Source organism: Citrobacter sp. Cu231 (assembly GCF_030332265.1).
GTDB lineage: Bacteria > Pseudomonadota > Gammaproteobacteria > Enterobacterales > Enterobacteriaceae > Citrobacter > Citrobacter meridianamericanus.
Genome location: NZ_JAOWIE010000042.1, coordinates 1 through 57671, shown reverse-complemented (window position 1 = coordinate 57671; position 57671 = coordinate 1). Strand labels below are relative to the sequence as shown.

54 protein-coding genes, 1 other RNA gene, 1 pseudogene and 1 other annotated feature (1 of these 57 running past the window's edge) are annotated in these 57671 nt (G+C 52.8%); of the genes and pseudogenes, 26 read left to right on the top strand and 30 right to left on the bottom strand.

All coding sequences use genetic code 11. The features are described 5' to 3' along the window. A protein-coding gene (gene fetB / locus OGY15_RS16415) for an iron efflux ABC transporter permease subunit FetB (RefSeq protein ID WP_151218662.1) crosses the window boundary here: on the bottom strand, window positions 1-520 show its 5' portion. It extends 260 nt beyond the left edge of the window; 520 of the gene's 780 nt are visible here — the first part of the coding sequence; its start codon is at window positions 518-520; the stop codon falls past the left edge of the window. Next, window positions 507-1184 (bottom strand): iron efflux ABC transporter ATP-binding subunit FetA, encoded by a 678-nt coding sequence (gene fetA, locus OGY15_RS16410; protein ID WP_187252893.1) that lies wholly within the window; start codon window positions 1182-1184, stop codon window positions 507-509. Before fetA ends, fetB begins: the two co-directional genes overlap by 14 nt. Before the next feature lie 134 nt (window positions 1185-1318). On the opposite strand from fetA, the gene OGY15_RS16405 reads away from it, so the two are divergent. Genes OGY15_RS16405 through OGY15_RS16390 form a run of 4 tightly spaced genes read left to right on the top strand, consistent with a single transcriptional unit; the run spans window position 1319 to window position 5541 of the window. Then, complete coding sequence (locus OGY15_RS16405; protein WP_016152106.1) at window positions 1319-2236, top strand: SPFH domain-containing protein; 918 nt, start codon at window positions 1319-1321, stop codon at window positions 2234-2236. Next, the gene (locus tag OGY15_RS16400; protein WP_151218661.1) at window positions 2233-2691 is read left to right on the top strand and encodes an NfeD family protein; all 459 of its coding nucleotides are present in this window, start codon (window positions 2233-2235) and stop codon (window positions 2689-2691) included. Before OGY15_RS16405 ends, OGY15_RS16400 begins: the two co-directional genes overlap by 4 nt. A gap of 19 nt (window positions 2692-2710) precedes the next feature. Beyond that, entirely contained in the window at window positions 2711-4855 is a 2145-nt protein-coding gene (locus tag OGY15_RS16395; RefSeq protein ID WP_286540128.1) for a PA5441 family protein, read from the top strand. Further along, a complete protein-coding gene (locus OGY15_RS16390) occupies window positions 4825-5541 on the top strand; it encodes a DUF3142 domain-containing protein (RefSeq protein WP_286540127.1) in 717 nt (238 codons plus the stop codon). The genes OGY15_RS16395 and OGY15_RS16390 overlap by 31 nt, the downstream gene beginning before the upstream one ends. Here the strand turns inward: OGY15_RS16390 and cueR are convergent. Continuing rightward, a complete protein-coding gene (gene cueR, locus OGY15_RS16385; protein WP_029139441.1) occupies window positions 5538-5948 on the bottom strand; it encodes a Cu(I)-responsive transcriptional regulator in 411 nt (136 codons plus the stop codon). The two genes, OGY15_RS16390 and cueR, sit on opposite strands and share 4 nt — an antisense overlap. Before the next feature lie 109 nt (window positions 5949-6057). Between cueR and copA the strand changes: the two genes are divergently transcribed. The 3 genes from copA (at window position 6058) to ybaK (ending at window position 10134) form a co-directional block, all read left to right on the top strand. Then, complete coding sequence (copA, locus tag OGY15_RS16380) at window positions 6058-8559, top strand: copper-exporting P-type ATPase CopA (protein WP_151218659.1); 2502 nt, start codon at window positions 6058-6060, stop codon at window positions 8557-8559. 100 nt (window positions 8560-8659) lie between these two features. Beyond that, window positions 8660-9454, top strand: coding sequence for a TraB/GumN family protein (locus tag OGY15_RS16375; protein WP_210904731.1), 795 nt, complete (start codon window positions 8660-8662; stop codon window positions 9452-9454). A gap of 200 nt (window positions 9455-9654) precedes the next feature. Next, complete coding sequence (ybaK, locus tag OGY15_RS16370) at window positions 9655-10134, top strand: Cys-tRNA(Pro)/Cys-tRNA(Cys) deacylase YbaK (protein WP_003021794.1); 480 nt, start codon at window positions 9655-9657, stop codon at window positions 10132-10134. A 107-nt stretch (window positions 10135-10241) separates the two neighbouring features. Here the strand turns inward: ybaK and ushA are convergent, their stop codons facing one another. Then, on the bottom strand, window positions 10242-11894 hold the full coding sequence (gene ushA, locus OGY15_RS16365) for a bifunctional UDP-sugar hydrolase/5'-nucleotidase UshA (RefSeq protein ID WP_187252899.1): 1653 nt from the start codon (window positions 11892-11894) through the stop codon (window positions 10242-10244). A 172-nt stretch (window positions 11895-12066) separates the two neighbouring features. Between ushA and OGY15_RS16360 the strand changes: the two genes are divergently transcribed. Then, complete coding sequence (locus OGY15_RS16360; RefSeq protein ID WP_149691418.1) at window positions 12067-13287, top strand: MFS transporter; 1221 nt, start codon at window positions 12067-12069, stop codon at window positions 13285-13287. Window positions 13288-13512: 225 nt separating this feature from the next. Continuing rightward, window positions 13513-15192 (top strand): YbaL family putative K(+) efflux transporter, encoded by a 1680-nt coding sequence (gene ybaL, locus OGY15_RS16355; RefSeq protein WP_151218657.1) that lies wholly within the window; start codon window positions 13513-13515, stop codon window positions 15190-15192. Between the two features lie 46 nt (window positions 15193-15238). Here ybaL and gsk read toward each other — a convergent pair whose 3' ends face one another. After that, window positions 15239-16543, bottom strand: coding sequence for an inosine/guanosine kinase (gene gsk / locus OGY15_RS16350; protein ID WP_151218776.1), 1305 nt, complete (start codon window positions 16541-16543; stop codon window positions 15239-15241). A gap of 151 nt (window positions 16544-16694) precedes the next feature. Here gsk and aes point away from each other — a divergent pair, with 151 nt between their 5' ends. Beyond that, window positions 16695-17654 (top strand): acetyl esterase, encoded by a 960-nt coding sequence (gene aes, locus OGY15_RS16345; protein WP_286540120.1) that lies wholly within the window; start codon window positions 16695-16697, stop codon window positions 17652-17654. On the opposite strand, the gene hemH is transcribed toward aes, so the two are convergent. The 8 genes from hemH to OGY15_RS16305 form a co-directional block, all read right to left on the bottom strand. After that, window positions 17651-18613, bottom strand: coding sequence for a ferrochelatase (hemH, locus tag OGY15_RS16340; RefSeq protein ID WP_151218655.1), 963 nt, complete (start codon window positions 18611-18613; stop codon window positions 17651-17653). The genes aes and hemH overlap by 4 nt on opposite strands. A 169-nt stretch (window positions 18614-18782) precedes the next feature. Next, window positions 18783-19427: an adenylate kinase gene (gene adk / locus OGY15_RS16335; RefSeq protein ID WP_003021773.1), complete on the bottom strand. Its 645-nt coding sequence runs from the start codon at window positions 19425-19427 to the stop codon at window positions 18783-18785. A gap of 177 nt (window positions 19428-19604) precedes the next feature. Beyond that, window positions 19605-21479 (bottom strand): molecular chaperone HtpG, encoded by a 1875-nt coding sequence (gene htpG, locus OGY15_RS16330; protein ID WP_286540116.1) that lies wholly within the window; start codon window positions 21477-21479, stop codon window positions 19605-19607. Between the two features lie 110 nt (window positions 21480-21589). Continuing rightward, the gene (gene recR, locus OGY15_RS16325; protein WP_003021767.1) at window positions 21590-22195 is read right to left on the bottom strand and encodes a recombination mediator RecR; all 606 of its coding nucleotides are present in this window, start codon (window positions 22193-22195) and stop codon (window positions 21590-21592) included. Beyond that, window positions 22195-22524: a YbaB/EbfC family nucleoid-associated protein gene (locus OGY15_RS16320; protein WP_003021764.1), complete on the bottom strand. Its 330-nt coding sequence runs from the start codon at window positions 22522-22524 to the stop codon at window positions 22195-22197. Before OGY15_RS16320 ends, recR begins: the two co-directional genes overlap by 1 nt. A gap of 57 nt (window positions 22525-22581) precedes the next feature. Then, window positions 22582-24510, bottom strand: coding sequence for a DNA polymerase III subunit gamma/tau (gene dnaX, locus OGY15_RS16315; protein ID WP_286540115.1), 1929 nt, complete (start codon window positions 24508-24510; stop codon window positions 22582-22584). After that, window positions 23185-23249 (bottom strand) — a sequence feature (DnaX frameshifting element). (Overlaps the previous gene by 65 nt.) A gap of 118 nt (window positions 24511-24628) precedes the next feature. Beyond that, on the bottom strand, window positions 24629-25180 hold the full coding sequence (apt, locus tag OGY15_RS16310; RefSeq protein ID WP_005125198.1) for an adenine phosphoribosyltransferase: 552 nt from the start codon (window positions 25178-25180) through the stop codon (window positions 24629-24631). Between the two features lie 194 nt (window positions 25181-25374). Further along, window positions 25375-25752, bottom strand: coding sequence for a DUF454 family protein (locus tag OGY15_RS16305; RefSeq protein WP_003847534.1), 378 nt, complete (start codon window positions 25750-25752; stop codon window positions 25375-25377). Between the two features lie 69 nt (window positions 25753-25821). Between OGY15_RS16305 and priC the strand changes: the two genes are divergently transcribed. Together priC and rsmS are read left to right on the top strand one after the other, a co-directional pair. After that, window positions 25822-26349 carry a primosomal replication protein N'' gene (gene priC, locus OGY15_RS16300; RefSeq protein WP_187252903.1) on the top strand — a complete coding sequence of 176 codons (528 nt, stop codon included), beginning with the start codon at window positions 25822-25824 and terminating at the stop codon, window positions 26347-26349. 13 nt (window positions 26350-26362) lie between these two features. Then, entirely contained in the window at window positions 26363-26524 is a 162-nt protein-coding gene (rsmS, locus tag OGY15_RS16295) for a pleiotropic regulatory protein RsmS (RefSeq protein WP_151218650.1), read from the top strand. A gap of 73 nt (window positions 26525-26597) precedes the next feature. Here the strand turns inward: rsmS and mscK are convergent, their stop codons facing one another. Both mscK and acrR read right to left on the bottom strand, forming a co-directional pair. Next, window positions 26598-29963 (bottom strand): mechanosensitive channel MscK, encoded by a 3366-nt coding sequence (gene mscK / locus OGY15_RS16290; protein ID WP_286540107.1) that lies wholly within the window; start codon window positions 29961-29963, stop codon window positions 26598-26600. A gap of 126 nt (window positions 29964-30089) precedes the next feature. Continuing rightward, window positions 30090-30740 carry a multidrug efflux transporter transcriptional repressor AcrR gene (gene acrR, locus OGY15_RS16285; RefSeq protein WP_003021744.1) on the bottom strand — a complete coding sequence of 217 codons (651 nt, stop codon included), beginning with the start codon at window positions 30738-30740 and terminating at the stop codon, window positions 30090-30092. Between the two features lie 141 nt (window positions 30741-30881). Between acrR and acrA the strand changes: the two genes are divergently transcribed. The 6 genes from acrA to OGY15_RS16255 all read left to right on the top strand — a co-directional run bounded on the left by acrA (window position 30882) and on the right by OGY15_RS16255 (window position 37670). Next, window positions 30882-32075 carry a multidrug efflux RND transporter periplasmic adaptor subunit AcrA gene (gene acrA / locus OGY15_RS16280; RefSeq protein ID WP_151218648.1) on the top strand — a complete coding sequence of 398 codons (1194 nt, stop codon included), beginning with the start codon at window positions 30882-30884 and terminating at the stop codon, window positions 32073-32075. A 22-nt stretch (window positions 32076-32097) separates the two neighbouring features. Continuing rightward, window positions 32098-35247 carry an efflux RND transporter permease AcrB gene (acrB, locus tag OGY15_RS16275; RefSeq protein WP_286540105.1) on the top strand — a complete coding sequence of 1050 codons (3150 nt, stop codon included), beginning with the start codon at window positions 32098-32100 and terminating at the stop codon, window positions 35245-35247. Window positions 35248-35735: 488 nt separating this feature from the next. Then, on the top strand, window positions 35736-36110 hold the full coding sequence (gene tomB / locus OGY15_RS16270) for an Hha toxicity modulator TomB (protein WP_151218646.1): 375 nt from the start codon (window positions 35736-35738) through the stop codon (window positions 36108-36110). Between the two features lie 27 nt (window positions 36111-36137). Further along, on the top strand, window positions 36138-36356 hold the full coding sequence (gene hha / locus OGY15_RS16265) for a hemolysin expression-modulating protein Hha (RefSeq protein ID WP_002892050.1): 219 nt from the start codon (window positions 36138-36140) through the stop codon (window positions 36354-36356). A 178-nt stretch (window positions 36357-36534) separates the two neighbouring features. Further along, entirely contained in the window at window positions 36535-37086 is a 552-nt protein-coding gene (gene maa / locus OGY15_RS16260; RefSeq protein ID WP_286540103.1) for a maltose O-acetyltransferase, read from the top strand. A gap of 116 nt (window positions 37087-37202) precedes the next feature. After that, window positions 37203-37670 (top strand): YlaC family protein, encoded by a 468-nt coding sequence (locus OGY15_RS16255; RefSeq protein ID WP_286540101.1) that lies wholly within the window; start codon window positions 37203-37205, stop codon window positions 37668-37670. A gap of 81 nt (window positions 37671-37751) precedes the next feature. On the opposite strand, the gene ykgO is transcribed toward OGY15_RS16255, so the two are convergent. Next, complete coding sequence (ykgO, locus tag OGY15_RS16250) at window positions 37752-37892, bottom strand: type B 50S ribosomal protein L36 (RefSeq protein ID WP_005125190.1); 141 nt, start codon at window positions 37890-37892, stop codon at window positions 37752-37754. Between the two features lies 1 nt (window position 37893). Beyond that, entirely contained in the window at window positions 37894-38154 is a 261-nt protein-coding gene (locus tag OGY15_RS16245) for a type B 50S ribosomal protein L31 (protein WP_016152070.1), read from the bottom strand. Window positions 38155-38341: 187 nt separating this feature from the next. Here OGY15_RS16245 and pdeB point away from each other — a divergent pair, with 187 nt between their 5' ends. Then, window positions 38342-39895 carry a cyclic di-3',5'-guanosine monophosphate phosphodiesterase PdeB gene (gene pdeB / locus OGY15_RS16240; protein WP_286540099.1) on the top strand — a complete coding sequence of 518 codons (1554 nt, stop codon included), beginning with the start codon at window positions 38342-38344 and terminating at the stop codon, window positions 39893-39895. A gap of 51 nt (window positions 39896-39946) precedes the next feature. Here the strand turns inward: pdeB and OGY15_RS16235 are convergent, their stop codons facing one another. Continuing rightward, entirely contained in the window at window positions 39947-40300 is a 354-nt protein-coding gene (locus OGY15_RS16235) for a DUF1428 domain-containing protein (protein WP_151218644.1), read from the bottom strand. A gap of 64 nt (window positions 40301-40364) precedes the next feature. Beyond that, window positions 40365-40994 carry a membrane protein YczE gene (yczE, locus tag OGY15_RS16230; RefSeq protein WP_151218643.1) on the bottom strand — a complete coding sequence of 210 codons (630 nt, stop codon included), beginning with the start codon at window positions 40992-40994 and terminating at the stop codon, window positions 40365-40367. A gap of 87 nt (window positions 40995-41081) precedes the next feature. Here yczE and yczR point away from each other — a divergent pair, with 87 nt between their 5' ends. Beyond that, window positions 41082-42509, top strand: coding sequence for a MocR-like transcription factor YczR (gene yczR, locus OGY15_RS16225; protein ID WP_286540095.1), 1428 nt, complete (start codon window positions 41082-41084; stop codon window positions 42507-42509). 59 nt (window positions 42510-42568) lie between these two features. On the opposite strand, the gene OGY15_RS16220 is transcribed toward yczR, so the two are convergent. The 3 genes from OGY15_RS16220 to ffs all read right to left on the bottom strand — a co-directional run bounded on the left by OGY15_RS16220 (window position 42569) and on the right by ffs (window position 43330). Further along, window positions 42569-42787 (bottom strand): hypothetical protein, encoded by a 219-nt coding sequence (locus OGY15_RS16220; protein WP_286540093.1) that lies wholly within the window; start codon window positions 42785-42787, stop codon window positions 42569-42571. Further along, a complete protein-coding gene (locus OGY15_RS16215; RefSeq protein WP_286540091.1) occupies window positions 42784-43035 on the bottom strand; it encodes a hypothetical protein in 252 nt (83 codons plus the stop codon). Before OGY15_RS16215 ends, OGY15_RS16220 begins: the two co-directional genes overlap by 4 nt. 198 nt (window positions 43036-43233) lie before the next feature. Beyond that, an RNA gene (gene ffs, locus OGY15_RS16210) (signal recognition particle sRNA small type) lies at window positions 43234-43330 on the bottom strand. A 162-nt stretch (window positions 43331-43492) separates the two neighbouring features. On the opposite strand from ffs, the gene OGY15_RS16205 reads away from it, so the two are divergent. Then, on the top strand, window positions 43493-43804 hold the full coding sequence (locus OGY15_RS16205; RefSeq protein ID WP_151218774.1) for a methylated-DNA--[protein]-cysteine S-methyltransferase: 312 nt from the start codon (window positions 43493-43495) through the stop codon (window positions 43802-43804). Window positions 43805-43835: 31 nt separating this feature from the next. Here the strand turns inward: OGY15_RS16205 and OGY15_RS16200 are convergent, their stop codons facing one another. Further along, window positions 43836-44405 carry a YbaY family lipoprotein gene (locus OGY15_RS16200; RefSeq protein ID WP_151218639.1) on the bottom strand — a complete coding sequence of 190 codons (570 nt, stop codon included), beginning with the start codon at window positions 44403-44405 and terminating at the stop codon, window positions 43836-43838. A 212-nt stretch (window positions 44406-44617) separates the two neighbouring features. Here OGY15_RS16200 and tesB point away from each other — a divergent pair, with 212 nt between their 5' ends. Further along, window positions 44618-45478 (top strand): acyl-CoA thioesterase II, encoded by an 861-nt coding sequence (gene tesB / locus OGY15_RS16195; RefSeq protein ID WP_151218638.1) that lies wholly within the window; start codon window positions 44618-44620, stop codon window positions 45476-45478. Window positions 45479-45550: 72 nt separating this feature from the next. On the opposite strand, the gene amtB is transcribed toward tesB, so the two are convergent. The 5 genes from amtB to OGY15_RS16170 form a co-directional block, all read right to left on the bottom strand. Next, a complete protein-coding gene (gene amtB, locus OGY15_RS16190) occupies window positions 45551-46837 on the bottom strand; it encodes an ammonium transporter AmtB (RefSeq protein ID WP_151218637.1) in 1287 nt (428 codons plus the stop codon). A gap of 31 nt (window positions 46838-46868) precedes the next feature. Then, a complete protein-coding gene (glnK, locus tag OGY15_RS16185) occupies window positions 46869-47207 on the bottom strand; it encodes a P-II family nitrogen regulator (RefSeq protein WP_003021657.1) in 339 nt (112 codons plus the stop codon). A 202-nt stretch (window positions 47208-47409) separates the two neighbouring features. Next, the gene (locus tag OGY15_RS16180) at window positions 47410-49188 is read right to left on the bottom strand and encodes a SmdB family multidrug efflux ABC transporter permease/ATP-binding protein (RefSeq protein WP_286540085.1); all 1779 of its coding nucleotides are present in this window, start codon (window positions 49186-49188) and stop codon (window positions 47410-47412) included. Then, on the bottom strand, window positions 49181-50953 hold the full coding sequence (locus OGY15_RS16175; protein WP_151218634.1) for a SmdA family multidrug ABC transporter permease/ATP-binding protein: 1773 nt from the start codon (window positions 50951-50953) through the stop codon (window positions 49181-49183). The genes OGY15_RS16180 and OGY15_RS16175 overlap by 8 nt, the downstream gene beginning before the upstream one ends. Before the next feature lie 44 nt (window positions 50954-50997). Then, window positions 50998-51456, bottom strand: coding sequence for an Lrp/AsnC family transcriptional regulator (locus tag OGY15_RS16170; RefSeq protein WP_003021649.1), 459 nt, complete (start codon window positions 51454-51456; stop codon window positions 50998-51000). 116 nt (window positions 51457-51572) lie between these two features. On the opposite strand from OGY15_RS16170, the gene OGY15_RS16165 reads away from it, so the two are divergent. Continuing rightward, the gene (locus OGY15_RS16165; protein WP_219608505.1) at window positions 51573-52628 is read left to right on the top strand and encodes a PLP-dependent cysteine synthase family protein; all 1056 of its coding nucleotides are present in this window, start codon (window positions 51573-51575) and stop codon (window positions 52626-52628) included. 50 nt (window positions 52629-52678) lie between these two features. Here OGY15_RS16165 and cof read toward each other — a convergent pair whose 3' ends face one another. After that, on the bottom strand, window positions 52679-53497 hold the full coding sequence (cof, locus tag OGY15_RS16160; protein ID WP_187252912.1) for an HMP-PP phosphatase: 819 nt from the start codon (window positions 53495-53497) through the stop codon (window positions 52679-52681). 145 nt (window positions 53498-53642) lie between these two features. Between cof and OGY15_RS16155 the strand changes: the two genes are divergently transcribed. Both OGY15_RS16155 and queC read left to right on the top strand, forming a co-directional pair. Continuing rightward, complete coding sequence (locus OGY15_RS16155; RefSeq protein WP_187252913.1) at window positions 53643-55343, top strand: SgrR family transcriptional regulator; 1701 nt, start codon at window positions 53643-53645, stop codon at window positions 55341-55343. A 64-nt stretch (window positions 55344-55407) separates the two neighbouring features. Continuing rightward, window positions 55408-56103 (top strand): 7-cyano-7-deazaguanine synthase QueC, encoded by a 696-nt coding sequence (gene queC, locus OGY15_RS16150; RefSeq protein WP_151224863.1) that lies wholly within the window; start codon window positions 55408-55410, stop codon window positions 56101-56103. 57 nt (window positions 56104-56160) lie between these two features. Here the strand turns inward: queC and OGY15_RS16145 are convergent. Next, window positions 56161-56427, bottom strand: a pseudogene (locus OGY15_RS16145) (YbgC/FadM family acyl-CoA thioesterase); the annotation flags it as partial. Between the two features lie 103 nt (window positions 56428-56530). On the opposite strand from OGY15_RS16145, the gene OGY15_RS16140 reads away from it, so the two are divergent. After that, a partial coding sequence (locus OGY15_RS16140) for an IS4-like element ISVsa5 family transposase (protein WP_286539751.1) occupies window positions 56531-57671 on the top strand: 1141 nt, incomplete at its 3' end.

Sequence of the window (57671 nt, the reverse complement as noted above, 5' to 3'; positions counted from 1 at the left end):
TCAGCGGCGCGGAGGCCACTTTCGGCGTCGCGCCGAGGCTGAGTTTTTCCTGAATCTGCTGCTGTTGGCTGCTAAACCGCTGACCCAGATTGTTGTAACACAACCCCACCGCCACCATCGCATTGCCTGCAATCATGCCTGAGATCGGGATGACCTGCATCGGCGCGAACTCGATAGAGCCAGACAAAACCAGCACCGCCAGCGTTAATCCCGCCCCCACCGTGATGGCGATGAACGACGAGAGGAAAGCTTTATCAATATATTTACTGCGCTTTTGCGCGTTATAAGCCGCGTTAAAGCAGATAAACAGCACCATCAGTAAAGTCAGAATACTGTGGTTAACGCCAAAAATATATTTCAGCACATAGCCGACGATAATAAGCTGAACCACCGCCCGGCAAACGCTCCAGAGAATATCTTTTTCCAGCGCCAGTTTTTCTTTGTGGCTAATCAGGATCGCCACCACCACCAGCATCATCGCTAATGCCAGGGATTCATTGGTAATATTATGCTCGTTCATTGCGTGCTTCCTGCATTTCTCCGGCGTGCGGTTGAAGGGTTATGACATTATCCGCATGCGTAATTTCATCTTTGTCGTGCGTCACCCACAGCACCGCAATATTCTTATCGCGAACATAATGGTGAACTAATTCGTTCACATTACGTTTATTGGCTTCATCCAGCGCGCTGGTGATTTCATCAAGCAGCAGGATTTTGGGCAGAAACTGCAAATTACGAATTAGCGAGATGCGCTGCTTTTCGCCACCGGACAGTTCATTTATGTTTTTTTTGAGGATCGTCTCGGGGAGATCAAAACGGGCCAGGACGGTCAGAAACGCATCCGGCTCCGGACGTTTGTTACGGATTTGCCAGGGGAAAATGAGGTTGTCGTAGACGGTCTCACCAAACAAGGCAGGCGTTTGCGCACAATAGGAGACCTGCTGGCGATACGCTTCCGGCTTGAGGGTACTTATCTCCTTGCCTTCAAAGAGGATTTCACCGGCAGTCGGACTCATTAATGACGCCACAATCTTGAGTAACGTACTTTTCCCGCAGCCGGACTGGCCGGTAATCAGCTTAAATTCTCCGGCACGGAGATCAAAACTGATGTTATTGAGAACCTGCGTCTCCCCTGCCTGCCATGCGACATTTTTTAACTGAAGCAGAATGCTGCTTTCTTCCATTACCCATCCCTTTTTTACATCTTTCGTGCAGACAGTCTATGCCTGTAATTTATTATAAGGGAGCCCCCCTTGATTAATCGGGTATAATTTGATTAATGAGGCAGTAAAGGACAGCACAACAGGAGGTTTCATCAATGCTCATTTTTATTCCTATTCTCATCTTTGTCGCACTGGTCATCGTCGGCGCTGGCGTCAAAATCGTCCCGCAGGGATATCAGTGGACGGTAGAGCGTTTTGGCCGTTACACCAAAACCCTGCAACCAGGTTTAAACCTTGTCGTGCCGTTCATGGATCGCATTGGTCGTAAGATCAACATGATGGAACAGGTGCTTGATATCCCTTCTCAGGAAGTCATCTCCAAAGATAACGCCAACGTCGCGATTGATGCCGTGTGCTTTATTCAGGTGATCGACGCGCCGAAAGCCGCCTATGAAGTCAGTAATCTGGAACTGGCGATCATCAACCTGACCATGACCAACATTCGTACCGTTCTCGGCTCGATGGAGCTCGATGAAATGCTCTCCCAGCGCGACAACATCAACACGCGCCTGCTGCATATTGTTGATGAAGCCACGAATCCCTGGGGCATTAAAATCACCCGTATCGAGATCCGCGACGTGCGTCCTCCGGCAGAACTTATCGACGCGATGAACGCGCAGATGAAAGCCGAACGTACCAAACGCGCCTACATTCTTGAAGCCGAAGGGATCCGTCAGGCAGAAATCGTCAAGGCCGAAGGTGAGAAGCAGTCGAAGATCCTTAAAGCGGAAGGTGAACGCCAGTCTGCGTTTTTACAGGCTGAAGCGCGTGAACGTTCGGCAGAAGCTGAGGCTCGCGCAACGCAGATGGTTTCTGAAGCCATTGCCGCCGGGGATATTCAGGCCGTGAACTACTTCGTGGCGCAGAAATACACCGAAGCGCTGCAGCATATCGGTTCATCGAATAACAGCAAAGTGGTAATGATGCCGCTGGATGCCAGCAGCCTGATGGGCTCCATTGCCGGGATCGCAGAACTGGTTAAGGACAGCGCCAGCGAGCGGAAAAAATCATGATAGCGATGATTCTGGTACACCCGCACATATTTTGGCTCAGCCTCGGCGGTTTGCTACTCGCTGCCGAGATGCTGGGCGGTAACGGCTATCTGCTGTGGAGCGGCGTGGCGGCGGTGATTACCGGCCTGGTGGTGTGGCTCGTTCCGCTTGACTGGGCCTGGCAAGGAGCGATGTTCGCCGTCCTCACCCTGCTGGCGGCCTGGCTCTGGTGGAAGTGGCTGGCAAGGCGTGTTCAGGAGCAGAAACCCGCCGACAGCCATCTGAACCAGCGCGGGCAGCAGTTGGTTGGTCGTCGATTTATTCTGGAAACTGGCCTGGTCAATGGCCGTGGACATATGCGCGTCGGCGATAGCTCATGGCCCGTCAGCGCCCGCGACGATTTGAGCGCCGGAACGCAGGTTGAAGTCATTGCCGTTGAAGGGATAACCCTGATTATTAAAGCGGTATCACACTAAAAAGACAGGAAATAAGACTATGGTCAGGAAGACACCCCTTGCCTTTGCCCTTTGCACATTACTGACCGCCGCCCCGCAGGCATTCGCCTCTTTCGATATGGAAGACTGCAAATGGAGCGACGACAGCTGCCTGCTGAAAGGCACGCCAACCTTTAACCCTGAAAACGACAGCCGCGACAACCTGCTGCGGCTGCTGAGCCAGGAAAAATCATTTGCTCTGCCGGTGCAATCAATGCCAGCGGATATCACCCGCTCCCGGGATTTCTATTTTGCCTATCACCCGCAATGGGATGAGGCAGCCCCGCAGCCAGCCGCTGCGCCGGCATCCGCCGCAGACAGCCCACTCTCCCGACAGATGGCCGAACTGAACATTAGCGCAGACGAAATAAACGTCAACGACGCTGAGCTTGAGAACCGTCATGTTTCAAATAACACCGAGAGCGTCAGCGCATTTTTTGCCGCACTGCTGGCCGACCCGACGTTAGCGGCGGAACAGCGTCAGGCCTTAGCCCAGGCGCGTACGGGGCTGCTATCCGGGGCAACCCGCGAACAAATTGAGTCTTCACTTGCCACCCTCCCGGCTGATTCACCGGCTCAGTCCTATAAAAATTATCTGGCCGCAGCTGCCAGTTTCTATGCCGGTGATTATGCCAGCGCCGAACGCGATTTCACTCAGCTTGCCAAAAGTGAGCGCCCGTGGCTGGTAGAGACCGCGCAATACATGTTGATGCGTGCGGCCTTGAACAAGAGCAGCCAGAACAGCGTGGGCGAGTACGGCGATTTTGATATTGCAAAAATTAACCGCGAGGATGCGACTCAGGCTCAGACGCAGGCACAAGTCTATTTGCAACGCTTCCCGCAAGGCCTGTATGCCGAATCCGCGCGCGGTATGCTGCGTCGCATCAACTGGTATTTACAGGCGTGGCCACAGCTGGCCGGGTTGTATGAGCAAACGCTCCAGCAGTCGGCTGACGCACGGCAACTGCGTGACATTGTCATCGAATACGATAATGTCTACGGTATGGCGTTCTACGAACAGTCCGTGGTAGAAGCCTTCCCCGATGCGCCGCATGTCAGCTATATCGAACTGCTGCGCGCGCTGCGTCTGGATAACAACAGTAAACCCACACTGACCCAGGCGCAGCTCGATGCCAGCAAACCGGTGTTTGAACAGAGCCAAAAATTGCCGCTATGGCGCGATCTGCAACTGAATCTGTGGCTGGCGACGGAGAACTACGCGGCGATTATTCAGGCAGTTACGCCAGCGCAGAAACTTGCCGCTCACGATACCCTCGCCTTCAGCGAACAAGTGCTGTATGGCGAAGCGCTGATGGGCCAGAAGAACTGGCCCGCGGCGCGTGATTTCTGGCTGCAGTTGCTAAAACTCAGCCAGGACAACGAACAGCAGCAGTATGTACAGGCTAAGCTCGCCGCCACGCTGGTTTATAGCGGCGATGTGGCGGCGGTTTTTGCCCCAGAAAGCGCAGTGACCAACCTGCGTTTTCGCTCGCAGATACTGAAAACACAGGCCTCGCCGGAACTGCTGCGCCAGCAGGCCGTCCATGGACCCAACAATGAAGAGCGTACCATCGCCCTGCATACGCTGCTGGTACGCGATCTTACTGAAAACCGCTTTGGCGACTGGTTGAATGACAGAAAACTGACCAGCGCCATTACTCCACCGGTTATTGGCGACGCGTTTGATGACGTTAATCTGAGTATTTTCGACTGGAATGGCGATGCCGCTCAAGCCGGTTATACCTGTCGCAGCCTCAATGAAACGGTAACGGTATTGAGCAAAAAAGCGGATGATGCCCACGCGCTGAACTGCTTAGGCGAATTCTTCCGCACCACGCAAACCCACGTTGATTTGTGGAAAAACAGTGCCGGCAACGACGTACTTGAATCAGCAATATCGCGCAAAGAACCGTTCGGCCAGTTCGACAGGCAAAGCTACTATCAGCAGGTAATCACTTCACCGAAAGCAGAGGTTGAAGACAAGAGCTTCGCGCTGTATCGCGCCATCATGTGCTATGCGCCGTCAGGCTCTAACGAATGCGGCGGTGAGGAAGTGGATAAACTGCAGCGTAAAGGCTGGTTCACCCAACTGAAAACGCAGTATCCGGGAAGTCCGTGGGCGCAAAAACTCAAATACTACTGGTAACCGCGCTGCTGACAGGCCAGCCGCAGGCGGCGGATATCGTCGCCGCCCGAGAGCATCCGGCCTTCTGGCTGTGGTCCGGCGTGAAGGCCAGTGATGAGCTGAAAGACGCGCAAACGGTCTATCTGCATCAGGGTGAGGTGCTGATTCGTTCGAGTAACGTGGTTTTCCAGCGTCTCGGGCTGCCGGTCAGCCGCCTGTCTTTTCCCTCGATCTGGCTGACCGTGCGCTTTACCACGCTCGACGTACCGGAGGCGATCCCGGCGCGTATCATACGGTTGATGCAACGCTGGCAGACGGCCGGGAATCACGTGGTCGGCCTACAGGTTGATTTTGACGCGGCGACTCATCAGCTTGCCGATTACGCCCGCTTTTTGCAGCAATTACGTCAACAGTTACCAGCCGAGTTTGCACTTGGCGTGACTGGACTTCTGGATTGGGCAAAAACGGGCGACGTCGCCACGCTGAACGCGCTGGCGGTCGATGAACTGGTGGTCCAGAGCTATCAGGGCCGTCATACGGTAACGAATTATCAGGCGTATCTGCCCGCACTCAGCCGTCTGCGCATTCCGTTTAAGCTGGGGCTGGTGCAAAACGGTAGCCGGGATCCGCTGGCTGAAGCACAGCTTGAGAAATCCCCATGGTACCGCGGCACGGTGGTGTTTATGCTTAATCCCCCTCGCCGTTAAGCCTTCGCTTTATGGTGGCAGCAGCCGGAGAGGTTATCAATAATCGGGCATTCGGCACTGTCATCGCCTGGGCAACTCTCCGCCAGCGCCAGCAAATGCAAGCGCATGGCCTGCAACTCGCTGATATGCCGCTCAATGTCCGCTACCTTTTCTAAGGTACGCTTTTTCACATCTGCACTATGACGCGCCGGATCGTTAAACAGGTTCACCAGTTCGCCACACTCTTCGAGATTAAAACCCACCTGGCGTGCCTGGCGCAGCAGCGTAAGTTCATTCAGATGCTGTTGGTTGTATGTACGATAGCCATTTTCGCTACGTAGCGGCGGCGTCACTAAGCCTTTTTCTTCATAAAAGCGTATGGCTTTGCTGGTTAAACCGGTTTTTTTAGCAACATCGGATATATTCATCTTTTCTCCCTTGACCTTCCCCCAGATGGAAGGTTTAACCTTTATAACAGTTAGTCAAAACGATTGCCAAGGTCAATAAGTAACCGACCACTCATAGAGGAAATTTGTTATGTCTCAAACAATCGATCTAACCCTGGACGGTTTGTCCTGTGGTCACTGCGTAAAACGCGTTAAAGAAAGTCTGGAACAACGTCCAGACGTTGAGCAAGCGGATGTCACCGTGACAGAGGCGCATGTTACCGGGAGCGCCAGCGCAGAAGCGCTGATTGAAACCATCAAACAAGCCGGTTACGGCGCGGAGTTAAGCCACCCAAAGGCTAAACCGCTGACGGAGTCATCAATCCCGTCGGAAGCACTGGCAGCGGTCCCTTCCGAGCTTCCGGCAGCTACGGCTGATGATGACAGCCAACAGTTGCTGTTAAACGGCATGAGCTGCGCCAGTTGTGTGACCCGTGTACAAAATGCATTGCAAAGTGTACCGGGCGTCACTCAGGCACGGGTAAACCTGGCGGAACGCACTGCGCTGGTAATGGGCAGTGCCTCTGCCGCAGATTTAGTCCAGGCAGTTGAAAAAGCGGGTTACGGCGCAGAAGCGATTGAAGATGACGTCAAGCGCCGCGAACGTCAGCAAGAAACCGCCGTGGCAACCATGAAGCGTTTTCGCTGGCAGGCAGCTGTTGCGCTGCTGCTGGGTATCCCTGTCATGGTATGGGGTATGATCGGCGACAACATGATGGTGAGCGATGACAACCGCAGCCTGTGGCTGACGATTGGCCTGGCAACGCTTGCCGTGATGGTTTTCGCGGGCGGTCACTTTTATCGCAATGCGTGGAAAAGCCTGATGAACGGCACCGCGACTATGGATACCCTGGTCGCGCTGGGTACAGGGGTGGCATGGCTCTATTCCATGAGCGTCAACCTCTGGCCGCAATGGTTCCCAATGGAAGCGCGACACCTCTATTATGAAGCCAGCGCCATGATTATTGGTCTGATTAACCTCGGACACATGCTGGAAGCGCGGGCTCGCCAACGCTCGTCCAAAGCGCTGGAAAAACTGCTCGATTTGACGCCGCCGACCGCGCGCGTCGTTACTGACGAAGGTGAAAAGAACGTACCGCTGGCAGACGTTCAGGCCGGAATGTTACTGCGTCTGACTACCGGCGACCGCGTGCCGGTCGATGGAGAAATTACACAGGGCGAAGCCTGGCTGGATGAAGCTATGCTGACCGGTGAGCCGATTCCGCAGCAAAAAGGTGAAGGCGATAGCGTCCACGCCGGTACGGTCGTCCAGGACGGCAGCGTACTGTTCCGCGCCAGCGCTGTTGGTAGCCACACCACACTGTCGCGCATTATTCGTATGGTGCGTCAGGCGCAAAGCAGTAAACCGGAAATTGGCAAATTGGCCGACCGTATCTCCTCGGTGTTCGTTCCGGTCGTGGTCGCCATTGCGCTGGTCAGTGCGGCTATCTGGTATTTCTTTGGACCAGCGCCGCAGATTGTCTATACGCTGGTGATTGCCACCACCGTTCTGATTATCGCCTGCCCTTGTGCGCTGGGTCTGGCAACGCCGATGTCGATTATTTCCGGCGTGGGGCGTGCCGCTGAGTTTGGGGTACTGGTACGCGATGCCGATGCGCTGCAGCGCGCCAGCACGCTCGATACTCTCGTCTTTGATAAGACCGGGACGCTGACCGAAGGCAAACCGCAGGTTGTCGCCATCAAAACGTTTGGTAATACCGAGGAAGCGCTGGCAATTCGTCTGGCAGCGGCCCTTGAACAGGGTTCCAGCCACCCGCTGGCCAGAGCGATTCTAGACAAAGCGGGTGATATCACGCTGCCGCAGGTCAACGGTTTCCGTACGCTGCGTGGTTTAGGCGTCAGTGGCGAAACGGAAGGTCATACGCTACTGCTGGGCAACCAGGCGCTGCTCAATGAGCAGCAGGTCGATACCACAGAAATGGAAGATGAAATCACCGCTCAGGCTTCCCGGGGTTCAACCCCCGTGCTGTTGGCAATTGATGGTAAAGCCGCGGCGCTGTTAGCGGTACGTGATCCACTGCGTAGCGACAGTGTGGCAGCGCTCCAGCGCCTGCACCGCGCTGGGTATCGTCTGGTGATGCTCACCGGCGACAACCCAACGACTGCCAACGCCATTGCCAAAGAAGCGGGTATTGATGAGGTGATTGCGGGCGTTCTGCCGGACGGTAAGGCCGAGGCGATTAAGCGTCTGCAGAGCCAGGGGCGTCAGGTTGCCATGGTCGGTGACGGTATCAACGATGCGCCAGCGCTGGCTCAGGCCGATGTAGGGATCGCCATGGGTGGCGGCAGCGATGTGGCGATTGAAACAGCCGCAATTACGCTGATGCGTCATAGCCTGATGGGCGTTGCAGATGCGCTGTCTATCTCCCGGGCAACGCTGCGCAATATGAAGCAGAACCTGCTTGGCGCGTTTATCTATAACAGCATCGGTATCCCCGTTGCCGCCGGGATCTTGTGGCCGTTCACCGGCACGCTGCTCAACCCGGTCGTCGCCGGGGCGGCGATGGCGCTTTCTTCCATCACAGTGGTGAGCAACGCGAACCGACTGCTGCGCTTCAAACCTAAAGAGTAAGCCTTTGCCGGATGGCGCTATCAACTGTGCCATCCGGCAATTCACGCATTGCACCTTCCAGGACCACGCGCTAGCATGGAAGTCCACTTAGGGAGGTCGTATGGATTTGTTATACCGGGTAAAAGCATTTTGGTCTGCACTGCGCGGCAACCACTATACCTGGCCTGCCATCGACATCTCTTTGCCCGGCAACCGCCATTTTCATCTGATTGGCAGTATTCATATGGGCAGCCGCGATATGGCGCCTCTGCCTGCCAAATTACTCAAAAAGCTCAAGCATGCCGATGCGTTGATTGTCGAAGCTGATGTTTCCGGCGACGATGCGCCGTTTGCCAACCTTCCGACCTTTGCCGCACTGGAAGAACGCATCAGCCCGGAGCAGTTAGATAATCTGCATAAGGTCACCGACGAACTGGGCATTTCCCCTTCCCTGCTGTCCACGCAGCCGTTATGGCAAATCGCTATGGTATTACAGGCAACGCAGGCGCAGAAGCTGGGGCTGCGGGCTGAATACGGGATTGATTACCAACTGCTGAATGCGGCTAAAAAGGTGCATAAACCGATAATCGAACTGGAAGGTGCATCCAGCCAAATCGCACTGTTATGTCAGTTGCCCGATAACGGCCTGGCTCTGTTGGACGATACCCTGACACACTGGCATACCAATGCCAGACTGCTACAACAGATGATGAGCTGGTGGCTTGAAACGCCGCCGCACAATAGCGAACTCACACTACCCAATACATTTAGTCAGTCGTTGTATGACGTTTTGATGCATCAACGTAATGCGGCCTGGTGCGATCGACTCAGAGCGATGCCTGCCGGTCACTATGTGGTGGCCGTTGGCGCGCTGCATTTATACGGAGAAGGAAATTTGCCGGAGATGTTACGGTAAAAAAATGGCCAATATCTCTATTGGCCCGTCAAAGAGGAATTTCATCATTATTATGATCCCGGCGCTTAAAGCGTCGGTGTAGTTCGATTGTCGCTCAAAGTCATCATCCTGCCAATACTATTGCGCAAGATGGTACTATTTTTTAGACAGACATCAGGCGTATGCTTGTGTCGTATTTTGTCTGGGCCAGGAAAATTGCTATGACACCCGCCGTTAAATTACTCGAAAAAAACAAAATTTCTTTCCAGATCCACACCTACGATCACGATCCGTCCGAGACGAACTTTGGTGACGAAGTGGTGCGCAAGTTAGGTCTGAATGCGGACCAGGTTTACAAAACGCTGCTGGTTGCCGTGAATGGCGACATGAAGCATCTGGCGGTCGCCGTCACACCGGTAGCCGGTCAACTGGATCTCAAAAAGGTCGCCAAAGCGTTGGGCGCCAAAAAGGTCGATATGGCCGATCCCATGGTCGCGCAACGCACTACCGGCTATCTGGTAGGTGGTATCAGCCCGCTGGGACAGAAAAAAAGATTGCCGACGCTTATCGACGCGCCAGCCCAAACGTTTGACACCATTTATGTGTCCGGCGGCAAACGCGGGCTGGATATCGAACTGGCAGCGAGCGATCTGGCGAAAATTCTGGATGCAAAATTCGCTGACATCGCCCGCCGGGACTAAGCGGTTATAGAATGAATGCCTGATGGCGCGCAGCTTTAAGGCCTACACATCGCACTGACCTGTAGGCCGGATAAGGTGCCAGCACCGCCATCCGGCACTCCGACCTGTTACTGCCAGCTCACCTCACCCTTCGGCTCATACGCACTGGCATCCAGCGGTGAGTTCTTCTGCACGTATTCTTTCAGCACTTCCGCATCAATAAATCCGGTATTCACATAGCCTGGTTTGTTATCAATACGCGGATAGCCATCACCGCCGGTGGCGTTGAAGCTCAGCGTTGCCATACGATAGGTTTTGGCTGGATCAACAGGTTCGTCTTTGATTTTCACATCGTTAAGTTTGCCGTCTTTCGCTACAAAGCTGACGTTGGCAAACTGCGGATAGGCCCCGGAGTCCGGCTTCATTTGCGCCACCGCGGTCAGATAGTCAATCACCTCTTTCCCGCTCATGTCGGCATACACCACGATGTTGCCAAACGGCTGTACCTTCAGCACGCTCTTATAGGTGATATCGCCGCCTTCAATGGAGTCACGGATACCGCCGCCGCTCATCACGCCAAAATCAGCGCTGGTCCGCGCCATTTGCGCAGCCAGCAACAAATGCCCCATATTGGTTTGCACGAAACGGACTTTGCTACGATCGCCTTCGAGACGCGTATTGACGCTGCCAATTTTCACGTCGAGCTGCGCTTTACCTTTATTCTGGAACGGTGTCAGCAGCGAAAGCATTTGCTGATTTTCAGCAATCTCCGGGGTGTAGAGTACCCGCTCACTTTTACCGTTGTCCCAGGTCACTTTTTTCTTCAGGTTAACGGGGATAAGCTGGTAATTAACCATTTTCATTTCGCCGTTGCGGAACTCAAAGTCCGCCCGTCCCACGTATTTCCCCCACTCATGCGCCTGAACAATCCAGATCCCGTTCTGCTTGTCTGGCGCACACGGCGTCCCCGGGACGTAATCCACCTGTTTTTTATTTTCCGCAGCCATACACACAGGGTCCTGTGAGTGACCACCCACAATCATTGCCAGCGACCCTGCTGGCAGGCTGCGCGCCATCTCCACATCACCAGGGGCGTTAGATCCATGATTGCCATTGTCATAATGTCCCATATGGGTGGTGGCAATAATGATGTCTGGCTTTTCCCCCATATTCAGTTCCTGGATAACCAGTTTGGCTTCATCGGCAGGTTTACGGAATTCGATATCGGTAAAGAACTCGGGGTTGCCAATTTTCGCCGTATCATCAGTGGTTAAACCAAGTACGGCAATTTTTAAGTCCTGGCGCTTAAAGATGGCCCACGGCTTAAATAAACGCTCGCCGGTGCTTTTCTGATAAATATTGGCCGAGAGAAACGGAAATTTCGACCATTTTTCCTGCTGGCGCAATACGCTAAGCGGATTATCAAACTCGTGGTTTCCGACCGCCATCGCGTCGTAGCCAATCAGGTTCATGCCGCGAAAATCAGGTTCCGCATCCTGCAGATCGGATTCTGGTACGCCGGTGTTAATATCGCCGCCGGAAAGCAGCAGTACGCTGCCCCCTTCTTCGGCCACCTCTTTACGAATACCGTCCACCAGCGTTTTTTGCGCCGCCAGTCCATATTCCCCATATTCGCTACGCCAGAAATGACCGTGATGATCGTTAGTATGCAGAATGGTGATTTTATAAGTTTTATCTTTTTCGTACGCCTGTGCAGGCTGACCTGCCAGCGCAAATGCGGCTAATAACGCCAGCGCCACGCCCCGTTTTAAAAATTTCATGTACTCTCCCTGAGCCAAAATCAACGACTGAAATTACAATGATATGAAATAATAGTCGAAAATGTTTTCAGAAATGAGACTTCCTTCAAACACCTTCCGCAGGTATGTTAGTCAGGTAATAATAACAAATTAGATTACCCTCATAATCGCAACCAAACAGAAGTGACTTTCTATGGCAATAAGTGAACCAACCCAGCCAGCGGCTGGCGCGTCAGCGTCGGTTGCTAAAGCGCGCACCTCATTTGGCATTTTAGGGGCAATCAGCCTCTCCCATCTGCTCAACGATATGATCCAGTCGCTGATCCTCGCAATTTATCCGCTTTTACAGTCAGAGTTCTCGCTGACGTTTATGCAGATAGGGATGATTACCCTGACCTTCCAGCTTGCTTCCTCGCTGCTACAACCGGTCGTGGGTTACTGGACGGACAAATACCCGATGCCGTGGTCGCTGCCCATTGGGATGTGCTTCACGCTGAGCGGGCTTGTTTTGCTGGCCATGGCCGGCAGCTTCCATATGGTGTTGCTCGCCGCGGCGCTGGTTGGTACCGGTTCATCGGTATTCCACCCGGAATCGTCCCGTGTGGCGCGTATGGCCTCCGGTGGTCGCCACGGCCTTGCCCAGTCGATTTTCCAGGTTGGCGGTAACTTCGGTAGCTCTCTGGGACCGTTGCTGGCGGCTGTCATCATTGCGCCATACGGTAAAGGTAATGTAGCCTGGTTTGTGCTGGCCGCGTTATTAGCGATTGTCGTCCTGGCGCAAATCAGCCGTTGGTATGCAGCACAGCATCGGATGAGTAAAGGAAAGCCGAAGGTCGCCATCGTTAATCCGTTGCCGCGTAATAAAGTGGTTTTGGCGGTAAGCATTCTGCTGGTGCTGATTTTCTCCAAATACTTCTATATGGCGAGCATTAGCAGCTATTACACCTTTTATCTGATGCAAAAATTCGGATTATCGGTACAAAATGCCCAGTTTCACCTGTTTGCCTTCTTATTTGCCGTCGCCGCCGGAACGGTAATTGGTGGACCATTGGGCGATAAAATTGGCAGAAAATATGTTATTTGGGGCTCTATCCTCGGCGTAGCGCCATTTACCCTCGTTTTACCCTATGCAACGCTGGAATGGACCGGGATTTTAACCGTAATCATTGGTTTTATCCTCGCATCAGCGTTTTCTGCCATTCTGGTCTATGCACAGGAGCTGCTTCCTGGGCGTATCGGCATGGTTTCTGGGCTATTTTTCGGTTTTGCCTTCGGCATGGGTGGCTTGGGAGCCGCGGTGTTAGGGCTGATTGCCGACCATACCAGTATCGATTTGGTCTACAAAATATGTGCTTTCCTGCCACTTTTGGGGATACTGACCATATTCTTACCTGATAACCGACATAAAGCCTGATTTTTTGACGACCAAAGCTAGACTTTGGTCGTCATCACTTACAGTGACCATCAGCGTTTGCCTCAGACATCCCCCCCTGGTTTTCCGATCCGTGCTTTTTTTCCTTTAAAATCCTGTTTTCATCAAAATTCAATAATTATTCATCAACATAAACATCAAATTTGTCATAAACTATTACTCGGAATTTGGGTTTTCAGGATCAACACAGCAACCAAAGGAGACGGAATGCATCACGCCACCCCGCTTATCACCACCATTGTCGGCGGCCTTGTGCTCGCTTTTATATTAGGCATGATTGCCAATAAACTACGTATTTCTCCTCTGGTGGGATATCTGTTAGCGGGCGTTCTGGCCGGTCCATTTACACCTGGTTTTGTTGCTGATACCAAACTCGCGCCTGAACTGGCTGAGCTTGGCGTGATCCTGTTGATGTTCGGCGTCGGGCTGCACTTTTCCCTGAAGGATTTGATGGCGGTAAAGTCAATCGCCATTCCCGGCGCGATTGCCCAGATAGCGGTGGCAACGCTACTGGGTATGGCGCTTTCAGCGGTAATGGGCTGGTCGCTGATGGTGGGTATCGTCTTTGGACTGTGTCTTTCGACCGCCAGTACCGTAGTACTACTGCGTGCTCTTGAGGAACGACAACTTATTGACAGCCAGCGCGGGCAAATCGCTATAGGCTGGCTGATTGTTGAAGACCTGATGATGGTGCTGACGCTGGTGCTCCTACCCGCCGTCGCCGGAATGCTGGAAAAAGAAGATGTTGGGTTTGCATCGCTGGCCGTCGATATGGGCATTACCATCGGTAAAGTGGTGGCGTTTATCGCCATTATGATGCTGGTTGGCCGTCGCCTGGTGCCCTGGATCATGGCGCGTAGCGCCGCAACCGGCTCACGAGAACTGTTTACTCTGTCAGTCCTTGCCCTGGCATTAGGTATCGCCTTTGGCGCAGTGGAATTGTTCGATGTCTCTTTTGCACTGGGCGCGTTCTTCGCCGGTATGGTGCTGAATGAATCGGAACTGAGTCACCGTGCAGCGCATGATACTCTGCCGCTGCGCGATGCGTTCGCCGTATTGTTCTTTGTATCCGTCGGGATGCTGTTTGATCCGTTAATCTTGATCCAGCAGCCGCTGGCGGTACTTGGCACGCTGGCGATTATTGTCTTTGGTAAATCCGTTGCCGCCTATTTCCTGGTGCGCCTGTTTGGTCACTCCCAACGCACAGCACTCACCATTGCCACCAGTCTGGCGCAGATTGGTGAGTTTGCCTTTATCCTGGCGGGTCTGGGAATGGCGTTAAACCTGCTGCCACAGGCCGGACAGAATCTGGTACTGGCAGGGGCTATCCTGTCCATTATGCTCAACCCGGTGCTGTTCGCAGTGTTAGAAAAATATCTCGCCAAAACCGAAACGCTGGAAGAGCAGACGCTGGAAGAAGCCATCGAAGAAGAGAAGCAAATTCCGGTGGATATCTGTAATCACGCCTTGCTGGTGGGCTTTGGCCGCGTCGGCAGCCTGCTGGGTGAGAAACTGATGGCAGCAGGGATCCCGTTGGTGGTTATCGAAACCTCGCGTACCCGGGTGGATGAACTGCGCGAGCGTGGGATCCGGGCGGTGCTGGGCAACGCTGCTAATGAGGAAATTATGGGTCTGGCGCACCTGGATTGCGCACGCTGGCTGCTGCTGACCATTCCGAATGGCTATGAAGCGGGTGAAATTGTCGCTTCAGCTCGTGAAAAGTGCCCGTCGATTGAGATTATCGCCCGCGCGCATTATGACGATGAAGTGGAATACATTACCGAGCGGGGCGCCAATCAGGTGGTCATGGGTGAGCGTGAAATCGCCCGCACCATGCTGGAGCTGATTGAAACGCCGCCTGCTGGTGAAGTTGCTACTGCCAGTTAATGTTACGTGCCGGATAGCGTTATCGCTTATCCGGCCTACGCAAGATTTAACGATCCCAGTACGACTCTTCCAGGCTGTCCTCACGTTCCGGCAAGCCGCGCGTCAGACGCGGGGAATGCTGGTTCAGCACCTGGTAACTCACGCGGTTAGCATATTTACACACCTGCGCTAATGACGAATAGGTCAGCCAGGTAAACTTGTGCTTGCTGGAGTTAGGCACGTTGCTACGGTGATAGCTGTTGGCAGTAATATCATGCAGCAATGCCGCCAGCGCGCCGTCACCAGCACCGTTGGTGTTCATGATCTTTTCTGGCCCGCCCATATACGGCGCGATGTGTGAATACACACGTAACGGATTCGTACAGTCTTTATGACGCATGGCGCGGCTAAATTCGTATTGGTTAAATTCGGCAATCGCCCCAGGCAGCAGCGGATGCTGGGTTTTACGTTTGACTTCTTCTTCCGTAAAGCCCGCCATATACAGACCCGCCGGGCCCGCAGTGCACAGCACCAGATCCACCCAGTCCAGCGCCTTGTCGGACGCCAGTAGCGGATCGTTCTCGCCGGTCAGCGCTTCGGCCTCTTCTTCATTCATCGCCAGAATAGAGACATGCTCTTTCAGAAATGCCTGCCACCACTGCGGATTATCGGCAATAACGAATTTGGTGCCCAGCGTCAGTACCACCGGCACATTGTGTTTTTTGGCATATTCAATCGCCTTCATGGTTGCTTCCGGCATCGGCTCGCCCGGTTCGCAGCGCACCAGATAGGACGTCAGCACCAGCGCGGACGCACCAGCAATGACGGATTCAGGGATGCTATCCGCTCGCAGTTTGTTCATATGTCCGGGGCTGATGGCGAAGGTACGCTCTCCGGATTCGCCAATCAGCGTAAAGCAGCGGCCAATCGGTCCATTAACGCCTTGCAGGTAGTTCAGATCGGTACGGCTGGAGGTATTACATAAATAACGGTACGCGTAACTACCAATCTCGATATTGCTGCACATCACACCCAGTAGCACCGAGCGGTCATCCGCCAACACGGAGTAGTTGTGCATGGTGTTACCGATAGTACCGCCCGCAAACTGATGGGTGATCAAATTTTCGCGCACCAGCTCCTGGTAGAGCGCTTCAGCGACATCATCGGCAATCACCAGAGAGTGCCCGGCGCTTAATCCATAACGTTTGACAAAGCCATCATCCACTTTGGCTTCAATATCCACCAGCGTCTGGTCGATGCCCACCACCCAGGCAGCGCTGGTTTCATTTTCTGGTTGAATTTGTTGCAGCAACGGATCGCGCGCGCTGACGGGAAAATAGTGTTTGGATTTACGTTTACCGGGAAATTTCATGGTCGATTTTAGGGTGGTTAACTGAGCGATGCATGGTAGCACATTCCCTGCTGCGCATGCGATGCGGCGCTGAGTTTCAATATCGGACGGTGAGATCGCAGTTTGTCCAGGATTAATTTCTACAATAACTCACCTTTACAAGGAGTGTTTTATGAAACCGGAAAACAAAATCCCCGTACTCGACAAAATTTCGGATGAAATGAAAAGCGTGGTGAATTTTCATCGCGACGATTTGCCGCCATGGCCCGCTGCCGATGACTTCGTGGCTCAGCGCCAACACTACATTCATGAGCGGCAACTGTGGAATGCCGATGCCCCGCAGATGGATACCCGAGAATGCGTGATTTCTACCGCGTGCGGTCCCGTTGCCACACGAATTTACGCTCCGCAGCCCCAAAGCCAGGCGACGCTGTATTACCTGCACGGCGGCGGTTTTATTCTCGGTAATCTGGATACCCACGACCGTATTATGCGCTTACTCGCGCACTACACCCAGTGCACGGTGATCGGCATTGACTATTCGCTGGCGCCGGAAGCCCGCTACCCGCAAGCCATTGAAGAGATAGTCACCGTTTGCCAGTACTATCATCAACACGCTGGCGACTATTCCCTCAATGTAAATACGATTGGTTTTGCGGGCGATTCCGCCGGAGCGATGCTGGCGCTAGCCAGCACTCTGTGGCTGCGAGATAAAAACATTGCCTGCGGCAAAGTCGCTGGCGTGCTGTTGTGGTATGGCCTTTACGGCCTGCAAGATTCACTAAGTCGACGGCTGATGGGCGGCGCGTGGGATGGTTTAACCCGCGAAGATCTGCAGATGTACGAAAACGCGTACCTACGCAGCGCTGACGATCGCGAGTCACCGTACTATTGCCTGTTTAATAACGATCTGACGCGCGACGTACCGCCATGTTTTATCGCCGGTGCGGAGTTCGATCCGCTGATCGACGATAGCTGCTTATTATTCCAGACGTTACAAGCGCATCAGCAGCCTTGCCAGTACAAAATGTATCCCGGCACGCTGCACGCCTTCCTGCACTATTCGCGGATGATGAAAACCGCCGACGATGCCCTGCAGGACGGCGCGCGTTATTTCAGGGCGCAGCTTTAAAGGTAGGCGGCGGTCAGTTTAACCATCATTTCGATATGTTCCGGTGTGGCATTCAACGCCGGAATATATTCATATTGCTTACCGCCAGCCTCAAGGAAAATCTCCCGGTTTTGCACCGCTATCTCTTCCAGCGTTTCGAGACAATCAGCCGCGAAGCCCGGACACATAACCTGGATATGTCGGGTCCCTTTCTCCGCCAGCATTTTTAACGTTTCATCGGTATACGGCGTCAGCCACGGTTCGCGGCCAAAGCGAGACTGGAAGGTCATCATGACTTTTTCCGGCGGCAGACCAAGCGCCGAAACCAGCTCACGCGTCGTGTCGCGACAGCGCTGCGGGTAGTCATCGCCCTCATCGGCGTAGCGCTGCGGAATGCCGTGGTAGGAGAGCAGCAGCAAATCAGGTTCGCCATGTTGAGCAAATGAATCCCGGGCACTCTTGGCCAGCGCATCAATGTAGCTGCTGTCATCGGCGTAATCACGAATAAATGAGACACCAGGAATAGCGCGTTTGCGCGCTAAGATGCGCGCCAGCTCATCCCAGACTGCTGCAACCGTCGAACAGGAATATTGCGGGTACAGCGGTAACACCACCATGTGTTCCACTCCGCTTGCCAACAGTTCATCAACCGCGCTTTCGAGCGACGGCGAACCGTAGCTCATCCCCAGCGCGACAGGCGTATCAGGCAGACGTTGTGCCAACGCCTGCTGTTGCGCCTTGCTGTAGACCATTAGCGGGGAACCGTCTTCCATCCAGATTGACTGGTACAGCTTTGCCACACGCGGCGCTCGCAACGGCAAGATCACACCACGCAGCAACGGCCACCACAGCGCAGGGGACGTATCGACTACGCGTTGATCGCTTAAAAACTGGCGAAGGTAGCGCTTAACGGCTTCGGGGGTTGGGGCATCGGGAGTGCCGAGGTTTGCCAGCAGGATACCGGTTTTCGTCTGACGCATTACCGCCTCTTATCGATTCAAATTGTTGATAATTGTAGCGGAAAAGCGGTAAAGAAGAACTAATTGCTGTGAAAGGTAAGACGAGAATTTGCCTGATGGCGCTACGCTTATCAGGCCTACAAAGAATCGTAGGCCGGATAAGGTGTATCCGCATTAACTGCGTTAAAAATTAACCGAGGATTTTTTCCAGCGCTGCGCGAACGTCAGCCACGGCCTGAGTGCCGTCAACTTTCGCGTATTTAGTGTTACCCGCCTGTGCTTCTTTCGAGTAGTAGCCGATCAGCGGTGCGGTCATCTGATGGTATTCCACCAGGCGCTTACGTACGGTCTCTTCCTGATCGTCTTTACGGGTGGTCAGCTCTTCGCCGGTCACGTCGTCTTTACCTTCAACCTTAGGCGGGTTGAATTTGATGTGGTAAACGCGGCCAGAAGCAGCGTGTACGCGACGACCTACAATACGGTCAACGATCAGCTCGTCCGGAACGTCGAATTCCAGAACGTAGTCCACGTTGATACCCGCTTCCTTCATGGCATCTGCCTGCGGAATAGTGCGCGGGAAGCCATCAAGCAGGAAACCATTACGGCAGTCTTCCTGAGCAATACGCTCTTTTACCAGCGCGATCACCAGCTCATCAGTCACCAACTTACCGGCGTCCATGATGTCTTTCGCTTGTTTGCCCAGCTCGGAGCCAGATTTCACGGCGGCACGCAGCATATCACCGGTGGAGATTTGCGGAATACCATACTTCTCCATGATGAACTGAGCCTGAGTTCCTTTACCCGCGCCCGGAGCGCCAAGCAGAATGATACGCATTACGAAAATCCCCTTAAAGGTTGTCGATATTTTTTAAAAAGCGCTAAACGATACCACCATCACGCAATTGGCTCAAGGAAGGTGCCTGCGCTGAAACGGTTAATGATGGAAAATTGAGTTCAGAAGGCGAAAAAAAGCCGGATGGCGCTAGCGCCATCCGGCATCACATTATCGCTATCAGGATACCAGCAACTGGTTCATACGGCGGATGAACTGGTTCGGATCTTCCAGCGTGCCACGCTCGGCAAACAGCGCCTGACCCAGCAGCAGTTCAACCCACTCTTTGAACTGCGCTTCGTCCTGAGTATCCGCCGTGCGTTTTACCAGCACGTGGTCCGGGTTCAGTTCAAAGATATATTTCACTTCCGGTACCGCCTGGCCCGCAGCGGCGAACAGTTTCGCCATCTGGGTGCTCATTTCATCCGCATCGGTGGTGACGATAGCCGGTGTGTCGGTCAGACGGTGAGTCAGACGCACTTCTTTTACGCGATCGCCCAGCAAGGTTTTCACGCGCTCAACAAACGGCGTCAGCGCTTTTTCCGCTTCTTTTGCCGATTCGTCAACTTCATCCGCCAGTTTGTCGATGGACTCGTCGGCTTTGGCCACGGACTGGAATGGTTTGCCATCGAACTCGGTCAGGTAGTTCATCATCCACTCATCGATGCGGTCAGAAAGTAGCAGCACTTCGATGCCTTTCTTACGCAGCAGTTCCAGGTGCGGGCTGCTCTTCGCCGCCGCATAGCTGTCTGCGGTGATGTAGTAGATTTTCTCCTGCCCTTCTTTCATCCGCGCAACGTAGTCTTCCAGCGACACGGTCTGTGCGGAGGAGTCAGTATGCGTAGACGCGAAGCGCATCAGTTTGGCGATAGTTTCCTGATTAGCATGGTCTTCCGCCGGGCCTTCTTTCAGAACCAGACCAAACTGTTTCCAGAAGGTCTGGTATTTTTCCGCGTCGTCTTTCGCCAGTTTTTCCAGCATCTGCAGTACGCGTTTGGTCAGCGCGCTGCGCAGGTTACGGGTGACGGTGCTGTCCTGCAGGATCTCACGGGAGACGTTCAGCGGAAGATCGTTAGAATCTATCAGACCACGGACAAAGCGCAGGTAGTTCGGCATGAACTGCTCGGCATCGTCCATGATGAATACACGCTGGACGTACAGTTTCAGACCATGCTTGTGATCGCGGTTCCACATATCCCACGGCGCCTGCGATGGGATATACAGCAGGCTGGTGTACTCCTGCTTACCTTCTACACGATTGTGGCTCCAGGTCAGCGGGTCGGTGAAATCGTGGGCGATATGCTTATAGAATTCGTTGTATTCGTCGTCTTTGATTTCCGACTTGTTACGCGTCCACAACGCCTGCGCCTTGTTGATCTTTTCCCAGGAAACCACGGTCTCGCCGTCTTTCTCTTCGGTTTTTTCGATCTCTACCGGCAGCGCGATATGGTCGGAATATTTGCTAATGATGGAACGTACGCGCCAGTCATCGAGGAACTCGTCTTCGCCTTCGCGCAGATGCAGAGTGATTTCGGTGCCGCGATCGTCTTTGGTGATATCAGCAACGGTGTACTCACCCTCGCCCGCAGACTCCCAGAACACGCCGTTTTCCGGTTTATCACCCGCAGCACGGGTACGCACGGTGACTTTGTCCGCCACGATGAAGGCTGAGTAGAAGCCAACCCCGAACTGACCGATCAACTGGCTGTCTTTCGCCTGATCGGAACCCATGGATTCGAGGAAAGATTTGGTGCCGGATTTCGCAATGGTCCCCAGATGATCGATAACGTCATCACGGTTCATCCCCACGCCGTTATCGGCAATGGTCAACGTACGCTTATCTTTATCGAAGGAAACACGCACACGCAGCTCACCGTCACCTTCATACAGATCCGGGTTAGACAGTGCGCGGAAACGCAGCTTGTCTGCCGCATCCGAGGCGTTAGAGATAAGCTCACGCAGGAAGATTTCTTTATTGGAATACAGAGAATGGATCATCAGGTGCAGAAGCTGTTTTACTTCTGACTGAAAACCACGAGTTTCTTGTCCTTTCATGTAGATCTACCTCAACAATGCCATTTTCAATGGTAAAAACACGTTGAGGGTGAAATGGGGACAAGCGGGAAGGATTTCAAGCGGAAGCCGCCGTCGCGGCCTCCGTTTGTTCAGAATTTAATCTTGTGCCGTCCTGCCAGAGAGTGCGATAGCGTGGTGCCATCGACCATTTCCAGCTCGCCGCCGACCGGAACGCCATGGGCGATACGGCTGGCTTCAACGCCATACTGCATGCAAAGCTCAGCAATATAGTTGGCGGTCGCTTCTCCTTCGACCGTGGGATTAGTCGCAAGGATCAGTTCGTTGATTTGCTCAGACGCCAGTCGCTGTTCAAGACGATCCAGCCCGATGTCATCCGGCCCGATACCGTCCAACGGCGACAGGTGTCCCATAAGCACGAAGTAACGTCCGGAAAATTGCCCGGTTTGCTCAATGGCGTAGATGTCCGCCGGACTCTCCACCACGCAAATCTGACCGTTTTCCTGGCGACGCGGGTTCGAGCAGATGTTGCAGACGTCCTGCTCGGTGAAAGTGCGGCAATCGGCACAGTGGCCGATTTCCGACATCGCCTTCGTTAACGCCTGCGCCAGACGCATCCCGCCGCTGCGATCGCGCTGAAGCAGCGTGAACGCCATGCGCTGCGCAGACTTCGGACCAACGCCCGGCAGACAGCGCAGTGCTTCCATAAGCTGAGTTAACAGCGGGCTGGTTTGCATCAGAACGGCATCTTAAAGCCAGGCGGCAGCTGCATTCCGGAGGAAACAGAAGCCATCTTCTCTTTCTGCGTCTCTTCAATACGACGCGCCGCGTCGTTGAATGCCGCAGCAACCAGGTCTTCCAGCATCTCTTTGTCGTCTTCCAGCAGGCTTGGATCGATCTCCACGCGACGGCAGTTATGCGCGCCGTTGATGGTCACTTTTACCAGACCCGCGCCAGATTCGCCGGTCACTTCCAGCTTGGCGACTTCTTCCTGCATCTGCTGCATTTTTTCTTGCATCTGCTGGGCCTGTTTCATCAGGTTACCCAGACCGCCTTTACCAAACATAGGCTTCTCTCTCAATCACGTTAAGGGATGACGACCGTCAAACCATTTGGCTGACGATCAAATGGGGCGAATACTTTCTTCATCCAGGTCCGCATCGAAAAAACGACGCAGCGTCTGGATGTTATTATCCGCAATAATCGACTCACGCGCCTGCGCGAGCTTCTCTTCATAGATGGCCTGACGCCACTCCAGCGGCGTGCGCACCGCAGGATTATCATCTTCAACGATGGTCAATTCAACCGTTGACCCCGTTAAGGTACTCAATGCTTCGGCCAGTTTTTGCTGCGCGCCACTGGAATTAAGGTGCCGCTGCGTGGAACGCAGGTGCAGGCGCACCATGTTGCCATCCTCTTCTTTCCAGGCATTAAGCGCCACCTGCTCCACAAGTTTAGGTAGCGAGAGCTGGCTTACCTGGGCTGCCCACGGATCGCGTTCAATAGCTTCAGCCGCAAGCTTTGCCGCCAGTTCCGGCGTTTTTTCATGCTCAAGCGCTTTTTTCAGCGCTTTCGGCGTGGCAACGACGTCTTTAACTTCTGCAACAGGATTGGTCGCCTTCCAGCGATACGCTTCTTTCTTCGCCGGAGCCTTTTCCAGCGCAGAGACCGCCGGACGCGCCTGAACACGTTCCGACACCGAAGCCAGTCTTTCCAGCGCAGCATTATTCACCGGCCGCGCGCGGGAAGCGGCTGCCGGTTCACTCTTTTTTGGTTTGGTTGCTCCCTGGGCGCGTTGCAGCTGGCTGCGTGCAGCCAGCACCTGGCTGGTAGCATCGGAGAGCGGCACATTCTGTTGCTGTTGCGCTGACGCAGGCTGCTGCGGCACCTGCGTTGGGGTTATCACCGCAGTGGGTGCGACCGGGGCAAACGACTGACGCGGAACTTCAGGTTCCGGGAGCGGCATGCTCGGATGAAAAGCCAGCGCACGCAGCAGCGTCATTTCGACGCCCATTCGTCTGTCCGGCGCATACGGCAGCTCTTTGCGCCCGATTAACAGGGTCTGATAATAAAGCTGCACATCGGTTGGCGGGACGATTCGCGCCAGTTCACGCATACGCTGTTCAATGGCGGCCATATCGCTGCCGAGCGCGGCAGGTGAAAGCTGAACCATGGCAATACGATGCAGTAAAGCCGACATTTCTACCAGCAACGCTTCCCATTCAATACCGCGCGCGGCAGCGTCGTTAACCAACGTCATCACGCGTTCGCCGTCGGCGGCCACAACCGCTTCAACAAGCGAGAGTGCCTGGTCGTCGTCCAGCGTGCCGAGCATGGTGCTGACCGCGTCGGTCGAGACCTGACCATCGCCGCTGGCGATCGCCTGATCGGTCAAACTTAGCGCATCGCGCAGGCTGCCGTCCGCGGCGCGAGCCAGCAGTTGCAGCGCACGCGGTTCATGGGCGATATGCTCTTCTTTGAGAATATGCTCAAGCTGATGGCGAATCTGTTCGACATCCAGCGCTTTAAGATGGAATTGCAGACAGCGCGACAGGATGGTCACCGGCAGCTTCTGCGGATCGGTAGTCGCCAGCAGGAACTTGACGTGCGCGGGCGGCTCTTCGAGCGTTTTCAGCAAGGCATTAAAGCTGTGGCGCGACAGCATGTGCACTTCGTCGATCAAATAGACCTTAAATCGCCCGCGCGCAGGCGCGTACTGGACGTTATCCAGCAGATCACGAGTGTCTTCGACTTTGGTGCGTGAGGCGGCATCGATTTCAATCAAATCGACAAAACGCCCCTGCTCAATTTCCCGGCAGTTATCGCACACGCCGCACGGCGTCGCGGTGATGCCGGTTTCACAGTTTAATCCCTTCGCCAGCAAGCGGGCGATAGAGGTTTTTCCGACGCCACGGGTGCCGGAAAACAAATAAGCATGATGAATACGCCCTAACGACAAGCCGTTCGCCAGTGCCGTCAGCACATGTTCTTGGCCGACGACGTCAGCAAAGGTTTGTGGGCGCCATTTTCGGGCTAAGACCTGATAACTCATTGGCAGGCTCTGAAAGGCTGGAGGGTGGATTCACAGGAGGGTAATGCTAACACAACCTCGCAGCGACGGCGAGGTTGTGTGTCTCGGTATTACTTCAGACGGGATAAGATAGCCCGACTTAGTGGCCCGGGAATGGTACCAGGCTGTAACAGGTCAGCCCCTGCTTTTCCAGACGCTGTTCGCCGCCCAGATCAAACAGGTTAATGATAAAGGCAGCATCGGTCACTTCGCCACCCAGTCGGCGGATCAACTTCACGGTCGCTTCAATCGTGCCGCCGGTTGCCAGCAGGTCGTCTACAACCAGGACTTTATCGCCCGGTTTGATGGCATCAACGTGAATTTCCAGCTGATCGGTGCCGTATTCCAGCTCATAGCTCTCAGCTATCACCTCACGCGGAAGCTTACGGGGTTTACGTACCGGAACAAAGCCGACGCCCAGACCCAACGCTACCGGCGCGCCAAACAGGAAGCCACGCGCTTCGGTGCCAACCACTTTAGTGATACCCGCATCTTTATAGCGTTCAACCAGCAATTCAATGCTGAGGGCGTAGGCTTTCGGATCTTCCAGTAAACTGGTGACATCACGGAAAAGAATGCCCGGTTTTGGGTAATCGTGGATGCTTTTGATGCTATTTTTGAGAAACTCAAGCTGCTGTGCAGTCGCGGTCATAAGTTTGTGCCTGATTGATACAGTATTACTTCACGGCGCACTATACACTTCATCTTCGACGTATCTTGAATGATTTTGTGTCTATATTAAGGGTCAGGGTTACACTTGCTTAACCTTTGACCATCTGCGCCTGTGCTCGAAAACGGTCGAATTTACTGGCTGCGAGAGACAATTGCAACAGCGATTATTGCGGTTTACTGCTTTTGTTGTTTTTCATCAATCACCGGGATCCGCCACATAAAAATCAGTAAACAGGCGAGAATAACCAGCAGCAGGCCGCGCACCCACATCATATTGACCAGCCAGAGTGAAATAGCAAACGTCACCAGGATTAACAAAATTGCGCGTGGCTTCGCTCCAGGCGGCATCGCGCGGTGTTTTTGCCAGTGACGCAGATACCCGCCGAACCACGAACGGTACAGCAGCCAGTCGTGAAAGCGCGGCGATGAGCGGGCAAAACACCAGGCGGCCAGCAGGATAAATGGCGTCGTGGGCAGCAACGGCAATACAACGCCCAGCGTGCCTAACACTACCGCTATCCAGCCAATGATGATTAGAATAATGCGTTGCATAATATCAGTACTTAACACAGAGAATCGCTACTTTAGCATAACAGTTCTCATTTTCATCGGAGTGTTGTCGTGAAAACCGTCATGCTACTACAGACGCTCGAAAACCAGCTTAACCGCCTGCGCCAGCAGTGTGCCCCGCTGGCGCATCACGCCACGCTGAGCGCCCGCTTTGACAGGCATCTGTTTCACACTCGCAGCACGTTGCTCCAAGCTTATCTGGTTGAAGCTGAAGATAATCTCGCAGCCTTGCGGCGCGCAGTTGAACAGCAACAACTACCACAAATTAGCTGGCTGGCGGAACACCTTGCCTCACAGTTAGAGGCGATTTCGCGTGAAACCGCCAGTTGGTCACTCCGCGAGTGGGACTGCGCATCTCCAGGCCTGGCGCGCTGGCAGCGCAAGCGAGTTCAACACCAGGAGTTTGAACGCCGACTGGTGGAAATGACGCATGAACGCAAAAAGCGTCTGGCTCAGGCAACGGGTTTTGAAGAACAGCAAAAACTGCATCGTGAAGTAGAAGCATTCGAGGCGCGACTGGCACGCTGTCGCCATGCCCTGGCGAGAATAGAAAACGTGCTGGCGCGTTTAACCCGTTAATCCCGGAGAATTTATGTCATTAGAGAACGCCCCGGACGAGATCAAACTGGCCGTCGATCTGATTGTCCTGCTTGAAGAGAATCAGATGGAGCCTGAAATTGTGCTGAAAGCGCTGGAGATTGTGAAGCAGGATTACGAGAAGAAACGGCTCTCTTTATCTAAAAAAGATCTGTAACTGAAAACCTGATGGCATTGCACTTATCAGGCCTACGAATGAATCGAAGCTCGCAGGCCTGATGATTTTTCTATTAACCTACCGAAGGCGTCGGGTCATCACCTTTAATGATGTCACGCTTAACCTCGGTCACGGTGTCGCCCTTCGCGTTGTGCAGGTGCACTTCGAGCTGGTTAAAGGCAATATCAATGTCGTTTTCACGGCACAAACGATCGACCGCACGGTTAAGCTCATCAACCGTATGGCTACGATCGCGCAATTCGCGCACGTATAAACGCAGCTCATGATCCAGCGTGCTGGCGCCGAAGGCGGTAAAGAACACCGCTGGTTCCGGATCGTGCATCACTTTCGGGTGCTCAATCGCCGCCTGCAGCAGCACCTTCTTAACTTTGTCCAGATCCGAACCATAGGCCACGCCAATGCGAATCACCAGGCGCGTGGTAGTATCGGAGAGCGACCAGTTGATCAAGCGCTCCGTCACGAACGCTTTGTTCGGGATAATCACCTCTTTGCGATCGAAGTCGGTAATGGTGGTGGCACGAATTCGAATCTTGCTGACCGTTCCTGAGAACGTACCGATGGTAACGGTATCGCCGATGCGGACCGGGCGTTCAAACAGGATAATCAGGCCGGAAACAAAGTTACCGAAAATTTCCTGCAAGCCAAAACCCAGACCAACCGACAGGGCGGCGGCCAGCCACTGTAGCTTATCCCACGAAACACCGAGCGATCCGAAGACCGTCATTGCGCCGATGGCGATGATCGCGTAGTTAAGGATCGTAGTGATCGCATAGGAAGCACCCTGGCGCATTTTCAGTCGCGACAGCACCAGCACTTCCAGCAGCCCTGGTAAGTTGCGGATCAACGCCCACGCCACCATTGATGCAATAATCGCAAACAACAGGCTGCCCATGGTGACGTCTTTCACCACTGCCGCACCCGCTTCGGTGCCGTTGTAATGCCAGAGCGTAATGCTGTCGAGATAGCTGAACACGGTGATCAAATCAGACCAAATGGCCCAGAACAAGACACCAAACAGGGCAACCATTACCAGCATAGTTATACGCAGCGTTTGTTGGTTAACCTGCTCCAGCGCGATGGTCGGCTCTTCCTGCGGCTCTGCACCCTCCGCCCCTTCTTTCACCAGGTTCTGACGACGCGCCAGCGCGCGACGCCAGGCGATACGACGTGCCGCGACGCTCAACCCACGCAGCACGGTCTGGTACAGCAGGTTCCAGAGAATGACCAGATAAACCGTTTCAATCCAGCGTCCCGCCAGGCGCAGCGTGGTGTAGAAATAGCCGGTCGCCGTCAGCACCATTAATGCTATCGGGATAATAGACAGCACGGTAATCGTCACCAGACGCAGACCATGCGACTCTTTATCACGCCAGCTTTCGCGGCACATTGGCCATACCAGGAAGGCGATCAGCAGCAGGTTGAGGAAAATGACCGCCTGCCCAAGCACATCGTCCATTAAATTAAGCGGCGACAACTCAGCAATAACCGACCAGAAGTTCAACGGCAACAGTGCGAGGCTGATGCGCACAATCTGACGACGCCAGTGGCTGGTCTGCTTCGCAGGCATGCCAAAATGACGAATCGCCACGCCATCCTTTTCCAGCACCTTCCAGCACAAACCAAACACCAGCCAGAAGACAGTCATCTTCTTGCTGAACGCCCACAGCAGGTCGCTGATATTCAACTGCATAGTCAAAAGAATCAGACCTACCGCGAGGATAATCAGGCACGCCGGCAAGGCTCTGATGAGATCGATCAGAATCGCTTTTGGTGTATTGAGCTGACTGTCATTACGCAGGTTACCCACCGCAGCGGCTAATTTCGCCTGATACTCTTTCAACCATTTCAGACGCCAGCGGATTAACCCGGCAATGAGCAATAGCGGCAATCCCGCCAGGAACGCAATAAACACCGCAGGCCATGCTTTCTCCCAGTTAACCGTGATTTTCATCGACTTAAACTGGTCTTTAAGCGTTTGCGGGAAAGCTTTGATCCAGTCCCAGTCCATCGGACGGTTACTGTTAACCCAGAAAATCTGCTGCGTGAGGATCCCTCTCAGGTTTTTCGACACACTCATTAACTGCTGCTGGTTAATTTGCAGATTAATCGCCATCATCAGCTGATTGCCAAGCTGCTTATTTAGCTGATCCAACAGTTCACGACGCATATCCACGACCTGCAGTAAGGCATCATGGACTTCGCCGTTCACTTCGTTGCGGTGCCCTTCTTCCAGTTTGGCGACAAACGCATCATTCTGGAACAGCGCGTCGCGCTGCTGGTTGACCTCAAACTGCTCCAGACGCAAGTCGGCGATCCGGTTGGTCATATCGGCAAGTTCATCCGCAGACGGCAGTGTTTGTTGTTGCTGATACAGAATACGCGACAGCAGCAGACTGCCCTTCAGAACGGCGATCTGTTCTTTAATGTTGCGTTCGGATTGCAGCGCGCGGTCAAGCCAGTTTTTAACTTTGATATTTTGCTGCATCAGGCTGTTGCCATTTTCGGTCGCGGCAATCAGACGCTGGCTGAGCTGATGGTTAACATCAAGCTCCTGCTTCACTAACGGATTGGACTGAATACGCTCGGCCTCGTCAGGATTGACCGCTTCCTGCGCCGTTTTTTCGGTTAACGTCAGTCGCTTGCTGTTCACCGCTTCCTGCAGGAGCTGGAGCTGATGCTCAAGGCGGTTACTGTTCGCCGTCACGTAATCACGTTGTTTTTGCAAGGTATCCTGCAAAATCGTATTCCCTTCGAGGCTCTTACGCTGTTGGTCGATCTGCGCATTCAGCAGCGCCTGCTGCGCCTGTAACAGCACCTGCTGGCTGGGGCGTAAAGCTCCTTCGCCTACATTAGTGCCATCAAGTCGGTTGCGGATTTGCTGCATCTGCTGCGACGCGGTGTACATCGCATTTTGTACGCGCTCTGGCTGGGTCTGCAGTGATACCAGTTGGCTGTTATACGTGGCCAGATCGTTTTGCGAGCTTTGCAGGTCATCCAGGACCTGCGCTACGCGCGACTCAAGTTGTCGTAAGGAAAGCGTGCTCAGCGTTTTTCGCGTTTCGTCGTCATTATCGACATCGCTGAGTGAATTTAGCGCATCCGTCGCCTGGCGCATTTTCTCTGGCGCCTGGGCCACTTTCTGGCGAAGCTGTACGGTCTCATCTTTCACGCGATCGATTTTATCCAGCGTGGCAATGGTATCGATGAGATCCTGTTGGACCAGCTTATCCTGCGCGGAGAGATCTTTTTGTTTATTCAGCGTGTCTAACTGGCTCTGAATATCAACTTTCGTCGGCAGTTCACCACTCTGTTGCGCCCGCGCAAATGCAGATGACTGGCAGGATAACAATAGAATGAAGAAAAGAATGCTAATAGCAATTACATGCTGTGAACGTTTATAGAGCTGCAACATAGTCATGAGAATGAATGTTTCTGAACCAGGAAAGTGACCGGAAATAGTCAAGTGACAAGAATATCACGGCTGTGAACGGCAGAATAGCAGAAGGCAAAATGACCAGGAGAATTCCTGGTGCAGAATGGCAAACTAGCTTGTCTCTCCTGCCTGCAGACGCAAGCTTGGACAAAGCAGACACATCTCCAGCAGTACCGCCACGTACTGGCGAGCCTCATTCTTCAGATCAAATGATTCGGGAGCAAATAACCAGTTCTCCATGATCCCGGAAATATAGCTACGCATTAACACCGCTACACGACGTGTGTTCAGGTTTTCCGGCAACATGTTGACATCCATACAGTGGCGTAACGTTTTTTCTATGCGGTCATAGTTTTCCAGACACAGACTACGTTCGACTAACTGAACTGATGCTATTTCCCCGACAAATTCGCATTTGTGGAATATAATCTCCATCAATAAACGTCGGCGTTCTTCTGTCACGGTAGTTTCAAGAACGTAAATTAAAATTTCTCTTAATACTGATAGTGGATCGTCAGGGAATTTTGCCTGATACTCAGTCTCTAACTCATCAATGTTAGGTTTTGCTAGCTCCCAGATTTCACTGAATAAATCCGATTTGTTTTTGAAATGCCAATAGATTGCACCGCGCGTCACACCAGCGGCTTTTGCGATCTCAGCCAGCGAGGTGGATGAGACCCCTTGTTGCGAAAACATACGCAGAGCGACATCGAGAATGTGTTGTCGTGTTTCCTGTGCTTGTTGTTTGGTTTTTCGTGCCATAGGTCAGTGAATTTACAGGCGTTAGATTTACATACATTTGTGAATGTATGTACCATAGCACGACGATAATATAAACGCAGCAATGGGTTTATGGGCTTTAAGCCATTGATCAATTTGAAATCGGACACTCGAGGTTTACATATGAACAAAAACAGAGGGTTAACGCCTCTGGCAGTCGTTCTGATGCTCTCAGGCAGCTTAGCGCTAACAGGATGTGACGACAAACAGGCCCAACAAGGGGGCCAGCAAATGCCAGAGGTTGGAGTTGTTACGCTCAAAACTGAACCTCTACAGATCACAACCGAACTTCCGGGTCGCACCAGTGCGTTTCGTATTGCTGAAGTTCGTCCTCAGGTTAGCGGGATTATCCTGAAACGTAATTTCACGGAAGGTGGTGACATCGAAGCGGGTGTATCTCTCTATCAGATTGATCCTGCTACTTACCAGGCCGCTTATGAAAGTGCAAAAGGTGATCTGGCCAAAGCACAAGCCGCAGCAAATATCGCTCAACTGACGGTGAAACGTTATCAGAAACTGTTAGGTACGAAGTACATCAGCCAACAGGACTACGATAGCGCGCTGGCTGACGCACAGCAGGCAAACGCCGCCGTTGTTGCCGCGAAAGCCGCGGTAGAAACTGCACGCATCAATCTGGCTTACACCAAAGTGACGTCGCCGATCAGCGGTCGCATTGGTAAATCATCCGTTACGGAAGGCGCTCTGGTACAAAACGGTCAGGCGACCGCACTGGCGACCGTTCAGCAGTTGGATCCCATCTATGTAGACGTGACGCAGTCAAGTAATGACTTCCTGCGCCTGAAACAAGAGCTGGCCAACGGCACGCTGAAGCAAGAGAACGGTAAAGCGAAAGTTGAGCTGGTGACCAATGACGGCATTAAATACCCGCAGTCCGGTACGCTGGAATTTTCTGATGTGACGGTAGATCAAACCACTGGGTCGATTACGTTACGCGCAATTTTCCCGAACCCGGATCATACCTTACTGCCGGGTATGTTCGTCCGCGCACGTCTGGAAGAAGGGATTAACCCAACTGCATTACTGGTTCCGCAGCAAGGCGTTACCCGCACACCGCGTGGCGATGCCAGTGCATTGGTTATCGGTGCTGACAACAAAGTTGAAACGCGTCAAATTGTCGCCGCACAAGCGATTGGCGACAAATGGTTAGTCACTGATGGACTTAAGCCGGGCGACCGCGTGATTGTTACTGGGCTGCAAAAAGTACGTCCTGGCGCGCAGGTAAAAGCGCAGGAAATAACCGCAGATAACAACCAGCAAGGCGCAAGCGGTAGCCAGTCTGAGCAGTCCAAGTCTTAACTTAAACAGGAGCCGTTAAGACATGCCTAATTTCTTTATCGATCGCCCAATATTTGCGTGGGTGATCGCCATTATCATCATGTTGGCAGGGGGGCTCGCGATCCTCAAATTGCCGGTGGCGCAATATCCAACTATTGCACCGCCAGCAGTGACGATCTCCGCGACCTACCCTGGCGCTGATGCCAAAACAGTACAGGATACTGTTACGCAGGTTATCGAACAGAATATGAACGGTATCGATAACCTGATGTACATGTCCTCTAACAGTGACTCAACCGGTACGGTTCAGATCACCCTGACTTTCCAGTCAGGCACTGATGCTGACATTGCGCAGGTTCAGGTGCAGAACAAACTGCAACTGGCGATGCCGCTGCTGCCGCAGGAAGTACAACAACAGGGCGTGAGCGTTGAGAAATCGTCCAGTAGCTTCCTGATGGTTGTCGGCGTTATCAACACCAACGGCACCATGACGCAGGAAGATATTTCCGACTATGTGGGCGCCAACATGAAGGACGCGATCAGCCGTACTTCAGGTGTGGGTGATGTGCAGCTGTTCGGTTCCCAGTACGCGATGCGTATCTGGATGGATCCGAACAAACTGAACAACTTCCAACTGACCCCGGTTGATGTGATCAGCGCCATTAAAGCGCAGAATGCCCAGGTTGCAGCCGGTCAGTTAGGCGGTACGCCGCCGGTGAAAGGCCAGCAACTTAACGCGTCGATCATTGCGCAAACCCGTCTGACCTCCGCAGATGAGTTCGGCAAAATTCTGCTGAAAGTAAATCAGGATGGTTCCCAGGTGCGTCTGCGCGACGTCGCGAAAGTCGAACTGGGTGGCGAAAACTACGACATCATTGCGAAGTTCAACGGTAAACCGGCTTCCGGTCTGGGTATCAAGCTGGCGACAGGCGCGAACGCCCTCGACACCGCTAACGCTATCCGCGAAGAGCTGAAGAAGATGGAACCGTTCTTCCCGTCAGGTCTGAAGATCGTATACCCGTATGACACTACGCCATTCGTAAAAATCTCTATTCACGAAGTAGTGAAAACGCTGGTTGAAGCAATCATCCTCGTATTCCTGGTTATGTATCTGTTCCTGCAGAACTTCCGCGCGACGTTGATTCCGACTATCGCTGTGCCAGTAGTGTTATTGGGTACGTTTGCCGTCCTTGCGGTTTTCGGCTTCTCGATAAACACACTGACGATGTTCGGTATGGTGCTCGCCATCGGCCTGTTGGTGGATGACGCCATCGTTGTGGTCGAGAACGTTGAACGTGTAATGGCTGAGGAAGGTCTACCGCCGAAGGAAGCAACGCGTAAATCAATGGGCCAGATTCAGGGCGCACTGGTGGGTATCGCGATGGTACTGTCAGCGGTATTTATCCCGATGGCGTTCTTCGGAGGGTCTACCGGTGCAATCTACCGTCAGTTCTCCATCACCATTGTTTCGGCAATGGCGTTGTCAGTGCTGGTGGCATTGATTCTGACCCCTGCCCTGTGTGCGACCATGCTCAAACCGATTGCAAAAGGCGATCACGGAGAAGGTAAAAAAGGCTTCTTCGGCTGGTTTAACCGCATGTTTGATAAGAGCACGCACCATTACACCGACAGCGTAGGCGGTATTCTGCGCAGCACCGGTCGTTATCTGGCGCTGTATCTGATCATCGTCGTGGGCATGGCCTATCTGTTCGTTCGTCTGCCAAGTTCGTTCCTGCCGGATGAAGACCAGGGGGTATTCCTGTCAATGGCTCAGCTGCCAGCGGGTGCAACGCAAGAGCGTACCCAGAAGGTGTTGGACGAGATGACGGATTACTATCTGACCAAAGAAAAAGCGAACGTTGAATCGGTGTTTGCCGTTAACGGTTTCGGTTTTGCGGGTCGTGGTCAGAACACCGGTATCGCGTTCGTCTCGTTGAAAGACTGGAGTGAACGTCCCGGCGAAGAGAACAAAGTTGAGGCCATTACTCAACGTGCGATGGGCGCATTCTCGCAGATTAAAGATGCCATGGTCTTTGCCTTCAACCTGCCAGCAATTGTGGAGTTAGGTACTGCTACCGGTTTCGACTTCCAGTTGATTGACCAGGCGGGCCTGGGCCATGAGAAACTGACGCAGGCACGTAACCAGCTGTTTGGTGAAGTCGCGAAGCATCCTGACCTGCTAGTCGGCGTACGTCCTAACGGTCTGGAAGATACGCCGCAGTTCAAGATCGATATCGATCAGGAAAAAGCGCAGGCTCTGGGTGTTTCCATTAGCGACATTAATACAACGCTGGGTGCGGCATGGGGCGGAAGCTACGTGAATGACTTCATTGACCGTGGTCGTGTGAAGAAAGTTTACGTCATGTCTGAAGCGAAATACCGTATGTTGCCGGAAGACATTGGAAACTGGTATGTCCGCGGCAGCGATGGACAAATGGTACCGTTCTCTGCCTTCTCGACCTCACGCTGGGAATTCGGTTCACCGCGTCTGGAACGCTACAACGGTCTGCCTTCCATGGAAATCTTAGGCCAGGCCGCACCGGGTAAAAGTACCGGTGAAGCCATGGCAATGATGGAGCAACTGGCCAGCAAACTGCCATCTGGTATCGGCTATGACTGGACCGGTATGTCCTACCAGGAACGACTGTCCGGCAACCAGGCCCCTGCCCTGTATGCCATTTCACTGATTGTCGTATTCCTGTGTCTGGCGGCATTGTACGAGAGCTGGTCCATTCCGTTCTCCGTTATGCTGGTGGTACCGTTGGGGGTAATCGGCGCATTGCTGGCAGCAACATTCCGCGGCCTGACCAACGACGTTTACTTCCAGGTGGGCCTGCTCACAACCATTGGGTTATCGGCGAAGAACGCGATACTTATCGTCGAATTCGCCAAAGACTTGATGGATAAAGAAGGCAAAGGTCTGATAGAGGCGACGCTGGACGCGGTCCGCATGCGTTTACGTCCGATCCTGATGACCTCGCTGGCCTTTATTCTGGGCGTAATGCCACTGGTAATCAGCTCCGGCGCAGGTTCCGGCGCGCAGAACGCCGTTGGTACTGGCGTAATGGGCGGGATGGTGACGGCAACCGTGTTGGCTATATTCTTTGTGCCGGTGTTCTTTGTGGTGGTACGCCGCCGCTTTAGCCGTAAAAGCGAAGATATTGAGCATAGCCACTCAGTAGACCATCATTGATACCTTTCTAAACATAAGGCCGCGCAAGCGGCCTTTTTTCTGAAAAATCATAAAATTCACGTATTGCGATTTCGTTTATTTTCTCCAGGTTAAATAATCGATATAATCCTTGTAGCCTTAAAGGCTATTCTTAAAAAATGATTAAGAGTACTTATTAACCTTAATAAATATTAAGATTATTCCTGGTAAGCAGCACACATTGTTGGCAGTGGCCTTGCATTTGTTAACCTAATCAAGATAACCCGATGATTGCCCGAAGAATAAAGAAGTTGTCCCATTTCGAATAGCGGCAGAGATCTGTTAAAATGTAAAAATGACCCTGCATCATAATTTTGCATAATTGTAATTTTTCGTGATATGACGATGAAATCTTTTTTAGAGTAGATTATAGTTAAATCATCAGGAGTCGCGTGCAAGTTCCAGGTAGTTTGTTGTATCCATCCCGAAAGGTGTTCGGTTAGTTTAAGCCACTAAGAAGGGGATGCGTTATGGATGAATACTCACCCAAAAGACATGATATCGCACAGCTTAAATTTCTCTGTGAAACCCTGTATCATGACTGTCTTGCAAACCTTGAACAAAGTAACCATGGCTGGGTTAATGACCCTACCTCTGCCACCAGCTTGCAGCTCAATGAACTGATAGAGCATATTGCAACCTTCGCACTTAATTATAAAATTAAGTACAATGAGGACAATAAGCTGATTACGCAGATAGATGAATATCTGGATGACACTTTTATGTTGTTCAGCAGTTATGGTATTAATATGCAGGATCTGCAGAAATGGCGGAAGTCAGGTAATCGACTGTTTCGCTGTTTTGTCAATGCCACCAGGGCTAATCCTGTTAGTTTGTCTTGTTAAAAATTATTACAATCATAGGTAAGAGTTATGTCCGATAAACCATTAACTAAAACTGATTATTTGATGCGCCTGCGACGTTGCCAGACAATTGACACCCTTGAGCGCGTTATTGAAAAAAATAAATATGAATTGTCCGACAACGAACTGGCTGTATTTTACTCAGCAGCAGATCATCGCCTTGCTGAATTGACCATGAATAAGCTCTACGACAAGATTCCAACTTCTGTTTGGAAATTCATTCGCTAATACTCACAGGTTAAGTCAGGTATCGCGGCACATTTGTCTGGCTGACCATTTTCGTATTTACAATGATTATTTAATTCAAATCACGTGACTACGATCACAGCGAAGAAACGGGAACGTTCCCCTTGAATGCATTGCGTTTTACTGTGTTGAAATGACTACCAGACACAGGGAATTCGTAATGAGTAATGAAAAGCAAAAAATGATCGCTAGCGAACTTTATAGCCCTGCAGATGAAACGTTACGCCACGACCGGCTACGCGCTCGTCAGTTGACCTGGCGCTACAATCTTACCGCTCCTGATGAAAAAAGTGAGCGACAGGCTATTCTGCATGAACTGTTGGGCCAGAGTAAAGGCGCTTACATTGAACCCTCTTTTCGCTGTGATTACGGCTACAACATCTATCTCGGTAAAGAATTTTACGCCAACTTCGACTGCGTTATGCTCGACGTCTGCCCAATCCATATTGGCGACAACTGCATGTTAGCTCCAGGAGTCCATATCTATACCGCGACCCATCCGCTGGATGCTACCGAGCGAAACAGTGGCATGGAGCTTGGCAAACCTGTGACTATTGGCAACAACGTATGGATAGGTGGACGCGCGGTGATAAACCCTGGCGTAACGTTGGGTGATAATGTGGTTGTGGCCTCAGGCGCGGTGGTTACGAAAAGCGTTCCAGCAAATAGCGTGGTCGGGGGCAATCCCGCCAGGATTATCAAAACGCTGTGATCCTAAATGTAACTGTTATGCTAAATTGTGGTTAATCTGTTACTTTCTTCAAAAGGTATCCCCTTTTAAAATAGGGCGATCGTACCTGAACATCGCAGACACCACGAAGGCAAGAGATGACAGAAATACAGCGCCTGCTTACCGAAACCATCGACGACTTAAATATTCGCGAAAAACGCGACAACAAACCGCGCTTTAGCATCAGTTTTATTCGCAAATATCCTGGCCTGTTTATCGGCATGTATGTTGCGTGGTTTGCCACGCTGGCGGTGATGCTACAGTCAGAAACGTTAGTCGATTCAGTATGGCTGCTGGTGGTTCTGTTCGTCATACTCAACGCGTTTTTCTTTTTCGACGTTGCGCCAAGATACCGCTTTGAAGATATCGACGTACTGGATTTCAGAGTTTGCTATAACGGCGAATGGTATAACACGCGCTTTGTTCCCTCTTCACTCATAGATACCATCATGCACTCACCTTCCGTCGATAGCGAACATAAAACGCGGTTGCAAAAGATGATATCCCGTAAGGGCGAGCTCTCTTTCTACGATGTGTTTACGCTAACCCGGTCCCAGAACAGTTAGTAAGGGCGTCTCAGCGCAGATAAAAAAAGTGCGTCCCTGTAAAGGGAACGCACTTTATTCCCTGAAATGCTGGCAAAGAAACTAACGTCTTTTTTTACGTCCTTGAACCGCTTTAAAGCGCGGATTCGTTTTGCAGATAACGTACAAACGCCCTTTGCGTTTCACTATCTGGCAGTCGGGATGACGCTGTTTTGCACTACGAAGTGAATTAAGTACCTGCATCTTAACCTCGCTTAGTGCCAATAAAATGACCAAAACGCTTCTGGAAACGTGCTGCACTGCCTTCGTTATCAAAGGTTTTTTGTTTCCCGGTGTAGTACGGATGCGATTTGGAAGAGATATCCAGAGTCACATACGGGTACATTTTCCCCTCAAACTCAATCTCACGCTCCGTTTTGATGGTCGAACCGACCTTAAAGAATTCATTGGCGCTGGTATCGTGAAACACCACGGTACGGTAAAAAGGATGAATATCCGGTTTCATGGCAACCTCAAATTGCTATGTTATAACATACAAACAAAAATACACCACTCTTGTACGAATCTCAACCCGATTTACGTTGTGGTTTTTTAACGGGACGATAAATGGCCGTAAATATATGATGCCAATCGGATTGCTTTTTCGGCTTTCAGATATACTTTCCCTACGCTGTGTAAATAAGGATATAACCGTGACAACACGACATCTGATAAGCCTGGTGACAGGGGTACTGTTTCTTTCCATCCTCGCCCCCGTAGGTTTAAGCCTGTGGCTGGCGCATCGTCAGGTTGAAACGAAATTTATCGATGAACTCGATATGTTCTCCATGCGCGCTGCATTACGTACGGAACGCGTTGGCGAACAGGCCAAAAAAGCCTTACGCAGTATCGAGTCCTTTCAGGGCGTGCCATGCAGCGACGAACACTTGCTGGAAATGCGTCGTTTATCATACAGTTACCGTAACATTCAGGAAGTGCTGTACCTTAAAGATAACGTTCCACAATGCTCATCCCTGGAAAAAAGAAGCCAGGCGGTCGCGTTTCCTCCGGCAATGAAAGTCACGCCAGATGGATATCGCGCGTGGCTGACCACGCAAAACGATTTGGGCATCAAACGTTTTATGGCGGCATTAGGTAGCCAGCATTACGTCGTGATGATCGATCCCGGTTCTTTTATTGACGTCATCCCGTTTGGATCCTGGCCGATTGAAGTCGCCATCATTGGCACCGCGCGTAACATGGTGGTAGCCAGTAGCGCCGATCTGCCATCGGACGTTTTACACCATGTGCAACAAGAGCGTTCGATTACCCATTTTCAGAAAGATGGCAGTATTTATAACGCCCGCCCTTTCCCCGAGTTGGGCATTACGGTTGTAACATGGGCATCCACATTACCTGTGCAAAAAAGCTGGCATAGACAGGCGCTGATCTGGCTGCCGGCAGGGATTCTTATCGGTTTACTCACCGCCGCCTTTATTCTGCGTATTTTACGCCGTTTACAGTCTCCCCATCACCAATTGCAGGACGCTATCCAGCATCGGGATATCAAGGTTCACTACCAGCCGATTATCTCGCTTAAAACGGGCAAAGTGGTCGGGGCAGAAGCGCTGGCTCGCTGGCAGCAAGCCGACGGAAGCTATCTGTCGCCGGAAATTTTCGTCGCAATGGCACAAGAAACCGGGCTTTCTGAGCCGCTTACTCTTTTGATTATTGAAAGCGTATTTGACGATCTTGGAAGATGGCTGCGTCAACATCCTGACCAGCATATCTCCATTAACCTTGAGTCAGCCGATCTGACCTCGGAAACGCTTCCTGCGCTGTTGAGCCGCAAGGTGAATCAATGGCAACTAAAGCCTGAGCAAATCACGCTGGAGCTGACCGAACGCGAGTTTGCCGACCCGAAAAACAGTGCGCCCTTTATTGCCAAATACCGTCAGGCTGGTCATTCAATTTATATTGATGACTTTGGCACCGGCTATTCCAGTCTGAGCTATTTGCAGGATCTGGATGTGGACATCCTGAAGATAGACAAATCGTTTGTCGATGCGCTGGAGTACAACAACGTCACACCGCATATCATCGAGATCGCGAAAACACTGAAGCTGGAGATGGTGGCTGAAGGTATTGAAACCGAGAAGCAGGAAGCCTGGCTACGCCAGCATGGCGTACAGTATGGTCAGGGCTGGCTTTATAGCAAAGCGCTGCCGAAGGCGGCATTTATTCTGTGGGCAGAAAAACGGCTTTAACGTAGCGGTTGATACTGAGATGGCTGGCGGCACGCCGCACAACCAGTCACATCACTCTTCCATGATGGGCGCAAATCCACCGTAGATCATCCGCTTGCCATCAAATGGCATAGATTCCCCGAATTCCTTCATCCGGGGATCGGACATCATCTTCTGATTCGCCGCGTCACGGACCTCTTTGGAAGGGTATTCAATCCAACTGAATACCACCTCTTCATGATCCAGGGCTTTCACTGCCATGCGAAAATCGGTCAGTTTGCCGTCGGGAACATCATCTGCCCAACACTCCACCACGCGCAATGCGCCGAACTCCTTGAAAAGCGGAGCTGCTTTTGCCGCCATCGCAATGTACGCCTCCTTGTTTTCAGCGGGTACGGCAACCACAAAGCCATCAACATACTTCATGAGAAAAACCTCCGAAGTGTACTGCGCGGCAAGCCGATTCCGGCCGCGTCAGTCGAGACTAAGTTTAGTCGCCAGCAGACGATCGTGCCCCAGGCGCATTCCTGGGACGGATTCGCGACTGCGGCTGATGGCGAAACCACGGCAGGCAAATCTGAATGAGCGGCCCGATAGCCAGCGCATACAGCACCGTCCCAACCCCGACGGTTCCCCCCAGCAGCCAGCCGATAAGCAGAACAGACACTTCAATTGCGGTGCGAATTCGTCGTACTGGCCAGCCGGTACGCGCGTGAATACCAGTCATCAGACCGTCACGCGGGCCTGCGCCAAAACCGGCGCCAATGTACAGACTGGTGGCTAACGCATTCAGGATCACCGCTGACACCAGCAGCCCGCTGCGCGCCATCAGGGATTCAAATCCCGGTATCACCACCAGTGCGACATCTGCCGCCAGCCCGATCATAATCACGTTGCTCAACGTGCCAAAACCCGGGCGCTGGCGTAGCGGTATCCATGCCAGCAGCACCATTACGCCCACGGCGATAATCACGACACCGATATTCATCGACACTAAATTTGCCACGCCCAGGTGAAATACGTTCCACGGATCGGCCCCTAGATCGGCACGGACAAACATCGCCGTCGACACACCGTACAGCGTCAGCCCGATAAACAGCTGAAGTAAACGACGCAGCATGTTATTTCCCTCTTACTCTCAGATGGCTTTCATCTTCACCGCAATTGGCACTATGATTAATGTCCAGTTTTCAAAAAGTGGACTGTTATGTCATCTCGCCGTTACGGAAGTCAATCTTTGCAGCGCCTGCTCGGGAACTGGCAGGAAAGCCCCTCACGAACGCCTATCTGGCGACAACTGGCGGAAGCATTACGTCTGCTGATCCTTGATGGTCGACTGGCGCTGGATAGTCGCTTGCCCGGTGAGCGCGAGCTCGCCGCCGTTCTGGAAGTAAGTCGAACCACCGTCGCCAGCGCCATGGCGCAACTGCGTGAAGAGGGATATCTGGAAAGTCGTCATGGGAGCGGCTCACGGGTGATCCTGCCGGAACACATTCGCCATGTGCCAACGCGAACCAGCACCGGCACAGCGCTTGATTTGTCCACGGCGGCACTGAGTGCTGGCCCTGAAATTCACCAGGCTTACCAGCAAGCGCTGTTTGCGATGCCGCAGCATTTGCTAAGCTCTGGGTATCTGCCACAGGGACTGGCTGTTTTGCGTGAATCCATCGCCCGGCATTATTGCGAACGCGGACTCCCGACACAGCCCGATGAAATAATGGTCGTGAACGGCGCGGTCAGCGGACTGGCGCTGATCCTGCGTTTACTCACCGGTCCCGGCGATCGCGTAGTGGTCGATCATCCCACTTATCCGCTGGCGATTGCAGCAATACAAGGGGCGTCATGTCGCCCCGTTGGCGTGTCGCTGCCTGAGCACGGTTGGGATACGGCGGGTCTGGTTGCCACTCTCGCGCAAACCGCCCCGAGAATGGCCTATCTGATGCCGGACTTTCACAACCCGACCGGCCGCTGTATGGACGCCGCAACTCGTCAGGTCGTGGCGGATATTGCTGAAAGGACGCGCACTACACTGGTGGTCGATGAGACCATGGTGAACCTGTGGTATGACGCCCCGCCTCCACCGCCACTTGCTGCATTCAATCGCGATGCACCGATAATTCTGCTGGGTTCGGCAGGGAAAAGCTTTTGGGGCGGATTACGTCTGGGCTGGATTCGGGCCTCGTCGCGTACCATTGCCGCGCTGGTACAAACCCGCGACACCTTCGATTTGGGCTCTCCGGTGCTGGAACAACTCGCCACCAGCTGGTTGCTGGATAACGCCGCCGACTTTCTTCCTGGCAGAAGACGCCTGCTCACATCGCAGCGAGACTTGTGCTCGAGCCTGATGAACTCACATTTCCCGGAGTGGCAATTTACCCAGCCACAGGGAGGACTCTCTTTCTGGGTTGAACTACCCGATACGCTGGCAACGCTCTTTGCCACGCGCGTCGAAAGCGCTGGCATCCAGTTGGGTACCGGTACGCGATTTGGCCTTGATGGCGCATTCGATCGCTTTTTGCGTATGCCCTTCACGTTACCGGGTGACACTGCGCGCGCCGCCTTCAGAGTATTGCAACCCATTTGGGATAATCTGCGTTTACAGGCCAGCAGCGGGAAAATGCGTAAAATAATCTAAGCCACGAGTCAACGGACTCGCCCAGGAATGCCGCAATGGACGAGGAAGTCCCGGCAATATTACCGCTGAGGGGGAACCGGAAATCCCTTCAGCGAAATGACGAAATTCTCACCATCTTTTTTAATTTTTGCCCCTGCATCACACCAGTCGGAGGCAATACGAAAGAACTCATCGCTGCCGACATTCCAGCTCAAACGAACATGTTTCACATAACCGGAGCACAGCATTTCACAGGCTTCGCTGTAATTACAGGCGGTTGAGAGCGGTTGTTGTTTCATTTTTTCTTCTTCAGCAATTTTCGCAATGCTTTGATTTCTTTAGGAGTCAGAACGTCAACTACGGATTCTTCCGTATGCTGGCTATCGATATCCTCAGCAGAGACTCCTGCCTCTTCAACGGCGGAAAATGCGATTAGCAGCAGTTTTTCCGTTGCGATACTTAAATTCTCGTTATGTACTTCAGCGTAATGGCGAAGCTTTTCTTTTAGCGCCTCATCAATTTTGACATTCAATACAGCGGTCGACATCGTAAAAAATCCTTGTGGTCAGCCAAAAGACATCGCATGTAAGGCCCATGGCATTACAACGCGATGGCAGCGGCAAAAGCATCAAATAACATCCCCGAAACACATTGACAGCATTTGATGACATTAAAATGACAATACGATGACAAAAAAAGTAGATAAGCAGAAGGAAAATTGCCGGACGGCAGAATTGGGTGGGGGCCCTGCCAGCTACATCCCGGCACACACGTCATCTGCCTTGGCTGCTTCCTTCCGGACCTGACCTGGTAAACAGAGTAGTGTTGCGGGAGAACCAACAGAGCCCCCATTGAGAGCGTTGTTAACCAACGCGCAGGCGCATTATCACTGCTGCACCCTGTAATTGCAACCCATCCAGCACCGGATGCTGTTTTCTTGCGCAATGCGGCTTCACTCCTTCACCATTCGGCATTATGCTGAAGGATTAGCGCAGGAATAAATGATGGATATACAAGACACTTTCCCCCAACGCGTCTGGCAAATTGTCGCGTCAATTCCCGAAGGTTTCGTCACCACTTATGGCGATGTGGCCAGGCTTGCGGGATCGCCTCGGGCTGCGCGTCAGGTAGGCGGCGTGCTTAAACGTCTTCCCGAAGGGAGTAGCCTGCCCTGGCATCGGGTGGTCAATCGCCATGGTATTATTTCGCTGACTGGGCCTGACCTGCAACGCCAACGTCAGGCGTTACTGGCAGAAGGGATCGTGGTTTCAGGAAGCGGACAGATCGATTTACAGCGCTATCGCTGGGTGTACTAACCCTCCCCAGGCGGAGAGGGTTATGAAAACCTTAGTACTGCGTGGGAGCAGGAACCGCAGAAGACGGATTCATCTGGGTTGGTGACGTTGACGGCACCGTGGTTGCAGAGCCACCACTCGCCTGAACCGGTACTGCCGTTTGCTGCACAGGCACCAGCGTCAGGTCGGCTTTCTTACCACCCTGATTAATCACCGGCTGAACGGTATCGGTGATAAAGACCAGTTTGTCATTAACCGTAATGGCCGCACTCAGCAGGATACGCGCGTTAGGCTGAATATCTGCCGGGTTAAACGGTAATACGAAGCTGAATGGTGCTTGCTTACCTTCAGTACGAACCGCTTTTTGCGACAGCACTTTTGACGGCGCATCAGCCAGTGACGCATCCGACAGCGTCACGGTCAGCACCGCATCAGGTGGCAAGGCCACTTTCTGACGGATCCATACTGTACCGGAGACATTCGGCTGTTGAATTTTAGACTGTGTGTCAGCAATTGACGTATTAGGGCTTGGCGCAGGTGTCTGAATATCCGCGCTTTTATCAGCACAGGCCGCTAAAGCGACCGCAACCGCTAAACCACTTACCATGTGCACGAGTTTCATTAAATTCTCCTTATCATCTATGCACCAGCGAGAACTTTCCTCGCCAGAAGAGTGGTTAACAAAAACATAACGTGACTAAGTGTGGCACAAGACAGCTGGTTTTGCCTGTAATCGGCCAGTAATTCAGACAATTGCACCCATCGGACCACTTTTAAAATTGCGTTATACTCTGCCTACCTCGCTGCGACATCGATATCACCTGGAGAGCACGTATGAGTCTGGCACTGAAAAATTTGCTGACATTGTTAAATCTGGAAAAAATTGAAGAAGGACTCTTTCGGGGCCAAAGTGAAGACTTAGGGTTACGTCAGGTTTTTGGGGGACAGGTTGTCGGTCAGGCGCTATATGCCGCAAAAGAAACCGTACCGGAAGAGCGCCTGGTGCACTCCTTTCACAGTTATTTTTTACGCCCCGGCGATAGCCAAAAGCCGATCATCTATGATGTGGAAGTCCTGCGTGATGGTAACAGCTTTAGCGCACGTCGCGTTGCCGCGATCCAGAATGGTAAACCCATTTTTTACATGACTGCTTCGTTTCAGGCACCGGAAGACGGATTTGAACATCAGAAAACCATGCCAAAGGCACCGGGTCCCGATGAGCTGAAATCAGAAACGGAAATTGCCCGCTCAGTGGCGCATTTGCTGCCGCCGTTGTTGAAAGAAAAATTTATTAACGATCGTCCGTTGGAAGTGCGACCAGTGGAGTTTCATAATCCCTTAAAAGGTCACGTCGCACCTCCGGCGCGTCAGGTGTGGATCCGAGCCAACGGAACACTACAAGACGATCTGCGCGTTCATCAGTATCTGCTGGGGTATGCCTCAGATCTGAACTTCCTGCCTGTTGCGCTGCAGCCCTACGGGATTGGCTTCCTGGAGAAAGGGATTCAGATCGCCACCATTGACCATTCCATGTGGTTCCACCGTCCGTTCAATATCAATGAGTGGCTGCTGTATAACGTCGAGAGTACTTCGGCCTCCGGTGCCCGGGGCTTTGTTCGCGGAGAGTTTTATACCCAGGACGGCGTGCTGGTCGCTTCTACCGTCCAGGAAGGGGTAATGCGTAATCGCAATTGATGCCTTATCCGGCCTACAGACTAAATCATCGTAGGCCGGATAAGCGTTTAGCACCATCCGGCAGTTTGAGATTCAGGCGTTATAAGCGTTCTCACCATGGCTGTTCACATCCAGACCTTCGCGCTCCTGCTCTTCCGGTACGCGCAGACCAACCGTCATGTCCGCCAGCTTATAACCAATGAAAGCCACCACACCGGACCAGACGATGGTGATCGCCACGCTTTCCAGTTGTATCAGCAGCTGATGCCCCATGGTCACACCCTCGGCAAAGCCCACACCTCCCAGAGAACTTGCAGCGAAAACTCCGGTCATGATGCAGCCGACAATGCCGCACACACCGTGAACGCCAAACACGTCACACGGGTCATCCACGCGCAGAAAACGCTTCAGCATGGTTACGCCCCACAGACCTGCCAGCCCCGCAACGACACCGATAATCAGCGCACCGCCAACACCGATATAGCCACATGCAGGTGTTACGCCTACCAGACCGGCAATGGCGCCAGAACACGCGCCCAGCAGAGACGGTTTGCCACGCAGCGCCCATTCGCCGAAGATCCATCCGAGGATGGCGGCCGCGGTGGCAACCACGGTATTGACGAAGGCCAGTGCAGCGATTTCATTCGCCATACCCGCAGAACCAGCGTTAAAGCCAAACCAACCAATATAAAGGATAGCGGTACCGGTGAAGACCATGGGCAGATTGTGCGGTTTAAAGGCTTCTTTACCAAAACCGACGCGTTTGCCAATCAGATACGCCCCCACCAGGCCGGCAATCGCCGCGTTGATGTGCACCACTGTTCCACCTGCAAAATCCAAGGCGCCATGGGAAGCCAGCAAGCCGCCGCCCCAGACCATATGGGCAATGGGGATATAGGATAGCGTTAGCCACACCACCACAAAAATCAGCACCGCAGAGAAGCGAATACGTTCAGCTAGTGCCCCAACGATAAGTCCCACGGTGATGCAGGCGAACGAGCCCTGAAAAGCAACGTGAATGTACTGGTAGAAGCTCCCCGTGACCGCCGTCAGCGCGATGTTCTTCAGCAATACCCAGTTAAAGTTGCCGAAGAAATTATTCCCTTCACCAAAGGCCAGTGAGTAGCCATAAACCACCCATAAAATACAAACCAGAGCAAATGTCACTGTAACCTGGGTCAGCATCGACAACACGTTCTTACCGCGAATCAAACCGCCGTAGAACAGCGCAATGCCTGGGATAGTCATAAACAGCACCAGTGCGGTACAGATCATCATAAAAGCATTATCCGCTTTATCCGCAACAGCCGGTGCTGCCATCGACAGCCCCGGCAGCAGCGCCAGTGAAGCAATACCCGTTTTCATCGTCGCTATCTTCATTTTTTGGTTTCCTATCACTGTGTGCCAGAAATTACAGTGCGGCTTCGTCGGCTTCGCCGGTACGAATACGAATCACACGTTGCAGCTCGGCGACGAAGATTTTGCCGTCGCCAATTTTTCCGGTGTAGGCCGCCTTACTGATGACATCAATCACGCCATCCAGTTGGTCGTCGGCAATCGCCACATCAATCTTCACCTTTGGCAGAAAGTTGACGCTATATTCTGCCCCACGGTACAACTCAGCATGACCTTTCTGTCGGCCAAACCCCTTCACTTCGGTGACGGTCAGCCCCTGAATACCAATAGACGACAATGCTTCACGGACGTCTTCGAGTTTGAACGGTTTGATTACCACGGTAACCAGCTTCATAGATCCCCTCCAGTCAGAATTCAGTAGTGGCTGCAGATACACCTGTTGAATGTTGCAAGGGATGTGCCAGGAATGAAAAATGCGGAATAGTTCAGGCTTACAGGGTACTGTCGAGGGAGAAAAAGAAAAAACGCACTATGGCGGTGCATAGTGCGTTACATTTTTGCACCAGATTGTTGATTGTCGTATCAGAGCTACGCTATCAGGCGAGCACAGAATCCTCTTGCGTGCTGGCGGCTAACTCCTCACCCGCCAGCTGCAGCTGGTACATCTGCCAGTAACGGCCTTGTGCCGCGAGTAATTGCTGGTGCGTACCACGCTCAACCGCCTGCCCACGATGCAGCACCAGAATGGTATCCGCATCGACAATCGTCGATAACCTATGCGCAATCACCACCAGCGTGGTGTGTTCACGTATCGCCGCCAGCGCGTGCTGTATGGCCTGTTCAGTGCCGGAGTCAATACTGGCCGTGGCTTCGTCGAGGATCAGCACCTGCGGCGTTTCAACCAATACCCGTGCCAGCGCCAGCAGCTGTTTCTGCCCAACAGAGAGATTATTGCCCTGCTCGCCCAGCCGGGTATGAATCCCCTCACTTAGACCCCGCGCCAGTTCCGCTAGCTGTACGGTTTCCAGCGCCTGCCACACCCGTTCTTCTGAGATATCACGACCCAGCGTGACGTTTGCCAGGAAAGTATCTGCCATCACCACCGGATCCTGCTGCACCATCGCGATGCCCTGACGCAATGCACTGTGGCTCAGTGAAGACAACGGCCGTCCATCAAGACGGATTTCACCCTGCGTCAGAGGGTAGTACCCCATCAGCAGGCTGGCCAGCGTACTTTTGCCGCTGCCAGTGTGTCCGACCAAAGCCACAAAACTGCGCGATGGTACGGACAGGCTGATGTTTTGCAGCACCAGATTGTCGTCACGATAGGCAAATGAAACGTTATCCACCTCAATGTCCCCGCTCTTCAGCGGTCGCTCATCGTCACCATAGCGCTGACGTGGTCCGTCCATCAGCTCGAACACTCGCTCACCGGCGACAACCGCCTGTTGCAACATGGATTGCTGGGTAGTCAACTCAATCAGCGGTTCGTTCAAACGGCCAAGATAGCTGATAAACGCGTACAGCACGCCAACCTCGATGGCGCTGCCAGAGGTAAAGCTGAACAACATCAGCAAACCGCAGAGGATCAGCGCCGAGAAAAGGCTCAACAGCGGACGCAGCAAAAAGCCATCCAGGCGCAGAGTCTGCATACGCGCCATATAGTGCGAACGGCTGGCCTCGCCCATTCTCTCGCCAAATCGCGCCTGCTGGCGGAACTGTTGGATAACGCTCATGCCGTTGATAACTTCGTTAAAGCCATCGTTAATATCCGCCAGATAAGCGCGAACCCGGCGCACAATCGGGGTGCTGTAACGTTGATAAATCACCATCACCACCAGCACAGCCGGGAAAATGGCCATCGCCACCAGCGCCATACGCCACTCGAGGCTAAACATCGCTACCAGCATGGCGCCGATTAAGGCCGCGCTGCGCAGCACCGTTGCCACCACCGTCACGTACAAATCGCGAATAACTTCGGTGTCATTGGTCACGCGGGAGATAAGCTGCCCGACAGGTTGCGTATCAAAGGCGCTCAGCGGCTGGCGTAACGCCGCGTCCATTACGTCGGTGCGTAACTGTTGTACTACGCCGACCGCCGCCTGGTTAAACAGCAATGACTGTGCGTAATGCAGGCCTGCTGCCAGCAGTTGCAGACCGATATACGCCGCAACCAGCCCGGAGACCATTGCCAGCGGCAGATTATTCTTCGCCACCATATTATCGATAAAATAGCTAATCAGCAGCGGGCCGCTGACTTCCGCCGCCGCCGCCACCCACAGCATGACCACCGCAATTGCCAGCTGTTTTCGCCACGGAGAGCCGTACGCCAGTAGTCTTTTCAGGGTCGGCCATAGCTGCCCAAAACTACGCATTAGCCGCCTCCTCGTTTATTTCTGGTGTATCAGACAGCGCCGCTTCCAGTTGCTGATAGCGGTACATATCGCGATACCAGCCTGGCTGTTGCACTAAGGCCTCATGTTCGCCGCGCTGGGCAACATGCCCATGTTGCATCACAATAATCTCGCTGGCCTCCGTCAGGGCGGATAAACGGTGGGCGCTGATAATCACGGTTCGGCCTTCGCCCCACTGGCGCAGGTTATGCAGGATCTGATGCTCGGTACGACCATCTACTGCCGACAGCGCATCATCCAGAATCAGGATTTCAGCGTTCAGCAGTAGCGCTCGGGCGATAGAAATACGCTGTTTTTGTCCACCCGACAGCATCACCCCGCGTTCGCCTACTTCGGTGTTATAGCCTTGTGGAAGACGTAAAATATCCTCATGGACGCTGGCGAGGCGCGCCACATGTTCGATCTCTTCCTGCGTGGCTTGCGGACGCCCTAACGCGATGTTGTTGCCGACGGTATCCGAAAACAGGAATGGCGTCTGGCTGACAACCGCCAGTCGGCTGCGCCAGCTATCCAACTGTAAGCGCGTCAGCGGGATATCATGAAAGCGCACATCGCCCTCGGTGATATCAAAATGACGCTGGATCAGCGACAACACCGTACTTTTCCCCGCGCCGGTCGGACCACAAATGCCCAGCATTTGCCCTGGATTGAGCTGGAAGTTCACATTTTCCAGTGCCGGGTGGGTGGTTTGCGGGTAGCAAAATTCGCGAATCGCCACCGCCAGTTCGCCGCGTCCTTCCGGCACGGGTTCTGTGCCGTCATCCACCACCGGTGCCTCAGCCAGCATGGCGCGAATACGGCTGTAGGCGGCGCTGCCACGCTCGACGATGTTAAACATCCATGCCAGCGCCAGCATCGGCCAAATCATCAGGCCGAGATACATCATAAAGCTGGTGAGCTGGCCGAGCGTCAGCGAACCGTGTACCACCATCCAGCTTCCTCCGGCAATCGCCAGTAGATTAGCCATCCCAATGGCGATATAAATTGTGGGATCAAAGCGAGCGTCAATGCGTGCCACGCGCAGGTTTTTCTTACCGGTATCTTCGGCATCTGCGGCAAATAATGCCGACTGCCGATCCTCGAGACCAAAGGCCTTGATCATGCGAATACTGGTCAGACTTTCCTGAGTACGATCGTTGAGACTGGAAAACGCCGCCTGAGCCAGCTTAAAGCGGTTGTGGAGTCGATCGCCGTAACGCTTGATCATTAACGCCATCACCGGCATCGGCAGCAGCGCAATGAGCGTGAGCTGCCAGCTGATCTGCGTGGACATCACGATCAGCACCGCGCATCCCATGACCAGAGAATCTACGAGCGTCAGCACGCCTTCACCAGCGGCGAATACCACGCGATCGACATCGTTGGTGGCACGCGCCATCAGATCGCCCGTGCGGTGACGCAGATAAAACTCTGGATGCTGGCGACTCAACTGACGGTAATAATCTTCCCGCAGCTCAACCGCCAGTTGGTAGGATGCGCCAAACAATAGCACGCGCCAGACATAGCGCAGCAAATAAACCACCACGGCGATCAATGCAATGGTTCCCACCCACATCAGCAGCCGCTCGGTGGTGAAGCGTTGAGTGGTTACCCCATCGACAATGATCCCAACCACTTTCGGCGGAATAAGCTGAAGAATAGCGATGATGATAAGCAGGGCCACCGCCCCGAGGTAGCGACGCCACTCCCGGCGGAAGTACCAGCTTAATTGAGCAAATAATCGCACGCGTAATGTCCTGACAAAATTTTCGGCAATAAGCGCCGGGAGAATTATTCAATAGGGAGAGCTGTTGTGTATTTAATCTGTTCCATCGCAAAGCTGGAGGTGACGTCAGACAGGCCAGGTACGCTGTTCACCAGGCGTTTATAAAATTCATCGTAGCTTTTCATATCAGCAACCTGCACTCGCATCAGGTAGTCATACTCCCCTGCCATACGCCAGAACCCCAGTACTTCCGGCATACCGGTGACTTCGGTAACAAAGCGGCAATACCATTCGCTGCTGTGGTGCTGAGTTTTGATCAGCACAAACGCGGTTAAGCCCAGCCCCAGTTTTTCGGGGTCCAGCAAAGCGACTCTACCCAGCAGAACACCGTCATCCTCGAGCCGTTTGAGGCGTTTCCAGCAGGGGGTGGTAGTCAGATTAACGGCATCTGCTAACGCCTGCAAAGAAAGGGTGCAGTCCTGTTGCAGTAAGCCAAGCAGCTTACGGTCAATTTTGTCTAACATATCCACTCCACAGAGAAGAATTTTCTCCTTACATTCTATTTTAAAGGCTAAATGGCAACAATTTTTTCCGTGCTTTTCGCTATTCTGGGCACAAAATGACAAATGGATATCCATTAATTATGAATAGCTCCTGGGTTAAAAACGCCATCAATGAAATCAACGCGGATTATCAGCGTTCTGCGGATACGCATCTCATTCGTCTGTCGCTACCGGCGTTTCCGGGTATTCAGCTCTATTTGAAAGATGAGAGCACGCATCCTACCGGGAGCCTGAAGCATCGTCTGGCGCGTTCACTGTTTTTGTACGGACTGTGCAATGGCTGGATCAAAGAAGGCACCACCATTATTGAATCATCGTCCGGTTCAACGGCGGTCTCTGAGGCTTATTTCGCCCGACTGTTAGGACTGCCGTTTATTGCCGTCATGCCTTCCTGCACCGCGAAACGTAAAATTGAACAGATTGAATTTTACGGCGGTCGCTGTCATTTCGTGGAAAGCGCCTGCGAAATCTATGCAGCCTCTGAACAGCTGGCGCGTGAGCTGAACGGTCATTACATGGACCAGTTCACTTATGCTGAGCGCGCCACCGACTGGCGCGGCAATAACAATATTGCCGACAGCATTTTCCGTCAGATGCAGTGCGAGCCCAACCCCGTCCCCCGTCATATCGTAATGAGCGCCGGAACCGGCGGCACTTCAGCAACCATTGGCCGTTATATTCGCTGTCAGGGCTACGACACTCGTCTGATGGTAGTAGACCCGGAGAACTCGGTTTTTCTGCCCTTCTGGCAGGAGCGCGATGCGACATTGCGCAGCCCGGTCGGAAGCAAAATCGAAGGCATCGGTCGCCCGCGTGTCGAACCGTCCTTTATTCCTGACGTAGTTGATGAAATGCTGCGCGTACCGGATGCCGCAAGCGTGGCGACCGCGCACTGGCTGGAAACGCAGCTGGGTCGTAAAGTCGGCGCCTCAACCGGCACCAACATGTGGGGAACGCTGCAACTTGCCGCGCGCATGCGCAACGCCGGAGAAACGGGTTCACTGGTGACGCTGCTGTGTGACAGCGGCGAACGTTATCTGGAAACCTACTACAACCCGCAGTGGGTCGACGCGCACATTGGTGATTTAACGCCGTGGAAAGCAGAACTTGCCCAGTTGCTGAATACACACTGAGCAGACAAAAAAAAGCCAGACGCGAAGTCTGGCTTGCTGGAAGGGATCTCTCATTCGGGGGAATAAGGTAGATGCGGATTGTCCAGCCAATGCGTCAAAAAGTGTGACACCGCCTGATTACGGCAATGCCCAATCACCGATAAATGAGGCAGTTCAGCCATCAGTTGCGGCATTGCGTTACCCATAATAAGACCACGCCCAACGCTGCCTAACATTTCGCGATCGTTCATAGCATCGCCAAATGCCATACACTCGGCCATTGAATACCCTAAGTGGTCACTCAACACCGCCAGCGCGGATCCTTTGTTACAGCCCAGCGGCAGCACCTCGAGGCAATCAAACGCGGAGAAACAGAGATGCGCCTGTTCTCCCAGCGCTTCATTCAGTTGAATGCGCAATTGGATCAGAGACTCATGATCGCCACAGAAACAGACCTTCGTTACCTGATGAGCCGGAATACGTTTCACATCGACGATCTGGTAGCGAAATCCGCTATATACATGCGCCTGTAATAGCGAGGGGATCTCTTGTCCGGTGAACCAACCGTTGTCATTAAAGACATGCATGCTGGCGGTGGTATCCCATTTCTGATGTAACACGATATCCGCAACATTCGGATCCAGATCCTGTCGGTGCAACACATCGCCCTCCTGGGAGTGAATGCGCGTGCCGTTACCGGTGATCAAAAAGGCGTCCAGTGAGATCGAACCCAAAATATGGCGCATTTCCAGCACATGGCGGCCGGTGGCAAATGTCAGGGTGATATCGCGTTCACGCAGGCGCGCCAGCGTTGAAAGCGTTTCGTCACCTAAATGGTGATTCGGCATCAAAAGGGTGCCATCCATATCAAATGCAGCCAGACGAGCCATTTCTTTCTCCACACTGTGACGCGGTTAACTTGTGATTCAGTATCACCTGAGATATACGGAAGTAATAGTGAATAGATAAAATGAATTGTTCCGGGTTTATCTGCGCAAAAACCGTTAACGGGCCATCCTGAAGGATCAAGTATCAATGCGTCTGCTTAATCGCCTGAACCAGTACCAACGCCTGTGGCAACCGTCGCACGGCGAACCGCAGTCGGTGACCGTAGGGGAACTGGCCGAACGTTGTTTTTGCAGCGAGCGCCACGTACGCACCCTGCTAAAGCAAGCTCAGGATGCTGGCTGGCTGGAGTGGCACGCCCAGTCGGGGCGCGGGAAACGCGGGCAGTTACGCTTTTTGGTGACGCCAGATTCCCTGCGCAACACCATGATGGAACAGGCGCTACAAAAGGGAGAACAGCTTAGCGTGCTGGAGCTGGCTCAACTGGCACCGGGAGAATTAAGAACGTTGCTACAGCCGTTTATGGGCGGTCAGTGGCAAAACGACACGCCAACCCTGCGTATTCCCTATTACCGCCAGCTTGACCCTTTGCACCCTGGATTTCTCCCCGGCCGCGCGGAGCAACACCTCGCCGGACAAATTTTCTCTGGCCTGACCCGGTTTGACAGTAATACGCAACGCCCCTGCGGTGATTTGGCCCACCACTGGAATATCTCCGCCGACGGTCTGCGCTGGGATTTCTATATTCGGTCCACCTTGTACTGGCATAACGGCGATGCGGTCAGCAGCACGCAGCTACATCAACAATTGCTGAAGCTGTTAGCGCTACCGGCATTGAATAAGCTGTTTATCAGCGTAAAGCGTATTGAGGTGACGCATCCCCAGTGCCTGACCTTTATTTTGCATCGCCCCGATTACTGGCTGGCGCATCGTCTGGCAAGCTACAGCAGTCACCTTGCGCATCCTGCATACCCGGTTGTGGGTACTGGCCCGTTTAGGTTGACACTATTTACTCCTGAGCTGGTGCGTATCGAGAGTCACGATCACTACCATTTGAGACATCCGCTACTAAAAGCCATTGAATACTGGATAACCCCGCAGCTGTTCTCTCAGGATTTGGGCACCAGCTGTCGCCATCCTGTGCAAATTGCAATTGGTAAACCCGAAGAGCTGCCAATGCTAAGCCAGGTGAGCAGCGGGATCAGCCTCGGTTTTTGTTATCTCACGCTCAGAAAAAGCGCACGCCTGAATACGCAGCAGGCCCGTCGGCTGGTCAATATTATCCATCGTTCTTCCCTGCTACAAACGCTTGAGGTGGATGAAAATCTGATCACGCCAAGCAATGCGCTGTTGCCAGGATGGACTATCCCACAATGGGATGAGCTGGACGAGGTAGCGCTACCGGAAAAACTGACGCTGGCTTATCACCTGCCGGTAGAACTGCACGCCATGGCTGAACAGCTTCGACTGGCGCTGGCACAGCTCGGCTGTGAATTAACCCTTATTTTTCATAATGCTAAAAACTGGGATGGCGAGCATCCTTTAGCTCTGGCCGACCTGATGATGGGCGACAGATTAATTGGCGAAGCACCTGAATATACGCTCGAGCAGTGGCTGCGCTGCGATCAACTCTGGTCACACGTATTGAGCGCACCAGCATTTACTCATCTGCAAACTACCCTGGATGCCCTGCAAATCCAGGCCGATGAAGACGATCGTCATGCGGCCTTACAACAAGTTTTCGCCACGCTGATGCATGACGCAACCCTGACGCCGCTGTTCAATTATCACTATCGTATCAGCGCGCCACCGGGCGTGAACGGCGTACGCCTGAATCCTCGCGGCTGGTTTGAGTTCACCGAAGCCTGGCTACCGCCCCCGTTGGCATGAAGAAGCTGGTCGGCGACACGCCCAGGCGCTACCATAAGGGTTTTGTTATTTGTCAGGAAAAGCCATGAAACGTGCCGTTGTTGTATTCAGTGGGGGCCAGGACTCCACAACCTGTCTGGCGCAAGCGCTACATCAATATGATGAAGTACATTGCGTAACCTTCGATTATGGTCAGCGCCATCGCGCTGAGATCGATGTCGCACGTGACCTGGCCTTAAAACTCGGCGCACGCGCGCACAAGGTACTTGATGTCACGCTGCTCAGCGAACTGGCCGTCAGCAGCCTGACCCGCGATAATATTCCGGTACCTGATTACGAACCGGATGCGAACGGCATTCCCAACACCTTTGTGCCAGGACGCAATATTCTGTTTTTAACGCTGGCAGCAATTTACGCATATCAGGTACAGGCAGAGGCGGTCATTACCGGCGTGTGTGAAACGGATTTCTCTGGATACCCGGACTGTCGCGATGAGTTCGTCAAAGCGCTGAACCATGCCGTGAGCCTGGGGATGGCGAAAAATATCCGCTTTGAAACCCCGCTGATGTGGATCGATAAAGCCGAAACCTGGGCGCTGGCTGACTACTGGGGTAAGCTGGATCTGGTACGTGAAGAAACGCTGACCTGCTATAACGGCATCAAAGGTGACGGTTGCGGACACTGTGCGGCGTGTAATCTGCGCGCCAACGGCCTGAACCATTATCTTGCAGATAAACCGGCGGTGATGGCGGCAATGAAGCAGAAAACCGGGTTAAAGTAATGTGTTGAGTGATGCCGGATAGCTTTTGCTTATCCGGCCTGCAGACACTTGCAGCCACTACTGCACCATCTGCTGCAGCTTTTCGCGTAACTCCCCTTCCAGCGGCAGCGCTTTTTGCGTTTTCAAATCAATACAGACGAAGGTTATCAATGCGTCTGCCACCACCTGCCCTTCCGGCTCCAGGGTAATTGTCTGGTTTAACACCCCGCTTTTGCCATTTAATTGCTGAACCTGGCTGGTAATGGTCAGCAGGTCGCTGAGTACCGCTGGACGGCGGTAGTTAATATTTATATTCACGACCACAAAAGCGATATTGTGCGCTGATGAATCCCCTAATGATTTTTATCAAAATCATTAAGTTAAGGTAGATACACATCTTGTCATATGATCAAATGGTTTCGCCAAAAATCAATAATCAGACAACAAAATGTGCGAACTCGATATTTTACACGACTCTCTTTACCAATTCTGCCCCGAATTACACTTAAAACGACTCAACAGCTTAACGTTGGCTTGCCACGCCTTACTTGACTGTAAAACTCTCACTCTTACCGAACTTGGCCGTAACCTGCCAACCAAAGCGAGAACAAAACATAACATCAAACGAATCGACCGATTGTTAGGTAATCGTCACCTCCACAAAGAGCGACTCGCTGTATACCGTTGGCATGCTAGCTTTATCTGTTCGGGCAATACGATGCCCATTGTACTTGTTGACTGGTCTGATATCCGTGAGCAAAAACGGCTTATGGTATTGCGAGCTTCAGTCGCACTACACGGTCGTTCTGTTACTCTTTATGAGAAAGCGTTCCCGCTTTCAGAGCAATGTTCAAAGAAAGCTCATGACCAATTTCTAGCCGACCTTGCGAGCATTCTACCGAGTAACACCACACCGCTCATTGTCAGTGATGCTGGCTTTAAAGTGCCATGGTATAAATCCGTTGAGAAGCTGGGTTGGTACTGGTTAAGTCGAGTAAGAGGAAAAGTACAATATGCAGACCTAGGAGCGGAAAACTGGAAACCTATCAGCAACTTACATGATATGTCATCTAGTCACTCAAAGACTTTAGGCTATAAGAGGCTGACTAAAAGCAATCCAATCTCATGCCAAATTCTATTGTATAAATCTCGCTCTAAAGGCCGAAAAAATCAGCGCTCGACACGGACTCATTGTCACCACCCGTCACCTAAAATCTACTCAGTGTCGGCAAAGGAGCCATGGATTCTAGCAACTAACTTACCTGTTGAAATTCGAACACCCAAACAACTTGTTAATATCTATTCGAAGCGAATGCAGATTGAAGAAACCTTCCGAGACTTGAAAAGTCCTGCCTACGGACTAGGCCTACGCCATAGCCGAACGAGCAGCTCAGAGCGTTTTGATATCATGCTGCTAATCGCCCTGATGCTTCAACTAACATGTTGGCTTGCGGGCGTTCATGCTCAGAAACAAGGTTGGGACAAGCACTTCCAGGCTAACACAGTCAGAAATCGAAACGTACTCTCAACAGTTCGCTTAGGCATGGAAGTTTTGCGGCATTCTGGCTACACAATAACAAGGGAAGACT

Coding starts and splice junctions, on each gene's coding strand:
- queC (WP_151224863.1), top strand. CDS start 55,408: ATGAAACGTGCCGTTGTTGTATTCAGTGGGGGCCAGGACTCCACAACC.
- OGY15_RS16255 (WP_286540101.1), top strand. CDS start 37,203: ATGACAGAAATACAGCGCCTGCTTACCGAAACCATCGACGACTTAAAT.
- OGY15_RS16375 (WP_210904731.1), top strand. CDS start 8,660: ATGGATTTGTTATACCGGGTAAAAGCATTTTGGTCTGCACTGCGCGGC.
- OGY15_RS16320 (WP_003021764.1), bottom strand. CDS start 22,524: ATGTTTGGTAAAGGCGGTCTGGGTAACCTGATGAAACAGGCCCAGCAG.
- adk (WP_003021773.1), bottom strand. CDS start 19,427: ATGCGTATCATTCTGCTTGGCGCTCCGGGCGCGGGTAAAGGAACTCAG.
- rsmS (WP_151218650.1), top strand. CDS start 26,363: ATGTCATTAGAGAACGCCCCGGACGAGATCAAACTGGCCGTCGATCTG.
- acrR (WP_003021744.1), bottom strand. CDS start 30,740: ATGGCACGAAAAACCAAACAACAAGCACAGGAAACACGACAACACATT.
- OGY15_RS16235 (WP_151218644.1), bottom strand. CDS start 40,300: ATGAAGTATGTTGATGGCTTTGTGGTTGCCGTACCCGCTGAAAACAAG.
- yczR (WP_286540095.1), top strand. CDS start 41,082: ATGTCATCTCGCCGTTACGGAAGTCAATCTTTGCAGCGCCTGCTCGGG.
- yczE (WP_151218643.1), bottom strand. CDS start 40,994: ATGCTGCGTCGTTTACTTCAGCTGTTTATCGGGCTGACGCTGTACGGT.
- recR (WP_003021767.1), bottom strand. CDS start 22,195: ATGCAAACCAGCCCGCTGTTAACTCAGCTTATGGAAGCACTGCGCTGT.
- gsk (WP_151218776.1), bottom strand. CDS start 16,543: ATGAAATTTCCCGGTAAACGTAAATCCAAACACTATTTTCCCGTCAGC.
- ybaL (WP_151218657.1), top strand. CDS start 13,513: ATGCATCACGCCACCCCGCTTATCACCACCATTGTCGGCGGCCTTGTG.
- acrA (WP_151218648.1), top strand. CDS start 30,882: ATGAACAAAAACAGAGGGTTAACGCCTCTGGCAGTCGTTCTGATGCTC.
- maa (WP_286540103.1), top strand. CDS start 36,535: ATGAGTAATGAAAAGCAAAAAATGATCGCTAGCGAACTTTATAGCCCT.
- fetA (WP_187252893.1), bottom strand. CDS start 1,184: ATGGAAGAAAGCAGCATTCTGCTTCAGTTAAAAAATGTCGCATGGCAG.
- cof (WP_187252912.1), bottom strand. CDS start 53,497: ATGGCTCGTCTGGCTGCATTTGATATGGATGGCACCCTTTTGATGCCG.
- ushA (WP_187252899.1), bottom strand. CDS start 11,894: ATGAAATTTTTAAAACGGGGCGTGGCGCTGGCGTTATTAGCCGCATTT.
- OGY15_RS16395 (WP_286540128.1), top strand. CDS start 2,711: ATGGTCAGGAAGACACCCCTTGCCTTTGCCCTTTGCACATTACTGACC.
- dnaX (WP_286540115.1), bottom strand. CDS start 24,510: ATGAGTTATCAGGTCTTAGCCCGAAAATGGCGCCCACAAACCTTTGCT.
- OGY15_RS16305 (WP_003847534.1), bottom strand. CDS start 25,752: ATGCAACGCATTATTCTAATCATCATTGGCTGGATAGCGGTAGTGTTA.
- OGY15_RS16360 (WP_149691418.1), top strand. CDS start 12,067: ATGGCAATAAGTGAACCAACCCAGCCAGCGGCTGGCGCGTCAGCGTCG.
- htpG (WP_286540116.1), bottom strand. CDS start 21,479: ATGAAAGGACAAGAAACTCGTGGTTTTCAGTCAGAAGTAAAACAGCTT.
- amtB (WP_151218637.1), bottom strand. CDS start 46,837: ATGAAGATAGCGACGATGAAAACGGGTATTGCTTCACTGGCGCTGCTG.
- OGY15_RS16400 (WP_151218661.1), top strand. CDS start 2,233: ATGATAGCGATGATTCTGGTACACCCGCACATATTTTGGCTCAGCCTC.
- tesB (WP_151218638.1), top strand. CDS start 44,618: ATGAGTCTGGCACTGAAAAATTTGCTGACATTGTTAAATCTGGAAAAA.
- OGY15_RS16245 (WP_016152070.1), bottom strand. CDS start 38,154: ATGAAACCGGATATTCATCCTTTTTACCGTACCGTGGTGTTTCACGAT.
- mscK (WP_286540107.1), bottom strand. CDS start 29,963: ATGACTATGTTGCAGCTCTATAAACGTTCACAGCATGTAATTGCTATT.
- hemH (WP_151218655.1), bottom strand. CDS start 18,613: ATGCGTCAGACGAAAACCGGTATCCTGCTGGCAAACCTCGGCACTCCC.
- OGY15_RS16405 (WP_016152106.1), top strand. CDS start 1,319: ATGCTCATTTTTATTCCTATTCTCATCTTTGTCGCACTGGTCATCGTC.
- apt (WP_005125198.1), bottom strand. CDS start 25,180: ATGACCGCGACTGCACAGCAGCTTGAGTTTCTCAAAAATAGCATCAAA.
- OGY15_RS16200 (WP_151218639.1), bottom strand. CDS start 44,405: ATGAAACTCGTGCACATGGTAAGTGGTTTAGCGGTTGCGGTCGCTTTA.
- tomB (WP_151218646.1), top strand. CDS start 35,736: ATGGATGAATACTCACCCAAAAGACATGATATCGCACAGCTTAAATTT.
- hha (WP_002892050.1), top strand. CDS start 36,138: ATGTCCGATAAACCATTAACTAAAACTGATTATTTGATGCGCCTGCGA.
- glnK (WP_003021657.1), bottom strand. CDS start 47,207: ATGAAGCTGGTTACCGTGGTAATCAAACCGTTCAAACTCGAAGACGTC.
- OGY15_RS16180 (WP_286540085.1), bottom strand. CDS start 49,188: ATGCGTAGTTTTGGGCAGCTATGGCCGACCCTGAAAAGACTACTGGCG.
- OGY15_RS16170 (WP_003021649.1), bottom strand. CDS start 51,456: ATGTTAGACAAAATTGACCGTAAGCTGCTTGGCTTACTGCAACAGGAC.
- acrB (WP_286540105.1), top strand. CDS start 32,098: ATGCCTAATTTCTTTATCGATCGCCCAATATTTGCGTGGGTGATCGCC.
- ybaK (WP_003021794.1), top strand. CDS start 9,655: ATGACACCCGCCGTTAAATTACTCGAAAAAAACAAAATTTCTTTCCAG.
- OGY15_RS16155 (WP_187252913.1), top strand. CDS start 53,643: ATGCGTCTGCTTAATCGCCTGAACCAGTACCAACGCCTGTGGCAACCG.
- OGY15_RS16215 (WP_286540091.1), bottom strand. CDS start 43,035: ATGTCGACCGCTGTATTGAATGTCAAAATTGATGAGGCGCTAAAAGAA.
- copA (WP_151218659.1), top strand. CDS start 6,058: ATGTCTCAAACAATCGATCTAACCCTGGACGGTTTGTCCTGTGGTCAC.
- OGY15_RS16205 (WP_151218774.1), top strand. CDS start 43,493: ATGGATATACAAGACACTTTCCCCCAACGCGTCTGGCAAATTGTCGCG.
- OGY15_RS16220 (WP_286540093.1), bottom strand. CDS start 42,787: ATGAAACAACAACCGCTCTCAACCGCCTGTAATTACAGCGAAGCCTGT.
- ykgO (WP_005125190.1), bottom strand. CDS start 37,892: ATGCAGGTACTTAATTCACTTCGTAGTGCAAAACAGCGTCATCCCGAC.
- cueR (WP_029139441.1), bottom strand. CDS start 5,948: ATGAATATATCCGATGTTGCTAAAAAAACCGGTTTAACCAGCAAAGCC.
- aes (WP_286540120.1), top strand. CDS start 16,695: ATGAAACCGGAAAACAAAATCCCCGTACTCGACAAAATTTCGGATGAA.